At 66.6% G+C, this 57,671-nt stretch carries 40 protein-coding genes, 1 tRNA gene and 1 pseudogene (1 of these 42 running past the window's edge); 23 read left to right on the top strand and 19 right to left on the bottom strand.

What is annotated here, in order from left to right:
• On the top strand, positions 1-1,538 hold the 3' portion of the coding sequence (locus tag LzC2_RS00890; RefSeq protein WP_171182716.1) for an efflux RND transporter permease subunit. Its footprint begins 2,050 nt before the window's first position; 1,538 of the gene's 3,588 nt are visible here — the last part of the coding sequence; its start codon lies off the left edge, out of view; the stop codon is at positions 1,536-1,538.
• Between the two features lie 7 nt (positions 1,539-1,545).
• Here the strand turns inward: LzC2_RS00890 and LzC2_RS00885 are convergent, their stop codons facing one another.
• A complete protein-coding gene (locus LzC2_RS00885; RefSeq protein WP_206678517.1) occupies positions 1,546-2,457 on the bottom strand; it encodes an endonuclease/exonuclease/phosphatase family protein in 912 nt (303 codons plus the stop codon).
• Positions 2,458-2,686: 229 nt separating this feature from the next.
• On the opposite strand from LzC2_RS00885, the gene LzC2_RS00880 reads away from it, so the two are divergent.
• From LzC2_RS00880 to phnX, 6 genes are all read left to right on the top strand, one after another.
• Complete coding sequence (locus LzC2_RS00880; protein WP_171182748.1) at positions 2,687-3,250, top strand: helix-turn-helix domain-containing protein; 564 nt, start codon at positions 2,687-2,689, stop codon at positions 3,248-3,250.
• A 487-nt stretch (positions 3,251-3,737) separates the two neighbouring features.
• Positions 3,738-4,691 (top strand): DUF1559 domain-containing protein, encoded by a 954-nt coding sequence (locus LzC2_RS00875; protein ID WP_171182746.1) that lies wholly within the window; start codon positions 3,738-3,740, stop codon positions 4,689-4,691.
• Positions 4,692-4,812: 121 nt separating this feature from the next.
• On the top strand, positions 4,813-6,162 hold the full coding sequence (locus LzC2_RS00870) for an alkaline phosphatase D family protein (protein WP_171182714.1): 1,350 nt from the start codon (positions 4,813-4,815) through the stop codon (positions 6,160-6,162).
• Between the two features lie 78 nt (positions 6,163-6,240).
• Positions 6,241-7,467 carry a phosphonoacetaldehyde reductase gene (locus LzC2_RS00865; protein ID WP_171182712.1) on the top strand — a complete coding sequence of 409 codons (1,227 nt, stop codon included), beginning with the start codon at positions 6,241-6,243 and terminating at the stop codon, positions 7,465-7,467.
• Positions 7,464-8,858 (top strand): DUF5690 family protein, encoded by a 1,395-nt coding sequence (locus tag LzC2_RS00860; protein ID WP_206678516.1) that lies wholly within the window; start codon positions 7,464-7,466, stop codon positions 8,856-8,858. Before LzC2_RS00865 ends, LzC2_RS00860 begins: the two co-directional genes overlap by 4 nt.
• Positions 8,859-8,942: 84 nt before the next feature.
• The gene (gene phnX / locus LzC2_RS00855) at positions 8,943-9,779 is read left to right on the top strand and encodes a phosphonoacetaldehyde hydrolase (protein ID WP_206678515.1); all 837 of its coding nucleotides are present in this window, start codon (positions 8,943-8,945) and stop codon (positions 9,777-9,779) included.
• A gap of 34 nt (positions 9,780-9,813) precedes the next feature.
• On the opposite strand, the gene LzC2_RS00850 is transcribed toward phnX, so the two are convergent.
• Positions 9,814-10,557 (bottom strand): hypothetical protein, encoded by a 744-nt coding sequence (locus LzC2_RS00850; protein WP_171182708.1) that lies wholly within the window; start codon positions 10,555-10,557, stop codon positions 9,814-9,816.
• A 364-nt stretch (positions 10,558-10,921) separates the two neighbouring features.
• Here LzC2_RS00850 and LzC2_RS00845 point away from each other — a divergent pair, with 364 nt between their 5' ends.
• The 3 genes from LzC2_RS00845 to LzC2_RS00835 all read left to right on the top strand — a co-directional run bounded on the left by LzC2_RS00845 (position 10,922) and on the right by LzC2_RS00835 (position 17,069).
• The gene (locus tag LzC2_RS00845) at positions 10,922-12,436 is read left to right on the top strand and encodes a sulfatase (protein ID WP_171182705.1); all 1,515 of its coding nucleotides are present in this window, start codon (positions 10,922-10,924) and stop codon (positions 12,434-12,436) included.
• Positions 12,437-12,488: 52 nt separating this feature from the next.
• The gene (locus tag LzC2_RS00840) at positions 12,489-14,015 is read left to right on the top strand and encodes a sulfatase-like hydrolase/transferase (RefSeq protein ID WP_171182703.1); all 1,527 of its coding nucleotides are present in this window, start codon (positions 12,489-12,491) and stop codon (positions 14,013-14,015) included.
• A 63-nt stretch (positions 14,016-14,078) separates the two neighbouring features.
• Positions 14,079-17,069, top strand: a complete 2,991-nt coding sequence (locus LzC2_RS00835; RefSeq protein ID WP_171182700.1) for an exo-alpha-sialidase — start codon at positions 14,079-14,081, stop codon at positions 17,067-17,069.
• Positions 17,070-17,179: 110 nt separating this feature from the next.
• On the opposite strand, the gene LzC2_RS00830 is transcribed toward LzC2_RS00835, so the two are convergent.
• Positions 17,180-17,617, bottom strand: a complete 438-nt coding sequence (locus LzC2_RS00830; protein WP_171182698.1) for a VOC family protein — start codon at positions 17,615-17,617, stop codon at positions 17,180-17,182.
• An 88-nt stretch (positions 17,618-17,705) separates the two neighbouring features.
• Between LzC2_RS00830 and LzC2_RS00825 the strand changes: the two genes are divergently transcribed.
• The 3 genes from LzC2_RS00825 (at position 17,706) to LzC2_RS00815 (ending at position 22,708) form a co-directional block, all read left to right on the top strand.
• Positions 17,706-19,550 carry a Na+/H+ antiporter NhaC family protein gene (locus tag LzC2_RS00825; protein ID WP_171182695.1) on the top strand — a complete coding sequence of 615 codons (1,845 nt, stop codon included), beginning with the start codon at positions 17,706-17,708 and terminating at the stop codon, positions 19,548-19,550.
• A 113-nt stretch (positions 19,551-19,663) separates the two neighbouring features.
• On the top strand, positions 19,664-21,217 hold the full coding sequence (locus LzC2_RS00820; RefSeq protein ID WP_171182693.1) for a BPL-N domain-containing protein: 1,554 nt from the start codon (positions 19,664-19,666) through the stop codon (positions 21,215-21,217).
• Between the two features lie 135 nt (positions 21,218-21,352).
• Complete coding sequence (locus tag LzC2_RS00815) at positions 21,353-22,708, top strand: outer membrane protein assembly factor BamB family protein (RefSeq protein WP_171182691.1); 1,356 nt, start codon at positions 21,353-21,355, stop codon at positions 22,706-22,708.
• Positions 22,709-22,849: 141 nt separating this feature from the next.
• Here the strand turns inward: LzC2_RS00815 and LzC2_RS00810 are convergent, their stop codons facing one another.
• Positions 22,850-24,847, bottom strand: a complete 1,998-nt coding sequence (locus tag LzC2_RS00810; protein ID WP_171182689.1) for a Xaa-Pro dipeptidyl-peptidase — start codon at positions 24,845-24,847, stop codon at positions 22,850-22,852.
• A gap of 423 nt (positions 24,848-25,270) precedes the next feature.
• Here LzC2_RS00810 and LzC2_RS00805 point away from each other — a divergent pair, with 423 nt between their 5' ends.
• Both LzC2_RS00805 and LzC2_RS00800 read left to right on the top strand, forming a co-directional pair.
• Positions 25,271-26,197, top strand: coding sequence for a hypothetical protein (locus LzC2_RS00805; RefSeq protein WP_171182687.1), 927 nt, complete (start codon positions 25,271-25,273; stop codon positions 26,195-26,197).
• A gap of 124 nt (positions 26,198-26,321) precedes the next feature.
• The gene (locus LzC2_RS00800) at positions 26,322-27,683 is read left to right on the top strand and encodes a polysaccharide biosynthesis/export family protein (RefSeq protein ID WP_171182685.1); all 1,362 of its coding nucleotides are present in this window, start codon (positions 26,322-26,324) and stop codon (positions 27,681-27,683) included.
• Between the two features lie 54 nt (positions 27,684-27,737).
• Here LzC2_RS00800 and LzC2_RS00795 read toward each other — a convergent pair whose 3' ends face one another.
• The 6 genes from LzC2_RS00795 to LzC2_RS00770 form a co-directional block, all read right to left on the bottom strand.
• Complete coding sequence (locus LzC2_RS00795; protein WP_171182742.1) at positions 27,738-28,622, bottom strand: hypothetical protein; 885 nt, start codon at positions 28,620-28,622, stop codon at positions 27,738-27,740.
• A gap of 128 nt (positions 28,623-28,750) precedes the next feature.
• Positions 28,751-30,211 (bottom strand): sulfatase family protein, encoded by a 1,461-nt coding sequence (locus tag LzC2_RS00790; RefSeq protein ID WP_171182682.1) that lies wholly within the window; start codon positions 30,209-30,211, stop codon positions 28,751-28,753.
• Positions 30,212-30,215: 4 nt separating this feature from the next.
• Positions 30,216-31,247 (bottom strand): aldo/keto reductase, encoded by a 1,032-nt coding sequence (locus LzC2_RS00785; protein WP_171182680.1) that lies wholly within the window; start codon positions 31,245-31,247, stop codon positions 30,216-30,218.
• Between the two features lie 172 nt (positions 31,248-31,419).
• The gene (locus LzC2_RS00780; RefSeq protein WP_171182740.1) at positions 31,420-33,141 is read right to left on the bottom strand and encodes a sodium:solute symporter; all 1,722 of its coding nucleotides are present in this window, start codon (positions 33,139-33,141) and stop codon (positions 31,420-31,422) included.
• Positions 33,142-33,227: 86 nt separating this feature from the next.
• Positions 33,228-34,643 (bottom strand): DUF1501 domain-containing protein, encoded by a 1,416-nt coding sequence (locus LzC2_RS00775; protein WP_171182737.1) that lies wholly within the window; start codon positions 34,641-34,643, stop codon positions 33,228-33,230.
• Positions 34,644-34,735: 92 nt separating this feature from the next.
• Positions 34,736-37,750: a PSD1 and planctomycete cytochrome C domain-containing protein gene (locus tag LzC2_RS00770; RefSeq protein WP_315854474.1), complete on the bottom strand. Its 3,015-nt coding sequence runs from the start codon at positions 37,748-37,750 to the stop codon at positions 34,736-34,738.
• A gap of 174 nt (positions 37,751-37,924) precedes the next feature.
• Between LzC2_RS00770 and LzC2_RS00765 the strand changes: the two genes are divergently transcribed.
• Positions 37,925-39,124: an AraC family transcriptional regulator gene (locus tag LzC2_RS00765; RefSeq protein ID WP_171182678.1), complete on the top strand. Its 1,200-nt coding sequence runs from the start codon at positions 37,925-37,927 to the stop codon at positions 39,122-39,124.
• Positions 39,125-39,145: 21 nt separating this feature from the next.
• On the opposite strand, the gene LzC2_RS00760 is transcribed toward LzC2_RS00765, so the two are convergent.
• The 5 genes from LzC2_RS00760 to LzC2_RS00740 form a co-directional block, all read right to left on the bottom strand.
• The gene (locus tag LzC2_RS00760; RefSeq protein ID WP_171182676.1) at positions 39,146-40,333 is read right to left on the bottom strand and encodes an AGE family epimerase/isomerase; all 1,188 of its coding nucleotides are present in this window, start codon (positions 40,331-40,333) and stop codon (positions 39,146-39,148) included.
• Between the two features lie 38 nt (positions 40,334-40,371).
• Positions 40,372-41,970: a sodium:solute symporter family protein gene (locus LzC2_RS00755; RefSeq protein WP_171182674.1), complete on the bottom strand. Its 1,599-nt coding sequence runs from the start codon at positions 41,968-41,970 to the stop codon at positions 40,372-40,374.
• Entirely contained in the window at positions 41,967-43,253 is a 1,287-nt protein-coding gene (locus tag LzC2_RS00750; protein WP_171182672.1) for a kelch repeat-containing protein, read from the bottom strand. The genes LzC2_RS00755 and LzC2_RS00750 overlap by 4 nt, the downstream gene beginning before the upstream one ends.
• 67 nt (positions 43,254-43,320) lie before the next feature.
• On the bottom strand, positions 43,321-44,589 hold the full coding sequence (locus tag LzC2_RS00745; RefSeq protein WP_171182670.1) for a sialidase family protein: 1,269 nt from the start codon (positions 44,587-44,589) through the stop codon (positions 43,321-43,323).
• 62 nt (positions 44,590-44,651) lie between these two features.
• Positions 44,652-45,575, bottom strand: coding sequence for a dihydrodipicolinate synthase family protein (locus LzC2_RS00740; RefSeq protein ID WP_171182668.1), 924 nt, complete (start codon positions 45,573-45,575; stop codon positions 44,652-44,654).
• 644 nt (positions 45,576-46,219) lie between these two features.
• On the opposite strand from LzC2_RS00740, the gene LzC2_RS00735 reads away from it, so the two are divergent.
• The 5 genes and pseudogenes from LzC2_RS00735 to LzC2_RS22995 all read left to right on the top strand — a co-directional run.
• Entirely contained in the window at positions 46,220-47,548 is a 1,329-nt protein-coding gene (locus LzC2_RS00735) for a hypothetical protein (protein ID WP_171182666.1), read from the top strand.
• A gap of 236 nt (positions 47,549-47,784) precedes the next feature.
• Positions 47,785-48,186, top strand: a complete 402-nt coding sequence (locus tag LzC2_RS00730) for a hypothetical protein (protein ID WP_171182664.1) — start codon at positions 47,785-47,787, stop codon at positions 48,184-48,186.
• A gap of 296 nt (positions 48,187-48,482) precedes the next feature.
• Positions 48,483-49,679, top strand: a complete 1,197-nt coding sequence (locus LzC2_RS00725) for a hypothetical protein (RefSeq protein ID WP_171182663.1) — start codon at positions 48,483-48,485, stop codon at positions 49,677-49,679.
• Between the two features lie 48 nt (positions 49,680-49,727).
• Positions 49,728-49,967 (top strand): helix-turn-helix domain-containing protein, encoded by a 240-nt coding sequence (locus LzC2_RS00720; protein ID WP_206678511.1) that lies wholly within the window; start codon positions 49,728-49,730, stop codon positions 49,965-49,967.
• A gap of 216 nt (positions 49,968-50,183) precedes the next feature.
• Positions 50,184-51,032, top strand: a pseudogene (locus LzC2_RS22995) (tyrosine-type recombinase/integrase); the annotation flags it as partial.
• 197 nt (positions 51,033-51,229) lie between these two features.
• Here the strand turns inward: LzC2_RS22995 and LzC2_RS00705 are convergent.
• A tRNA-Leu gene (locus LzC2_RS00705) sits at positions 51,230-51,314 on the bottom strand.
• A 134-nt stretch (positions 51,315-51,448) separates the two neighbouring features.
• A complete protein-coding gene (ypfJ, locus tag LzC2_RS00700; RefSeq protein WP_171182659.1) occupies positions 51,449-52,309 on the bottom strand; it encodes a KPN_02809 family neutral zinc metallopeptidase in 861 nt (286 codons plus the stop codon).
• Between the two features lie 221 nt (positions 52,310-52,530).
• Between ypfJ and LzC2_RS00695 the strand changes: the two genes are divergently transcribed.
• Both LzC2_RS00695 and LzC2_RS00690 read left to right on the top strand, forming a co-directional pair.
• Complete coding sequence (locus LzC2_RS00695) at positions 52,531-53,484, top strand: alpha/beta hydrolase (protein ID WP_171182657.1); 954 nt, start codon at positions 52,531-52,533, stop codon at positions 53,482-53,484.
• A gap of 366 nt (positions 53,485-53,850) precedes the next feature.
• Positions 53,851-55,041 carry a DUF1559 domain-containing protein gene (locus tag LzC2_RS00690; protein ID WP_171182655.1) on the top strand — a complete coding sequence of 397 codons (1,191 nt, stop codon included), beginning with the start codon at positions 53,851-53,853 and terminating at the stop codon, positions 55,039-55,041.
• Positions 55,042-55,206: 165 nt separating this feature from the next.
• Here the strand turns inward: LzC2_RS00690 and LzC2_RS00685 are convergent, their stop codons facing one another.
• Positions 55,207-55,386 (bottom strand): hypothetical protein, encoded by a 180-nt coding sequence (locus LzC2_RS00685; protein ID WP_171182653.1) that lies wholly within the window; start codon positions 55,384-55,386, stop codon positions 55,207-55,209.
• Between the two features lie 169 nt (positions 55,387-55,555).
• The coding region (locus tag LzC2_RS00680; RefSeq protein ID WP_206678510.1) for a catalase at positions 55,556-57,671 on the bottom strand (2,116 nt) is incomplete at its 5' end.

Below are 57,671 nucleotides of genomic sequence, written 5' to 3'. Positions count from 1 at the left end.
ACCTCGATCAGTTGATGGAGATGGGCGAGCAGGTCGAAGCGGACCTCAAGCCCTACTGGAACACTCAACCGGGCACGCCCGAGGCGGCGGCGCTGGACTATCCGATTATCGGAGACTTCTTCTTCGTCGCTCGGGGGCGGGAGGTGTTCCTCGGTCTGCGGGCCGATGATCCGGCGCGCGTCAGCGAACTCGTTCCGCTGGTGCAGGAGGTCGGCGCCAAGCTGCCCGGCACCTTCACCGTCGCCAAACAGTCCAGTCTGTTTGAACGCGGCCTGACCGCCGGACGCACGATCGACGTGGAAATCACCGGCCCGGACCTCGAACAACTCGTGGCGACGGGCGGCCGGATCCTCGGAGCGACGAAGGGGATCTATCCCGAAGCCCAGGTGCGACCGGTGCCCAGTCTGGACCTCTCCAGCCCGGAGGTGCATATCGAACCCAAACTGGTGCAGGCCGCGGATATGCAGGTGACGGCGACGGACCTCGGCTTTACCGCGGATGCGCTGATCGACGGAGCGTTCGTGGGCGATTATTTCATGGGCGGCGACAAGATCGATCTGACGCTCGTCGGCCGCGATCGCTACGTCGGCAGCGCCGACGACCTCCGCACGCTGCCCGTCGCCACGCCGGAGGGGCGATTGGTGCCGTTGGAAGCGCTCGCGACGGTGCGGCTCACCAGCGGGCCGGAACAGGTCAACCACCGGGAGCGCGTCCGCAGCATCACCATCGAAGTCTCTCCGCCGCCGGAGGTTCCCTTGGAAACGGCGATGGAAACGATCCGCAGCCAAGTGATCGCCCCGATTATCGAACAAAACGCCCTCGGTCCCGGCATGCGGATTAACCTCGCCGGGACCGCCGACAAGCTGGAGCAGACCTGGCAGGCGTTATGGGTGAACCTCGCCCTCGCCCTGCTGATTACTTATCTCTTGATGGCCGGGCTGTTCGAGAGCTGGATTTATCCGCTGGTGATTATCTGCACGGTGGTCCCCGGAGCGCTCGGCGGCGTGCTGGGGTTACAGGCGTTGAACCTGATCTACTCGCAGCCGTTGGACGTGCTGACGATGCTGGGGTTCTTTATTCTCATCGGGACCGTGGTGAACAATGCGATCCTGATCGTTCACCAGGCGCTCAATAACCTGCGGGTGGGGGGCATGGAGCCGAACGAAGCCTTGCTGGACAGCATCCGCACGCGGGTCCGGCCGATCTTTATGACGACCGCGACGACGGTGCTGGGCTTGCTGCCGCTGGTGCTGTTCCCCGGCGCCGGCAGCGAACTCTACCGCGGGTTGGGCAGCGTCGTGCTGGGCGGACTGCTGGTCGCGACGCTATTCACCCTGGTGTTGGTGCCGACGCTGTTCAGCCTGACCCGCGACCTTCGAGGATATGCCATCCGCAAGCTCTGGCGAGACGAAGAGGACGAACCGAAGGACGATACGCCGCCGCCGACGCCCCGGCGGCCGCGGCCCCGCGAGCGTCGACCGGCTTACGAGGACCGAGCGTTCACCCGCGATCCCGCGCTGAGCGGCGCCGGCTTCTAAGCGACGATCAGTCTTCGGCGGTCGCGGCTTCGACCCGTTCCAACACCGCGGTGACCGGGTCGTGGTCGGAGGGCGTGCGGCCGTCGCGGTTCGTACGATCGATCGCGGCCTCCTTGATCGTCCACCCGGGCGTGAACGCGATCCAGTCGATGCGGCGCTCGCCCCGATCCCCACGGCGAAACCCGCCCGCGGTCCCGGCCGACTCGCCCGGCTCGCCGTCGGGGTGTTTAATTTGATAGCTGTCGCGCAACGCCGGGCCGGCGGCGTCGGTCGCGGCGAAAAGGTTTTGATACGGCTTGCTGCCCGGGGCGGCGTTGAAGTCGCCGGTGAGCAGCGCCGGGCCGTCGCCGGCGATCGCGGCGATCTTCCGCCGAATCAGCGTCGCCGACTCCGCCCGCGCCTTCGGTCCGCGATGATCGAAGTGGGTATTGAACGCCCAGAACACGCCGGCGCCGTCCGGGCGTTTGTCGCGGAGCTTTAGCCAGGTGCACATGCGGGGCAGGGAGCTGTCCCAGCTTTTGCTGCCCGCTTCGTCCGGCGTTTCGCTGAGCCAGAAGTGCCCGCCGTCGAGCTTCTCGAAGCGGTCGGTGCGATAATAGATCGCCATCATCTCGCCCGCTTCGCGTCCGTCGTCGCGGCCGGCGGCGAACACGGCGTAGCCGGGCAACCGGGCGGAGAGTTCGTCCCGTTGAAAGGCCAACGTCTCCTGCGTGCCCAGTAAATCCGGGGCAAATGCGCGAATCGTTTCCGCGACGAACTCTCGACGAAGCGGCCAGGCGTTCTCGCCGTCGTTGGCGGACCCGTAGCGGATATTAAAGCTCATCACCCGCACCGGCTCCGCAGCCGATCCGATCGCAGGCAGTAGGAAGGCCCCCGCCATGGCGAGGAGCAGCGAGGCGGGGCGGCGGGCGGTCGTCATCGGATCGTTTCTGAATCGAGGCGCACGCAGCATGGGCCACGCAAGCGCCGATGAACAGCGGCCGCCCTCGTCGAGCGTCCCGGTCCATTAAAGCGCCCGGGACGCTCGACGGGGGAACGCCGAGGAACGAAACGCGGGTTTGCGGGGCACGGCCCGGCGCCGGCATAATCTGCGGCCCGCCCCTCCGCGGTCCGTCGTGCGGAGACCACCGCGTCCGCACGTGCCGCCCGTGAACCTCGTCGAACTTGCCCAACGAATCCGGTCACATCGGCTGGACCGGCGGATGACGTTGGAGGAGGTCGCCTCCCGGACCGGCCAAACCCGCAGTTGGCTCTCTAAGGTCGAGAACTTCCGAATCACCCCGTCCCTGCCGGCGCTGGGGGAGATCGCCCAGGCGTTGGACGTACCGCTCTCCGAGTTGTTCGAGGGGCTGGACGAGAAGCCGGCGCTGGTGTTGGTGCGGCGGGACGAGCGAAAGACGGTGGAACGCGACCGCTCCGAGGAGAACACCTCGGTGTACGAGTTGCTGGCCCACAAGCGGGCCTCACGATCGATGGACCCATTCCTCATTACCATCCCGCCCGGCGTGGCGCGGGAAGAGGCTTTGCCGCACCCCGGCGAGGAGTTTCTGTTCGTCGAGTCCGGCGCCGTCCGGTTCGAATACGACGGCGAAACGCACAAACTGTCGGCCGGCGACAGCCTGTATTTCGACGCGAACGTGCCGCACCGGCTCGTCAACTCATTTAAAAAACAGGCCGTCGTCCTCTGCGTGTTCCACGCCTCCGGCAACTGACGAGTCCGCCCTGCCGTCGCCCGCACTGCGCCGTCCCTCGCCCTGCGAAGGAATGGGCGTCGCCCGAAGCCGACCTCACAACGGCTGTGTAGAACGGGAAAAGCGCCGGCCTCGCCGTCGCTTCGCGGGGTCTTCATGAAAGACTCACAGGTTACTATGTTGCCCGGCAGTCACGCCGCGCGCATCCTAGTCCCGCCGTCAGGATCGTCTTGCTGACGGCCTCCCGCACCGTTTCGAGCTGCCGCGTGGTCCTCCGCCGTTTTGTCCTTGCCGCCTCTACGGCGTGTACTGTCGCGTTTCTCTCGGGCTGTTCCGATTCAGCTCCCGAACCGCCGCCGCCGTTCGTCGCGGAGCCGACGGCCACGGGCGAGGCCGGAGACGACGGCCCGCCGCCGCCGTCGGACGAGGCGGTCCTCCACGGCTCACAAGACTAAGCCGTTCTGATTGACCGTCAGTCACTTTCATCTTCTTCCTCCGCCCGAACTCTATGTCGTCTCAACGCAGCGCCGGTCGCCGAACCGGTTTCACCCTGATCGAACTGCTGGTGGTGATCGCCATCATCGCGGTGCTGGTCAGCTTGCTGTTGCCCGCCGTTCAGCAGGCTCGCGAAGCCGCTCGGAAGGCCCAGTGCAAGAACAATCTCAAGCAGATTGCGCTGGCGATGCACAATTATCACGGCACGTCCAGGTCGCTCCCCATCGGGGTCTCGACGGCGTGGGGCTTCACATGGACCTCCGCCATCCTGCCGCAGTTGGATCAGCAGCCGCTTCAAGAGGCGTTTCCCGACCCTCTCAGCGACTCCGGTTGGTACGGCGGAACGGACGCGAGAAGCGAGGCGATTAAAACGGTGATGCGGCACCCCGTGAGTACGTTTATGTGCCCCTCGCAGTCTGACGGTCCCACGGAGCCGAGGGACGTCAACGGGCTGACCGGACGGGCGATGTCCAGCTACTCGGTCAGCACGGGGGGCGACGCCGTGAGCGATAACCTTACGAGCGGAAGCACGATCGGCATGGATACGTCCGACGGTCTGTTTCACGCGGTCCGAATGAACACCGCCACTCCCCTCGGCCGCGTGTTCGGGTTCAAGGACGTCAAAGACGGCCTGACGCAAACCGTGATGGTCGGCGAGGTGATCTATGAACTCGAACCCAGCCCGGGGTGCAATATCTGCGACCGGTTTCTGTTCTTCATGCCGAACGCGGACTCCGGCAACGGCTCCGACTTCTCCGAAGCCATGGCGTCCACCCGCTTTCAGATTAACTCCGATCCGGCGGCCGATATGAACGCAGCGGAGATCTCTTTCGCCAGCTCTCACAGCGGCGGAGCGAACGTCGCCATGGGCGACGGCAGCGTGCAGTTCATCCCGGACACGATCGAACTCGACATCTGGCAGGGGATGGGGTCTCGCAAGGGCGGCGAAGTCTTCGAAATGCCGTGACCCCGTCGCTGAGGGGGGGCGCTTGTTGCATCGGCCCTCTGTTGAACCGTCGCGGGCGTCCGTCGAACCGTTTTTTCTCGGCAGGCGCCCATTTTGATCGGCTTTAAGGTAAAGCGTGACCGTGATTGATCCCCCGCTGAACCGTCGTCGTTTCCAGGCGACGCTCGCCTCGACTGCCGTCGGCGCCGCATTTTTCCCGCAGACGCTGCGAGCCAAAGACGGGGCGCCGGGAAGCGGTTTGCGGAACGACGGGGCGCCGGACGGGTTCGTCGGGCCGATGGTCGGGCACGTCTCCGACACCGAGGCCGTGCTCTGGGCGCGACCGCCGGCGCCGGGGCGATGGGAACTGGAGGTGTTCGAAGCGGAGTCCGATCGACGGGTTGAACGGGCCGTCGCGGTCAGCGCTCCGCAAAACGATCTGTGCGTGAACTGGCGGATCGACGGCCTCAAACCGGCGACCGATTATCGGTATATGGTCAGCGCCGGCCGGGACGTAACGATCGCGGCGGACGATCTCCGTTTTCGCACGGCGCCCGATCCGGCCGAGCCTTCCCGGTCCACGTGGGCGTTCGGCTCCTGTGCGGATCTGGACCCCTCGACGCTGTGGACGCAGATCGCCGAACGCGACGCCGAGGCGCTCGTGCTGCTCGGCGATACGCCGTATATCGACTCGACGAACCTCAACACGGCCCGCGACCGGCATCGGGCGTTCCTGTCCGTTCCGGAGCTTGCGGCGCTGGTCCGTCATACGCCGACCTGGGGCGCCTGGGACGACCACGATTTCGGTCAGAACGACTCCGACGGTCGCCTCCCGGGGAAGGAGAACACCCGGCAGGCGCTGGTCGAGTACCGGGCGAATCGCGAGTACGGCGGCGACGCCGGGGGCATCTATACGAAGTTCCGTCGAGGGCCCGCGGAGGTGTTCCTGCTGGATACCCGCTGGTTCTCTCAGACCGGCCCTTCGCCGGTCGATTCGTCGCAGCCGACGTTGCTGGGAGCGGAGCAGTGGGCTTGGTTGAAGGACGGCCTGAAAAAGTCGACGGCGCCGTTTAAGTTCATCGCCTGCGGCATGATCTGGGACGACAAGGAGAATCGCGAATCCGACGACTGGGGGACGTATACCCACGAGCGGACCGCGTTGTTCGACTTCCTCGGCGAGGAGACGATCTCCGGCGTCGTGCTGATCGGCGGGGATATTCACTGCTCTCGCTTGTTGAAGTACGAAACGACGGAGCAGGTCGGCTACCCGATTTATCAGATGATCGTCTCGCCCATCCATGGCCGCACGATTCCTTCGTTGAACGTCCCGCACCCGAATCTGGTGCGGGGCGAAGCCGTGCCGCACGTCTGGTTGCACGTGACCGTCGATTCGACCGCATCTCCGCCCGCCCTGCAGGCGGAATGGGTGCAGCGAGACGGGCGGGAGATGTGGTCGCTGAAATGCAACGCGGACGATCTGACTTCCGCCTAACGACTTGCGTTTTACCTCCGAAACGTGGTCGAACCGCCCGCGATCGCCCCTCTCGTTTTGCCAGCGACTTCCGAACATATGCAGCAGACCGTCATTCTTCGTCCCGGCGCCGTTGATTCGGTTCCCGAATGGATTGCGAACTATGCGGTCGAGCGCGCGTTCGTCGTGTTGGATGAGGCGGCGTACGGCCCTTCCGGAGCCGAGGCGGCGTTGGCGCCCTGTTTCGACGCCTATCACGCGACGTTCTTCACCGCCTTCGAGCCGAATCCGAAGCTGGAAGACGTTGTCCGCGGGATCGCGGCGTTCCGGGCCTCCGGCGCCGAGATCGTCTTGGCGGTCGGCGGGGGGACCGCGATCGATCTCGCCAAGCTGATCACGGCGTTGGTGCCGGTGGGGCGGGGGCAGGACTCCGTCGATCCGTCGCTGTTGGAGGAGGTCGTGTTGCGGAACGGCCCGCTGCCGGAAACCGCCCTCCCGCTGATTGCCGTCCCGACGACGGCCGGCACCGGCAGCGAGGCGACCCATTACGCGGTCGTCTATGTTCGCGGCGAAAAATATTCGCTGGCGGCGCCGTCGATCCTGCCGAACGTCGCCGTGGTCGACAGTCGCCTCACCGACAGCCTGCCGCCCCGCATCACGGCGGCGACCGGCTTAGACGCCCTCTGTCAGGCGGTCGAATCGATCTGGGCCGTGGGGGCGACGGACGAGTCGATCGGGTTCGCGTCGGAAGCCATCCGCCTGGCGCTGCGGCATCTGCCGGATGCGGTGAACGGCCCGACGCCGCAGTCCCGCGACGCGATGAGCCAGGCGTCTCACCTCGCGGGTCGAGCGATTAATATCAGCAAGACGACGCTGCCGCACGCCCTGTCCTACGGGCTGACGAGCCGGTACGGCATCCCGCACGGCTCGGCGGCGGCGCTGACGCTCGGGCCGGCGCTCCTCTTCAATGCCGGCGTGACGGAAGCCGACTGCACCGACCCGCGCGGACCGGCGGCGGTGCGGGACCGGATTCAACTCTTGTGTGGCCTGCTCGGTGCCGACTCGGCCCCGCGAGCCGCCGCGACGATCGAACGATTGGTCGAGGCCGTCGGGAGTCCGATTTCGCTCGAAGCCGCGGGCGTCGCCGACGACGCCCGCCGGCTCGCGGAGTGCGTGAACGTCCAACGGCTTTCCAATAACCCGCGGCACGCCGAACCGGAGGATCTCGTGCGACTGTTACGCGCCGGTCGTCGCGCGGACCGGGCTCCGGCGCCGGCAGTTCCCGACGTGCGCCAACCCGCTCCCCTGCCGGCGCCCTCCCTGTGAGCGACTCGTTGCGTACCGTCAACGACCCCGGCGACGGCGACGCCGTGCCGGCGTACGACTCGGCGACGCGAACCTCGCTCGCGATCGCGGCGGCGGCCGCGTTCTGCACCTACTTTTGCATGTACGCCTTTCGCAAACCGTTTACGGCGGGCACGTTCGACGGGGAAACGCTGTTCGGGCTGGATTTGAAGGTGGCCTTGGTCGTCGCTCAGGTCGCCGGATATACGCTCTCCAAGTTCATCGGCATCAAAATCGTCTCCGAGATGCCGGCCGGGCGGCGGGCGCTGGGGATTCTCAGTCTGATCGTGGCGGCGGAACTGGGATTAGTTCTGTTCGCCATCCTGCCGGTCGGGTGGAAGCCGTTGGCGCTGTTCCTGAACGGTTTGCCGCTGGGCATGGTGTTCGGGCTGGTGATCGCTTATTTAGAAGGACGCCGACAGACCGAAGCGTTGACCGCGGCGTTGTCCGCGAGCTTTATCGTGTCCAGCGGCGTCGTGAAGTCGGTGGGACGCTGGTTGATCGGGGAGGCGGGGCTGAGCGAATATACGATGCCCGCGGCGGCCGGCGCCCTGTTTTTCGTGCCGCTGCTGGTCTCCGTGTGGGCGCTCTCCCGCACGCCGCCGCCCGGCGCCGAGGATCGCCGCCGCCGCGCCGCTCGCAATGCGATGACGCGGGACGATCGTCGGCAATTCTTAGCCGCGTATTGGCCGGGGTTGGTGTTGATGGTCGGGGTCTACGTCACGCTGACCATCGTGCGCACGGTGCGAGACGATTTCGCCGTGGAGATCTGGCGGGATCTCGGCGTGGCGGGGGAGCCGTCGGTCTTCGCTCGCAGCGAGACGGTCGTCGCCATCCTGGTGACCGCGGCGTGTGCGTTATTCATCTTCGTCCGCGACAACCGAACGGCCCTCGCGGTGACGCTGGGGCTGATGGTCGCGGGCTTCTGCGTGGCGGCCGCCGCCGCGGCGGGGCAGGGCGCCGGGGCTCTCGGCCCGTTCCCCTTTATGGTCGCGTGCGGGGTGGGGCTGTACGTCCCGTACGTCGCCTTTCATACCACGGTGTTCGAGCGCATCATCGCCGCCGCGGGCCGACCGTGTAACATCGGGTTCCTGATGTATCTGGCGGACTCGTCGGGGTATCTCGGACATACCGCGCTCCTGCTGTGGCGTTCGTTGTCGCGACCCGGCGAAACGATCGGCGCGGACGGCGACGCGTTACCCCTCTTTCGCGGCATGTTGTTAGCGACCGCCGCAGCCTCCGCGGTCGCGTTGACCGTCGCGACGGTCTATTTCCTCCGCGTGCTTCGGCGCCCTGAGGAGAAGCCGGAGGAGGAGAACGCCTCAGTCGTCACGGCGCCCGCTTCGGCGACGCCCCAAACAATGGCGGTTTGAGCGACGGCGGTCCGACCTCCTCGAACCGCCCGCCGCCGTCGCCTTCAGGACACTCTCACGACTTGCCCCATTAAGACATCTCCAGTGACTGACTCTCCCGCACTCCCCGCCGCCGTCGCGTCGGAACTCTCCGCGGTCGTCTTCGACTGGGCCGGCACGATGATCGATTTCGGCAGCCGGGCGCCGGTCGAGGTGTTCCGGGCGGTGTTCGAGTCCTCCGGCGTCCCGGTCACCGAGGCTCAGGCCCGCGGCCCGATGGGCGCCGCCAAACGCGATCATATCGCCGCATTATTGGCTCTGGACGACGTGAAGACCCGCTGGGCGGACAAGCAGGGGTCAGAACCGACGGACGCTGAGATCGATCGGCTCTATAAAGAGTTCCTCCCGCTGCAGAAGGAGGTGCTGGGCCGGCACTGCGAGCCGATTCCCGGCGTCGTGGAACTCTTACAGGCGCTCTCCGAAGCGGGGGTGCCGATCGGCTCCACCACTGGTTATAACCGCGATCTGATGAGCGTCGTGTTGCCCTTGGCCAAGGCGGCCGGCGTGGCTCCAAACGCCGCGGTGTGCAGCGACGACGTGCCCGCGGGGCGGCCGCGGCCGTGGATGTTGCTGGAAGCTCTCAAACGAATGGACGCCGCGCCGATCTGGCGGGCCGTAAAAGTCGACGACACGCCGATGGGCGTGGAGGCCGCCCGCAACGCCGGCTGCTGGGGCGTGGGCCTGAGCGCCAGCGGCAACGCCTTGGGCGTCTCTCTCGCCGAGTGGAACAAGATGCCGGCCGCGGAGCGAACCGCGGCCCTCACGCCCATCGAAGCGACGTTCCGCGACGCCGGCGCCCACTACGTCATCCCGACCGCGGCCGATCTGCCCCCGGTTCTTACCGAGATCGCCTCTCGACTGGCCGCCGGCGAACGCCCGTAAGCGTTCGCCGGTCTGCGGCCGTTCCGCCGGTCGATTAGCGGCCGTCCCAGCGGGGCGAGGCCGTCGAGCCGATCAGATCGCGACTATAGGACGTCGTCATGCGATTCGCTTGGGGGAAGCGGCGAAGATCGGCGCCCGAGCGGGTCGTATCGTCGTCGCCGAACCGGTCGAAGGGCATCGTCCGGCGGTTCGGCGCCGGCCGCGTCCGCAGCGCATCGCGGTCCGATTCGAAGCCGGGACTGAGGCCATCGTTGTATCCGGGAGCCTCGCGACGCCGGTCGAGCGGGCGATCGACTGGACCGCTGTCCGATCCATGAATACAGCATACGCCATCGACGCACTCTCCGATTTGGCTCTGCGGCATGCCGGTCCGGTCGGGGGGGCCGATGCGGTCCGGCCGGGGACCGCGGCGCCGGCCGCGTGAGGCACGCGGATCGGTTCCGTCCCGATCATCGGTCGCCGGGGTGCCGATGCCCCCGTTGTGATATCGGCCGCGGTCCTCGTACCGCCCGCGGTCCTCGTACCGCCCGCGGTCCTCATCGCGCTGCCGATACTTATCGAATCCAGGAGCGAACGGATCAGAGGGATTCCGGTCGAGATCGTTCGGCCCGGGGAAAAACGGTTCCGGGGCGTACGGGGCAGGGGCCGCGAGGCCGGAATCGAGCGGATCGGCGCCGAACTCGTCGTAGAACGGCTGGGTGGACGCCGGCAGACTTTGGCCGAACGTGGGAACGACCGTCAGCATGCAGGCGGCGAAGCTCGTCACAAGATTCTTCATCACTCAACTCCCTGAGAGGGACGGGGCCGCCCGGTCGAATCGCCGGGCCGCAGGGATGCAAGGCATTCGGCATGCCGACATCGCCTGAGGACGAACGCGGCAACGCGAAACCGTAGTTGAGACCGCCTAGCATTGGTGCGGCGAGCGCCCGCCGCCTCGTTCGCGGCAGCAAAGATTGCAGACGGGCGGCCGTCGATCGGGAGGCCGACCGCGCTCTTTACGAACCACCTCGGCGCCGAAGGTTCCTGAAGCGGACGAAGTTTCCCGATGCGGACTTCCTGGAAATCGGGGCACGTTCGCATGGTACAAATCCACGGGTTACGATCGGTCAGGATCCAGAAACGCCGGCCGGAAAGATGCTGTGATGACTCTGACGCCGGCTCGTGAACGGATCGGCGCGACGGTCTGCCGGCGGCTCTCCCCGATCCTCCTCGCCTTGCTGGTCGCGTTCGCGGGCGGGTTGGTCGCAGTCGGCCGCGCCGCCGATCGGCCGCGCCGAGATCGGCCGAACGTGTTGTTCATCGCGGTGGACGACATGCGGGCCGAACTGGGCTGCTACGGGTCGCCGATCGTCAAGTCGCCGAACCTCGATGCGCTGGCCGCACGCAGCCTGCTGTTCGAGCGGGCGTATTGTCAGCAGGCGCTGTGCAATCCGTCGCGGGCGTCGGTTCTTACCGGGCTGCGGATCGACTCGCTGGGGTTCACGGATCTGCTGACGCACTTCCGCGAACGCCGCCCCGACGTCGTCACGCTGCCCCAGCTGTTCAAACAGGCCGGCTACGAGACGCACGGCATCGGGAAGATCTTTCATAATTATCGCCAGGACGAATGGAAGGGCGACCCGGCGTCGTGGAGCCGGCCGCAGCAGTTGCACTACGGCAATCACGGCCACGACGTCGCACAGGTCGAGGGCGAACGCCCCGCGGACGCCGTCGCGATCCCGCGGGCCGAGCGACGCGAGGTTCCGGACGAGGCGTATTGGGACGGACAGATCGCGAAGCTCGCCGTCGATCGACTGAACGAAATCAAAGACGAACCGTTCTTCCTCGCGGTAGGATTCTGGAAGCCGCATCTCCCGTTCAACGCCCCGGAGAAATATTGGGCGATGTACGATCCCGCCGAGATCGCCCCGCCCACAAACCCGGAGCCGCCAACCGGCGTGCCGTCGATCGCCCTGCACGACGGCAGAGAAATTATGCGGGACTTCCCGGCGGGCCTGACCCCGGACGACGTCCGCACGCTGCGTCACGGCTATTACGCGGCGATCTCTTACGTCGACGCCCAGATCGGCAAGGTGCTCGACGAACTGGCTCGCCTCGATTTGCGAGACGAGACGATCGTCGTGTTCTGGTCGGATCACGGGTTTCACCTCGGCGAGCACGACCTGTGGTGCAAGACTTCCAACTTTGAACTGGACGCTCGGGTGCCGCTGATGATTTCCGTGCCGGGGCAGTCGACGGCCGGCCGGCGGACGCAGTCATTGGTGGAACTGCTCGATATTTATCCAACGATCGCGGATTATAGCCGCCTCACGCCGCCGTCGGGGCTGGAGGGGCACAGCTTGCGTCCCCTTTTCGAAGACCCGGCGGCGACCGTTCGCGAGGTCGCCTTCACCCAGCACCCGCGTCCCGGGTATCCGAAGGCCGGGGTCGCCCCGGAGGCGATGGGATATTCTCTGCGGAGCGACCGGTTCCGCTATACCGAGTGGCGCGACTTCCAAACCGGCCGGGTGGTCGCCACGGAACTCTACGACCATCGGGACGACCCGCGAGAGACGATCAACCGCGCAGATGAACCGGCGTGGGCGCCCACCGTGGCGGCGTTCCGCGAACGCCTTGACGAGTTCGCGGATTTGAAGGCTCATCATCGCGACCGCTAAGGCGCCGGCTCTTCGTACGCTTCTTCGTCGCCCGGCTTCGGGTAGAAAACTTATGATCTCGATCGCAACGCTCATCGCTCTGGCCATGCCGGCCTTCGGTCCTCCGGAGGGCGCCGGGGCGGGGCCGGAGGTCGGCCAACGGCCGAATATCGTCGTCATCGTCACGGACGATCAGGCGCCCTGGGCGATGGGAAACGCGGTTGCGCAGGGTTGGTTCCGCGACGTGCCGGCGGCTCATACGCCGCATATGGACCGCTTGGCTCGCGAGGGCGCAGTCTTTCAGAACTTCTTCTGCACGACGCCGGTTTGCAGCCCGGCCCGGGTCTCGTTGATGACCGGCCGGTACGCCTCGGAGTTCGACGTATACGACTTCATCACGGCGCCCGATCATAAACTGTTCGATCCGGACGCGCAGGTCGCGTTGGACCCTGACGCCAGCGTCACGTTCGCGGAGGCCCTCCAGCAGAGCGGGTATCACACGGGCCTCGTCGGCAAGTGGCATTTGGGCGATTGGACGTTGCCGGGGAACGAAGCACAGCACCCGACGCGGCACGGCTTCGACTACTTTATAGGGCTGACCTCCGGCGGAACCACGCCCGACGATCCGCCCCTCGAAAAGGACGGCCAAGTCCGGCAGTTCAAGGGACTCACGACGGATCTTCTGACCGACGAAGCGATCGCGTTTCTACAGCGATCGGCGGAGGGCGATTCGCCGTTTCTGCTCTGCTTCCACACCCGGGCGCCGCATGGCCGCTGGCTGCCGGTCGCGCCGGAGGACTGGGCGCCTTACGCTGACGCTGATGTTCCCCTGCCGGAGTTCGACGATCTAAACCTCGAATTGATGGACCGTTACATGCGGGAATATTTAGCGAGCACGAGCGGCGTCGATCGGAACCTGGGGCGGTTGCTCGACACGCTGAACGACCTCGCCGTGGCGGACGACACCGTGGTGATCTTCACCTCGGACCACGGCTATAACATGGGGCACAACGGGATCTGGCATAAAGGAAACGGCATCTGGGCGACCCGCACGAAGCCCCCGGGGAAAACGCATCAGGGCACGCGGGTCGTCTCCGACAAGTACCGGCCGAATATGTACGACCTGTCGCTGAAGGTTCCCGCGATCATTCGTTGGCCCGGCACAGTGGCGCCGGGCACAGTGATCAAGCAGACCGCATCCAGCCTCGATCTCTTCCCCACCCTGCTGTCGATGGCGCAGGTCGAGCGGCCGGACGATCTCGTCCTGCGCGGCCGGGATCTCACGCCGCTGCTTTGGGGGGAATCGCCGACCAACTGGGAGAACGATTTCTACGCGGAATACAGCATGCATCACTACGCCGTCGCTTCGATGCGCTGCTATCGCACGCCTCGATACAAGCTCATCCGAGACTTCCACAACGCCGGTCGCGACGAGTTCTACGACCTGCAAGTCGACCCGCAGGAGTCCCGCAACCGAATCGACGACCCGGCGCCGGAGATCCGGGCCGCGATCGAAGAACTCCATCGCAAGCTGCTGGCATCGATGGAGATGCTCAACGATCCGCTGTTCAAGACGGTTCGCACGGACCGCGTGCCTTAAGACGCCTCGTCTAGCGCCGCCTCGACCATTCGACCGACTCGCCCTATGCCCTCTCATTCGCTCATGACGCGCTCTCTCAAAACGACCGCCCTGCTATTGATCACGGGGCTGTGCGACTCAAATCTGCACGCCGAAGATCCTCAGTGGAAGCTACGACCGCTGGAATACAACAACCCGGGGCTGGAGGTCGACCTCGGCGTCGGGCTGTGGGCGTGGCCGTTGCCGATGGACTTTGACGGCGACGGGGATATGGACCTCGTCGTCTCCGGCCCGGACAAGCCGACCAACGGGTTATATTACTTTGAAAACCCGACGCAGGATCCCACCGTCAAGGTGCCGGCGTTCAAACCGGCCGTGCGTCTCGGCCCGACGGGGCAGAACGTGCAGGTCAGCTACGTCGACGGCGAGCCACGGGTGCTGCGAGAGAACGTTGAATTCGCCGACTTCAAAACGGACGGTCTGACGGGCGGCGGCCGCAAAATTTACGACCGGGCGCGATTTCATCCCGGCAATACGCGCGCTCGGATGTGGCGATACGTCGATTGGGAAGGGGACGGCGATCAAGATCTCGTCGTCGGCGTCGGCGACTGGAACGACTACGTCTGGGATCAGGCCTACGACGCCCAGGGACGGTGGCGGAACGGCCCGCTGCACGGCTGGGTCTATCTGATCGAAAACGTGGACGGTTCCTACGCTGACGAGCCGACCAAAATCCACGCGGGGGGAGCGCCGATCGACGTCTATGGCTGGCCCAGCCCGAACTTCGCGGACTTCGACGGCGACGGCGATCTTGATCTGATCTGCGGGGAGTTCCTCGACGGGTTCACCTGGTTTGAAAACGTCGGCACGCGGGAGCAGCCGGACTACGCCACCGGGTTCAAACTCAACGGCACGGACGGCAAGCCGTTGACGATGCACCTCCAGATGATCACGCCGACCGCGTTTGACTGGGACGGCGACGGCGATATGGACCTGATCGTCGGCGACGAGGACGGCCGCGTGGCGCTCGTGGAGAACGTCACCCCCGCCGGCGCCGCGACGCCCGCGTTCAAACAACCGGCCTATTTCCAGCAGCAGGCCGACACGTTGAAGTTCGGGGCCCTCGCGACCCCCTACGCCCACGATTGGGACGGCGACGGCGACGAGGATCTGATCTGCGGCAACACCGCGGGCAATATCGCGGTCTTCACCAACCTCGACGGTCGGGGCACGAAGTGGAGCGCCCCGGAGCTACTTGAAGTCGACGGCAAGACCTATCGCGTGCTCGCCGGTCCGAACGGCTCTATTCAAGGTCCGGCCGAAGCGAAGTGGGGGTATACGACGCTGTCCGTCGCCGACTGGGACGGCGACGGCGGCGACGACGTGATCGTCAATTCCATCTGGCCGAAGCTGACGTTGCTGCGTCGCACCGGCGATGGTTTCACCGAGGGCCCGCTCGATCTCTGGACGAAGGAATCGCCGCCGGAGTTTTATTGGTGGAAGACGAACGCGGCGAACCTGCAAACCCAGTGGCGGACCACGCCGGTGGCGATCGACTTCGACGGCGACGAGCAGCTCGATCTGGTGATGCTCGATCAGGAGGGCTATCTCACCTGTCACAGCCGGGCTTCTGAGGAAACCCGCATCTTTATCGACGAAGACAACCTCCCCCTGCAACTAAACGATCGTTCGGCCGGCCGCAGCGGCCGGGTGAAGCTGGACGTCGTCGATTGGGACGGCGACGGACGGTTGGATCTGCTGGTGAACTCCGAGAACGCCACGTGGTATCGCAACTGTGAAGACCGCGACGGCAAAATCGTGCTCAAGAAGATCGGGAATCTGGCGGCCCGCAACGTCGCCGGTCACACCTCCAGCCCCACCGCCTGCGACTTCGATCAGGACGGCAAGCCGGACCTGGTCGTGGGGGCGGAGAACGGACGCATCTATTTTGTTAAGCACGACGACTGCATGACGTTCTCGCAAGACGAGTTACAGGCACGGGCGCCGCGCGAGGCCAAGCCGCCGCGGTTCGCCGGTCTGGTCTCGGAGGAGTTCATCTTTAACTCCGCCCCGTTCAAAGAGTGTCATGCGTCGACGATCGTTCAGACGCCGCGGGGACTGGTCGCCGCGTGGTTCGGCGGGACGCGGGAAAAGAACCCGGACGTCGGCATCTGGTCGAGCTATCACGACGGCGGCGGATGGTCTTCCCCGAAGCAGTGGGCCGACGGCGTGCAACATGCGGGACTGCGTTATCCCACGTGGAACCCCGTGCTGTTCCAGCCGCCGGGCGACGGTCCGACGATGCTGTTCTTCAAGGTCGGCCCGAACCCGCAGGAATGGTGGGGCGAGGTGATGTTCAGCTACGACGCCGGACGGTCGTTCCGCGATCGGCGGCGCCTGCCCGAGGGAATCGACGGCCCCGTTCGCGGCAAACCGACGTTGCTGGAAGACGGCACCCTGCTGTGCCCGTCCTCCACGGAGCATGACGGCGACTGGCGCTTTCATATGGAGCGGCTGACGGACCTCGACCGTCCGGAGCTCGGTTCGTCCTGGGAGCGATACGAACCGGAAACGCAGCCCTTCCAAGTCATCCAGCCGACGCTGCTTCGGCACGGCGACGGGGAACTTCAGGCGCTGTTCCGCTCCAAGAACGAACGTATTATCGAATCGTTCTCCCGCGACGGCGGACGCACGTGGACGGAGCTGTCGCAGACCGAGTTGCCGAACAACAACTCCGGCATCGAAGCCCTCACCCTCCGCGACGGTCGCCACCTGTTGCTCTATAACCACCTGGGCGGCGAGCGGAAGGACGGCTGGGGCAAGCGGAACGAGTTGCACCTGGCGATCAGCGAGGACGGCAAGCAGTGGCGCGCCGTCGCGGCCGTCGAACGTGAAGACACCGGCGAGTTCTCCTACCCGGCGATGATTCAAGCCGACGACGGCCTGGTTCATCTCACCTATACCTGGAACCGCCGCAAGGTGAAGCACGTGGTGATCGATCCCGCGGACCTTCAACCGGGCGACGTCTTGGGAACCGCTCCCTGGCCGCATGGAGACGGCGAGCAGTCGCCTTGAAGAAGGATCTTGAAACGCCGGCCCGTGTTTTCACGGGCCGGCGATTCCGATTGCGATGCGACCGTGAACTGACAGACGCGAAGAGCGAGAACGAACCCGATCCGTGAACGTTAAGTCGCGAACAACTGTCGCTCGATATCGGCGAAGGCTTTGAACTCCAGAGCGTTCCCGGAGGGATCAAGGAGAAACATTGTCCGCTGCTCTCCGGGGGCGCCGGCGAATCGAGTCCGCGGGGGGATGACGAACTCCACGCCCGCGGCTTTCAATCGCTCGGCGAGCGCCGTCCACGTCGGGATCTCCAGCACGGCCCCGTAGTGCGGCACCGGGACGGCGTCGCCGTCCACCGGATTGCGTCCCGCGATAGACGCCTCGTCGTCGCCCGGGATTTCATGGATGACGAACTGATGGCCGAACAGATTGAAGTCCACCCATCGCGGCGGCTTGCCGGCGTCGACACGGCCTTCGGCGCAGCCGAGAACGTCCCGATAGAACGTCCGCGCCGGCCCCAACTCGCGGACCGGAACGGCGACATGAAACGGCAGCGGCATCGGTCGCATCCAAGGATGGAGTAGAATGGGGGACGCCCCATCACAGGCCGGCATACGTCGGCGGCCCACGTTCACACGTTCAGTCGAAATGAACAAGCAGTCGCGTGCCGCGACGCCGATTCCGGCGGTGGAAGAGGCCGCGACCGGGGCGGCCGAGGGCACGGGCGTCGTCGGGGGAACAGGCGGACGGCTTCGTCCCTCGCGCATTCTCGCCGCCGCGGCGATTCTCGGTGGATTGGTCGGCGGACTGTATGTCTTCGTGCAGGTCGACCCGGAGTGGCGTGAACGGAAAATTGCCTATCAGGTCTATGAAAACGACGCCGGCGAGCTGACTTATCGATCCCACGGTGAGGAGACCGCCGTCGGACCCGTCGTGCCCTATGCGGAATCTCCCCTGAGAGCGGAGGCGCTGCGGGGGCTGCAAGGCGAGCCGGAACTCGACAGCCAATGGATCTTCGAGACGGAGGAGGAGGACGGCGTCGTCGGCGCCCGTTATTCCCTGCTGGAAGCGGAGTTCCATTTCGGCCTGTGGTCGCTGCTGCCCGCGGGTGTCGCGATCGCCTTATGCCTGCTCACGAAAGAACCCCTGACCGCGCTGCTGAGCGGGGTGATCGTCGGGGCGTTGATGCTCGGCCGCTTCGATATCACGGACGCGGTCCTGCTTCCCAGCCTATCGAGCAAAGGCGCCGCCACGGTGCTGCTGCTTTATCTCTGGCTGCTGGGCAGCCTCATGGGCATTTGGTCCCGAACGGGGGCAGCCCAGGCCTTCGCGGAGTTCATGACCCGGCGCTTCGTCCGGGGACCGCGATCGGCCAAGCTGGTCGCCTGGCTGATGGGGGTTCTGTTTTTTCAGGGAGGGACCGTCAGCGTGGTTCTGGTCGGTACGATCGTGAAGCCGGTCGCCGACAGGGAGCGGGTCAGTCACGAGGAACTCTCCTATATCGTCGATTCGACGGCTTCGCCCATCGCGTCGGTCTTGGCGTTCAACGCTTGGCCCGCTTACGTGCAGGCTTTGATCTTCGTGCCGGGCGTCGCCTTTCTCGCGACGGAGGAGGACCGGATCGCATTCTTCTTCCGCAGCGTTCCGCTCAGTTTCTACGGCATCCTCGCGGTCAGCGGCACGTTTCTGCTGAGCCTCGATTATACCCGATTCGCCGGCGCCGGCATTCGCGAGGCGAGCGAACGAGCGCGAACGACGGGGCAACTCGATGCGCCGGGGGTCTCCCCGCTGAGTTCCGCCGAACTGACGGTCGCCCGCGTGCCGGCCGGTTATCGGCCGCATGTACTGGAGTTCTTCGTCCCGTTCATACTGCTGATCGGCACGGCGGTGGGCACGTTCGTCCTGACCGGCACGCCGGAGGTGAACTGGGCGTTCGGACTCGCCCTGCTGTCGTCGGTCGTGACGGCGCTCGGTCGAGGCATGCGGCTGCGGCATGTTATTGAAGGCATCGGCGACGGCATGAAGGGCGTCGTGCTCGCCTCGGTCGTGCTCCTGCTGGCGATTACGGTCGGCGGGATCAGCCGGGAGGTCGGCGCCGGGGCGTACCTCGTCGAATTATTGGGAGGGCAGATCTCTTATCTCGCCCTGCCCGCGTCGCTCCAGCTCATCACGATGGTCATCGCCTTCTCCACCGGCACGAGTTGGGGGACGTACGCCATCGCGTTTCCCCTGGCGATGCCGCTGGCCTGGGAGGTCGCCGGCGCCGCCGGGGTCGATCGCCCGGAGCTGTTTATGTCCGTCTGTTTCGCCGCCGTGCTGAACGGCAGCGTATTCGGCGACCAGTGCTCCCCGATCTCCGACACGACGATCCTCAGCGCCATGACGACCGGCTGTGACCTGATGGACCACGTCAAAACGCAGATCGTCCCCGCGTCGTACGCGGCCCTGCTCGCCGCGGCGCTCTGGACCGCGACCGTGTATTTCTTCGTCTAAGTCCGCTTCGCTCCACTTTGTATTCAACGTCCACGGCCCCCCGACATTTTTGCGCATCGGTCGGACACACGCTTGGGGTACTCTGCCGTCCTCTCTGAAAGACGATCAATATGATGTTCGCCGCGACTCTCTGCCTCGCCGCGTTTTGCCTCGCTCCGCCCGGGGAGATCGAACCCGGGCCGCTTCGCATCGCGCTCTATACCGACACCGGTACCGGCGGCGATATCGACGGGCTGGCTGAGATGCTGGCCGAGACGCCGGGCGTTGTCGTCACGCGCGTCGGCGCCCTGTCGATTCGCACCGGCGTGTTGGACGATTTCGACCTCGTGATCCACCCCGGCGGTAGCGGCAGCAAGCAGGGCAAGGCGTTGCGGGAAGAGGGACGCGAGCAAGTTCGCGAATTTATCCGGGAGGGGGGCGGAATGATCGGGATCTGCGCCGGCGCCTATTTAGCGACCAGCGATTACGATTGGTCGTTGCACGTCCTCGACGCGAAAGTCTTGGATCGCGCTCATTGGGCGCGGGGGAAAGGCAACGTCACGCTCGCTTTCACGCGGTCCGGCCGAACCCTGCTCGGCGTGCCGGGGCCGGAGGGGGAGATTCGATACGCTCAGGGCCCGCTGCTGGCGCCCGGCGGGGTCGACGATCTGCCGGACTATCAGGAGCTGGCGACGTTCAAAACCGAGGTACACAAAGACGGGGTGCCCGGCGGGGTGATGCCCGGCACGACGGCGGTGGCCGCCGGCGAGTTCGGCGACGGGCGGGTGGTGTGCTTCAGCCCGCACCCCGAAGCGCGGGAAGAAACCCGCGAGATGCTCCGCAAGGCGTTGTTCTGGTCGGCCCGACGGACCTCGAGCGCTCAATACCCCGGCGATGAGGTCGCCCGGAACTGGACGCCGGTCCGGGCGGCCGAGGAACTGATTCACTTCGAGGCCGGCGACCTGCCGATCATCCTCTCCGCCCCCCATGGCGGTCGCGCATTGGTGCCGGGCGTGCCGGAGCGGACGGGCGAAGCCTTTCAGCCGGGCGTCGGAGAGGACACCGGAAAGTACAAATTCGTCACCTCGCGAGACACGCGCGTCGATCAACTGGCGTTGCTGGTCGCGGACGGGCTGGAACAGCGCACCGGCAAGCGTCCTTCGCTGGTGGTGGCGCGATTCAGCCGGAAATATATCGACGCCAACCGGCCCCGCGGCGCCGGCGTCGAACATCCGCTCGCCCTGCCGGCGTACGACCTTTATCACCAAAAGTTGGACGACTTGATCCGCCGGCAGCAGGGCAGGGGACTGCTGCTCGATATTCACGGCCAGTCGGCGGAAAAAGACTCGGTCTTTCGCGGCACCCGGAGCGGAGTCACCGCGGGGGCGCCTTATCAAGCAGGCGAGGAGGTCGAATCTCCCGGCAAACGCCCGATCCACCTGCGGCTCGCCGACGCCATGAAGTCGAACGGCTTCGCCATGCTGCCCGAGGGCGACGGCCCCGAGTCCCGCTACACCGGCGGTTGGATCGTCTGGGACCACGGCGCCCAGCAGGAGGACGGCATTCCGTCGATCCAACTGGAATACGGGACGAAGCTCCGCAAAACGACCGCCATTCAAGCGACCGCGGACGCCACGGTCGACGCGATCCTCGCGTTAAATCTGCCCGGCGTGCAGGCGAAAGAGTAACACGAGCGCCGACCTGGGCGCCGGTCTTGAGGTCGATGCACGGGACCGTCCGGCAGCGGTCCCGGTTATGATCTTCGGCCGTCCGTCCGAATCGGCGCCGGGCGGCGTTTCCAACTCCGCGATCAGACTGCCCGCATGTCGCTCAGACGTTCCTCCTCATTTCTGCTCGCTCTGCTCGTCGCGGCTGTGCCGGCGTTCGGCGGAGAGGGCGACGCCAACTGGCCGCAATGGCGGGGGCCCGCGGGCGACGGCACGACGGAGGCAGCCCCGACGGCCACGGAATGGGGGCCGGACCGCAACGTTCGCTGGCGGACGCCGCTGCCGGAGGCGGGGAACTCCACGCCGGTCGTGTGGGGGGACCGCATCTTCCTCACGCAACCGGTGACGGAGGGGAGCCGCCGCGAACTCTGGTGCCTCGACCGGGCGACGGGGCGGGAGCTTTGGCGGCGGGGGGTGGCGTACGACGAAGGCGAATCCACCCACCGCACCAACCCCTATGCTTCCGCTTCGCCCGCCACCGACGCGGAGCGGGTCGTCGCCTGGTTCGGCTCCGCGGGGCTGATCTGCTGGGATGTGGACGGAACCGAACTGTGGCGCCGCGATCTCGGCCGGCAGGAGCATCAATGGGGCTACGGCTCCTCCCCGATCCTGTATGACAACCTGTGCATCCTGCCGTTCGGCCCGGGCCCGCGGGAGTTCCTGATCGCAGTCGACAAGACCACCGGCGAGACCGTCTGGCAGGTCGACGCCCTGGACGACGCGGCGGAGCGGAACCTCAGCGGACCGGAAAACGACGGCAACGCCAACGACTATCGCAGCGATAAGCCGCGCGAAAAACGGCTGCGGGGAACCTGGGGCACGCCGATCCTGGTCGAGGTCGACGGCCGCACGGAACTGGTGATGACGCTGCCGCGGCGGGTCAGCGGCTTCAATCCCGCCACCGGCGAACGGCTGTGGACCTGCGGCGGAGCCGCCCCGTTGGCGTACGCCTCGCCGATGGCCGCGGGCGACGTCGTCGTCGTGCTGGGCGGGTACGGCGGAGCGTCGTTCGCGGTGCGGGCCGGCGGTCGCGGCGATGTGACGGAGACCCGCCGCCTGTGGCACCAACCCAAGGGCGGCAGTTGGCTGGGCACCGGCGTGGTCGTCGACGGCTTCGTTTACATTTGCAACATGGGCGGCGTCCTGCACTGTCTGGATGCGAACACCGGCGAGGAACGCTGGAAGGCCCGGGCCGGCGACGGCGGCACCTGGTCCAGCGTCACCCTGACCGGCGACGGCCTGGCGTTCCTGCTGACGAAGTCCGGCGTCACCACCGTCTTCCGACCCGACCCGGAGGCCTTCCAGCTGGTCGCCGAAAACGACCTGGGGGAATCGACGAACGCCTCCGTCGTCGCCACCGAGGAAGAACTGCTGATCCGCACCGACGAAGCCCTCTGGTCGATCGGCGACCCGCCGGCGGACGGTGCAGGAAGGCGCGACGCTCGCGAGTGAGTGTCTCCACGAAGTGCATGTCCCCCCGGGCACTTGCGGTTTCGCAGTGCCCCGGACAGGGAACGGCGCCGCGAAACCGCCAGCGACGCGCGATCCCCGAGAGAACGCCATCCTCAACCCGACGATCGGGAGTCGCCGCAATCACTCCTCGGCGGCGGGATCCGTTTCGTCGGTCGCGGGACGCAACGCGTTCTTCAACGCCCCGGTCCCGCCGACGATCGGCAAGCGTAGCCGCGTCTCTTCGAGGTGCACGGTGATCTTTGTCCCGGGATCGGGCTGGAGGGTGAAGTCTTTATCGGTGGAGAAGATCAGCAGGCCGAGTTGCTGACCGGCGGGGATGATCTGATCGTCCGGCTGCAGGTCGAACGTCACGTCGTACTTGCGGCCGGGTTCCAGCGGTTCGCCGGGGCCTTGGAAGTCCGCGTGGTTTTGGGGGTCGGCCCAGCCGCGGGTGATGACGTTGTCCGTGATTGAAACGTTCCGGCCCTCTTCCCACGGCAGCGAGACCAGCCAAACCGACAGGTTCGCGGCCGGGCGATCGACCGACAGCGTCACCGCGATCTCCGGCGTGCCGGACAGGTGCACCGGCCCCGTCAGCGGCGGCGTCGCGTACAGCAGGCGGTGGTCGGTCCACTCGGCCTGAGCCAGCACCTCTCCATTGAAAGAGAAGTTGTCCTCGAACGTCTCCGCGGTCGGCGCCGGGGCGGGGGACTCGGCGTCGGCGAGGGTCAGGCCGCCGATCTGCGGGGCGCCGGGGGTGAGGGCCAGTTCGACCGGCGCCGCGGCCGGGTGCGGATAATCCTCATAGCGGGTCGGCTTCTCCCGAGGATCGCCCTCGCGGACGATCCAGGCTTTGCCGCCTTCGTTCCAGTCGTTCTCCACGCCGAACAGGTGGTGCGTGAACCAGAGGTTCATCAAGTCGATCGGCGGCGGCCCGCCGTGTCCGCCCTGGTGCATATAAAGGGCCGCGGGGATGCCCAGTTCCTTCGCTCGCTGATAAATGTTGACGCTGTGCTCCGGCATCACGTTCCAGTCGTTGAACGCATGGGACATCAGGATCGCGCATTGAACCTTCTCCATGCGGGGGAGCATGTCGATTTCCGCCCAGTAATCGTTCCAATCGCCGGTGGCGCGGTCGAGGTTCCCGGCGGAGAACAACCGCCGTTGCAGGCAGTCGCAGGCGTCCCAGGTCGCCTCGGAGCCGGCGAGGATCGCTTCGCCCAGCACGTCCGCGTCTTCGCCGACGTAGCCCCCAGGGGAGCGAACCAAGCCGTTGCTGCGGTAGTAGCGGTAATAGGAGGTGTTGGGGGCGACGGGGATGACGACCTCCAACCCTTCCACGCCTGTCTGAGCGCCCGCTAAGGCGAGGGTGCCGTTGTAGCTGGTGCCGGACATCCCCACCTTGCCGGTGCACCAATCGGCGGTGACCGGCTCGCCGCCGGTCGGTTCGGAATAGCCCGGGATACGACCGCAGAGCCAATCGACGACGGCTTTGGGGGCGTCGTATTCATTCTGCCCGCCCACCGTGGGGCAACCCTGCGACAGCCCCGTGCCGGGCGAGGAGGCGTGCACCACCGCGTAGCCCCGCGGCACCCAATCTTTGAGATGACGGGTCGTAATGACCGGCCGTTTGATCTCCGCGGCGGCATGCTCCATCGTCGTGGGCGGCGGCGGAGCGGCGCCGAAGGCGTGTCGGGTGTTCCAGAAGTTCTCCGGGGCGAGATTAAGTGCCCGACCGTAATACGGACTCATAAACAGCAGGGCGGGCACTTTCAGATCCTCGCCCCCCTCCGAGGAAGGCCGCGTCTGGGCCTGCCGGGTGACGGCGATATGAATGCGGTCCGGGCGGCCGTCGGCGTCGGTGTCCGAGTCGATCTCGACGAACAGGTCTTCGCGGATCCACTCGTCCGGATCTTTGAACGCCGGCATGACGGCGGCCCGGCCGTCCTCAAACTGCTGCTGGATCGCCTCTTCCGCAGACGCCTCCCCAGCCGGCGGCGGGGCGTCGTCCTGAGCGATCGCCGTGCCGACCCCGCTCCAAAACAGGCCGGCGAACGCCGCCCCGAGCAGGCCGGAGAACGCCGGTCGACGTGAACGGCACGGAGTTTGGAAGGCGGACGAAGCAACGAGGACGATCATCGCGGAGCGGCAGGCTGCGGTCGATTCGATCGGACGGCCGCGGAGGCGACGAGCCGTCCCGGAGGTTCCCTCACGGTACCCGGCCCCCCGGCGAAGGGGTACGAAGCCGGCGACCGGCGCTCGGCCCCGCTGGCGGCCCCGCTCCGGGGTCGGTCCGCGTCGGCGACGCCGGAGCGGTCGGCATGCGGTCGGCGACCTGGCTTCGCTCCATGCAAATAGGTTCGACGGACGGACTTCTGCGGAAATCGGCCGATTCTTCGGATTCCACTCTTCCGCGCCTCAAGTAACCGGCGGGGTCGTCCCGATGAGCAGGATGAGCCAGTTGAACGGATTGCGGCGACCCTGCGTCGCTGCGCGGTTCGGCGGCTTCCTCCCGCTATTCATCGCCCGGGCGCCCGCGCCCGGATGGAAGAACCTCCGCCCTTGCCGACCCGACTGACTTGGAGCCGCATCGCTGGAGCTTCGCGCCGGACCCGCATTCGACGGTACGGACAGCGGGCGGTGCTGGCGGCGGCGTTGGTCGGCTGCTCGACCGGCGGCCTGCAGAGCAACCTCTACGAAGCGAAGACCGGTTTGCAGATCCGCTTCGCCGCGGAGAAGGCCTACCTGCACCGGGGCGACCTGTTCCACAATTGCTGTACCTATCCGCTGGATTTTAAGTGCGGCTTTAAGAGCGGTTATACGGAGGTCTCGCTGTACGGCGACGACTGTTGCGCCCCGCCCACGCCGCCTCCCAGCTATTGGGGATGCAGTACCAGCGACCCCTGCGAGCGAACCGAGCGCTTGAACTGTTACTACGACGGCTGGGCCCACGGGGCGATCGCCGCGGGGCAGGACGGCGTCGCCGGTCTGAATACCGTGCCGCTCCGCGACATCTGCGGCGGCCAGCCGGGGGGCATGCCCGGCGCCCGCGGCCCGGTTCCCCACAGCGGTCCCGCGGCGTTCGATCCGTATGGGTTGGAGACGCCGACGAATGCGATCTCTGCCCCGACCAATCAATCGGACATGCCGGCGTTCGAGGAAGGACCGGTGCTTGAGGAACCCGTGCCCGCCCCGGCCCCGATCCCGCTGCTCCCGCCCAAAGCCGACGGGACGGAAGGCGGCGAGACCGGCGGCGAAGGCAGCGCCGGCGATCCGAGTCCGAACGGCCTGCTCCAGGATCTGCTGGACGCCGAGGCGGTCCCCGGCGCCGACGGCCCCCCCGAACCGGACTTTTCTCCGGCGCCGAGCTTTCCGCAGTTCGAACTCTCCCCCGACGACGGCGACGCGGGCCTGAGGGAAGGCGATTCGGCCTCGTTGCGCGGGGACGCCGGCCCGAAGGTCACGACTCTTTGGAGCGGCGACGGCTGACCGCCCCCCGCGGTTCCCGTCTGCCCGAGTCCGCTTCGGCGGCCCACCCCTTCTTCACACCGTTCCGCCCCCGATCCTCCCGCACCGACCGATCGCGCCGGTCGGGGACATACGGACGCCCGCCATGATCGTTTCCTTGCCCTCCCGCTCGCTCGCACGTCGCCTCGCCCCAGGTCGCCTCATCCCCCGGGCAGGCGGTCGCCCGGCGGTTCTGCTGGCGGCCCTCGCGGCGGTCGTGCTGGCTCCGGGGTGCCAGAGCATGTCGCTGGGTTCGCTCGGCAGCGCCTGTATCGAAGCGATCCCCGCGCGTCGGCTCCCGCCGGCGGCGCTGGCGCGGTCGAAGGACGATCTGATCGAAACCAGCAAGGCCCGCCTGCGGCAGCGTCCGAACGAGGTCTACGCCCTCGCCGCCGGCGACGTGCTGGGCGTCTATATCGAGGGCATCCTGGGCGAGGAGGACAGCGTGCCCCCGGTGAATTTCCCGGAGGACGCCTCGATCCCGCCGTCGATCGGCTTCCCGGTGCCGATCCGCGAGGACGGAACGGTCTCCCTGCCGCTGATCGCCCCGGTCCCGGTGATGGGGATGACTCTCGCCGAGGCGGAGGCAAAGGTCCGGCAAGCCTATATCGACGACGACATCCTCAAGCCGGAAGCACTGTCCGACACGGGCATCATCGTCACCCTCCAGCGGCAGCGCGAGGTGCGGGTGCTGGTCATCCGCGAGGACGCCGGCGGCGTGCAGAACCCGACCGACAACGACGCCGGCGGCAAAAGCGGCTCCGGCTTCCTGGTGGACCTCAAGGCCGGCGAAAACGACCTGCTGACCGCCCTCTCCGCCACCGGCGGCCTGCCGGGCAACGAGGCGTTGAACGAGGCGATTATCTTCAAGGGCGGTGAGACCGGCGGGGCGGAGTTCGACGCTCGCATCGCTGCGATTCGCCGACAGCCCGTCCCCTGCGGCTGCCGCCCGCCGCTGCCGGACCCGTACGGCCCGGGGGCGATCCGCATCCCGCTGCGATTCTATCCGGAAGCCCCGCCGACCTTCATGGAGGAAGACATCACGCTGGAAGCCGGCGACATCGTTTATATCCCGGCTCGTGACCGCGAGAAGTACTACACCGGCGGCACGCTGGGCGGCGGCGAGTACCTGCTCCCCCGCGACTACGACCTGAACATCCTCCAGGCCATCGCCGCGGCCAAGGGCGAACTCGGCGCCAGCGGCACGGGCGCCGGCGGCATCAGCGTCTTCGGCGGCAACCGAGGCGCCGCGTTCCCTCCGAGCAAGGCGATCGTGATCCGCCAGTTGCCGAACGACTGCGGCGAGGTGGTGATCCGCGTCGACCTCGCCCGGGCGCTGACCGACCCCCGGGAGCGGATCCTCATCCAGCCCGAGGACGTGATCATCGTGCAGTACACGACCTGCGAAGAGGTCGCGAACACCGCGATCAGCGTGCTGCCGGCCCTGCTGCTGCGAGGGGCGCTGTAAGCGATCCGAGGCCCGGCTCCGCCCGGCCTCCCGTCCTTCCCCGGACTTCGGCGGCTATTTCATCGGCGGGCCGGGCAGGCGCTCGCCGTTGGTGGTGAGGATCTGAAAGTGATGAATACCGACCTTTCGGCCGTCCCGGTGCGTCCAGACGACCTCTTTCTCGGGGGTCACCTCGAACAGCTTCGGCGCGTTCACGTTCCGCCGCCCCGCGGCGTAGCTGGTGATGACGACGTTCCCGTTCGGCAGCACCTGACCGCCGCAGGGATCTTGCAGCCACGGGCCCGGCAGGTCGTCGTTCGTCAGTTGCCAGACGACGTTGCCGTCCGCGTCGAAATCTATCACGCGATTGCCGTTCGTGCAGCAGACCAACGTGCGGCCGTCGCCGTGGCGGATCGCGGTGAACGGCCAAGTATGAATCGAGCGATCCTCGTCGCCGGGGACGGTCGTATCGAATCGTTTCAGGACGTTGCCCTCCGCGTCGTACTGCACGACGGCGAAGTCGAGCAGGTGCGGCACGAGGTATGTCCCGTCTTTTAATTTCCGCGCCATCCGCGTTTGCAGATGGTGGTTCTCTTTTTGACAGACGAGGGGGAACTCGACCAGAACCGTGTCGTCCCGCTCGATCTCCAACAACCGCGGCGCTTCGCCGGCTTCGGTAAGCACGATCGTGCCGGCGTCGGTCGGCTGGGCGCCGTTGACCTCGGATTGCGTTCCTTTCCAGAGGAGCTTCTCCGTCCCGTCCGGCGCGACCTCCATAACGGCCCCGCCCGGGAATCGCTTGGAGCGACTGAGCGTCAGCACGAGCGTCCCGTCGGGGAGTTGGTAGCCGTCGCGGGTGTTCGCCGGGTAGGTCCAGGTCGTCTGTCCGGCGTCATCGACGCGGTACGTCGTTTTGCCGAAGGCGAGGAACCCGTGCGTCGTCTCCGGCTCCGCGGCCATCGCCGGGGCGACCGTCAGGGCGCCCGCGATCAGGGCACCGAGCGCGGCTGTATAGCGGCCCCACGTCGTCCGGCGGGCGGGGGAGGGAAGTCGGCGATCTGTCATGGCGTAGCTTTCGCGGCGGGGCGTTAAGTTTGGGGTTTGATCGGAACCTGAAGGCGACGGGGGCCGTCATCGAAGAAGCGGGCGCCGGCGCCGACGCGGTCGAGATCGCCCAGTTCCTCCCGGGCGGCTTCGATACGGTCCATCAAGCGGGCGACGACTTGCGGATGCGCGCCTGCGACGTTCGTCGTCTCGCCGGGGTCGGCGTCGAGGTCGAATAACTGCGTCTCGGGCACGGCTTCAATCATTCGCCCCCACCAACCCAGCCCCGACGGGTTCGCCTCGCGGGGCAGCACGAGCTTCCACCGTCCCGACCGTACGCCGGTCAACAGGCAGCCGCTGTAATAAAGATATTCGTCCCGCGGACTTTCGTTCGTCTTCCCCAGCAGAAACGCGGAAGCGTCTTTTCCATCGAGCGTCACGTCGGGCAATTCGGCGCCGGCGAGGGAGGCGAACGTCGGCAGCAGGTCCATCGTCGTCAGCAATTCGTCCGACTCCCGCCCCGCCGGGATGCGACCGGGCCAGCGGGCGAGGAACGGCACCCGCGAGCCGCCCTCCCACGCCGACATCTTCCAGCCCCGCAGCGGCTTCGCTCGGCCGGAGTGCTCCCGCGGGATGAACGGCTTGCCGCCCGGCTTCATCCCGCGGGTGGTCTCCACCCAGGGGCCGTTGTCGGAGGTGAAGACGACCAGCGTGTTCTCATCGAGGTCCAGCTCTTTAAGAGTGCGGAAAATCTCCCCGCAGGACCAGTCGATTTCCTCGATCGCATCCCCGTACGGGCCGGCCGCGGATTTCCCTCTGAAGTCCTCCGACGCGCCCAGCGGAATGTGGGGCAGATTATGGGCGAGATAGAGGAAGAACGGCCGATCGCGGTTCTGGCGAATCCAAGCGGTCGCTTCGCGGGTGTAGTCGGCGGTGATGCGGTCCCAGCTTTCGACGGCGGGAACCTCGACGGCTTCGTTCCGATAAATCGGGCTGCGGAACGCCGTCTCGTCCGTTCGCACCGTGTAGCCGTTGAACATCGGCGTGCCGTAAAAGAAGTCGAATCCCCGGGCGTTCGGCATCAGGGCTGGGTCAAACCGCTCCGGTCCGCGGCGGCGTTGCTCGACAAGATGCCATTTTCCGATCAACGCCGTGGCGTAGCCGGCGTCGCGGAGCACCTCGCCCATCGTCTCCTCCCGGGGGTGCGGGACCGTATGCAATCGCTTGAGATTCCTCGGTTCGGCGGTGCGGATGGGATAGGAACCGGTCATCAACGCCGCCCGCGAGACGCCGCAGACCGGCTGGGCGTAAAAGCTGGTGAGGCGCAGTCCTTCGGCCGCCATCCGGTCGAGGTGCGGCGTCTTGATATCCGGCGAGCCGAAACAGCCGAGATCCTGATAGCCCTGATCGTCCGTGAAGATCAGCACGACGTTCGGCCGATCCGCCCCCGGGGCGGCGGAGGCGACGGCGAGCAGCAGCGCGGCGAACGCGGTTCGAGCGGTCATGGAATTATCCGTTCTCTTGTTCGAGGCGACCGACCTGCACGGCGGCGCCCATATTGGCGATGCCCGGTCCGAAATAATCGCGGCCGAAGGGCAGGATCATCGGTTCCTCATAAGGCCGATGAGGCACGAGAGCGGCGATTTCGTCGAGCCGCGTGCGGACATCCGCGGGCAGCGGGCCTTTCTCCACCGCGGCGACGGCGGCGTCCAGATGTCCGACCGTTTTACAGCCGATCGGGATCGTCGACACCGCCGGGTCGCTGATCGCGAACCGCAGGCACAGTTCCGCCGGCGACATCCCGGCCTCGTCCAGCAACTGATAATAGGCGAGGAACTGACGACGGCGGGCTTCGGCCAGCCAGACCGGCTTCGCCGCGAGTTCCTCGTCCGCCCGTTTCGTCAGGAAGCCCTGCCCGAGCGCCGAGGCGAGTACGACGCCCATGTCCCGCTCGATCGCCGCGGCGATCACGGTTTCGCGGGCCTCGCGGAACAGGGCGTTATAATTGAACGCGGTGAGGACCACGTCGAACCGGTCGCTCTCCACCAGCGCGGTCAGTTCGGTCACCGTCGTGCCGGCCAGCCCGGCGAACCGGATCGTGCCGGCCCTCTTTAGTTCGTCGATCAGCTGCAGCGCGGGCCCGTCGAGCGGGTCGTAGCTCGTCCACCACGGATACTGCCCCGGGCGGTCGGGTTCATGCACCATCAACACGTCGATCACCTCCCGCCCGAGCAGACGCAGGCTCTCCTCGACCGACGCCCGCAGCCCTTTGATATCCCGGGCGTCGAACGGTTGCGGCCGACCGCCGAGCTTCGTGGTGACGATCAGCGGGGACTCGATCCCGGCGATGGCTCGACCGACGGTCGCCTCGCTATCGGCGTAGGCGGGGGCGGTGTCGATCGCGTTAATGCCGTAGTCGACCGCCCGCCGCATGATCCGCGCCGTCTCCTCCGTCCCGCCGGCCAGCGACGACGTATATAACCCCCCGACCGACAGCAGACTGACGGAGAGATCGGTCCGGCCGAGGCGACGCTGTTCCATGAATCGATTGACTGAGTGCAGGGAGCTTCAAGCCGCGCGAACGAAGGGACGCCCGCGGAGCGGGTCGATAGTAACCCGAAGCGTCAGCGAGGGACCGTGGGGGCAGCCCTCGGCGCGGCGTCCTTCGCTGACGATTCGGGTTGGTGAAGACGTGGAGGGGGCGGATTGTTCCTCATCGGAACAGGGCGTACAGCACGACCATCACCGCCAACAGCAGAGCCGAGAGCAGCCGCGGATCGCCCAGCCGACTGCGACCGGGGATCTTCAATGCGGCCAGCGGGGTTTCCCAGGCGAGATCCGAACCGACCAGCCCCGCGGTGTTTTCGCCGGCGCTTCCCGGCCCCGCGGCCGCGACCGATGCGGGCGGCGGGTCCGGCCACAGCAGGCTGAGCGCGACGTGGGCGATCATGCAGATGACGCACAGGTCGAACGCCATCATCATAAATCCGCCGGGCAGTTGGTTCAGCGGACCGTCCGGGAGGAGCGTATTCGTCGTGAAGACCGCGACGCCCAGCAGCGAGCCGCCGATGAGCGTGGTCGCGGCCGCCCGGGCGCTGGCGCCCTTCCAGAACACGCCGAGCACCAGCACCGCGGTGATCGGCGGAGCGATGTGCGAAATAATGCTCGCCATGCCGTTGAAGATGCTTTCAAACAGGTTCAACGCCGGCACCAACACGATTGCCAGAACCAACGCGACCGCGGCCGAGATGCGACCCGCCCGAACCAGCGCCCGGTCGTCGGTGTTCGGCCGGAAGCGTCGCACGACGTCGTAGCTGACGAGGGTCGAGATCGAGTTGAGCGCCCCGGAGACGGTGCTCATCAACGCCGCCATCAACGCCGCGACGATCACGCCCCGCAAGCCCAGCGGCAACAGTTCGGTGATCATCCCCGCGTAAACGCCTTTGGACTGCACCTCGCCGTCGACGACGAGCATCGAGAGATCCAGCCGTCCGTCCTGATGCAGGGCGTAGGCCAGCAGCCCCGGCAGCACGAACAGGAACACGGGCAAAATCTTTAACACCCCGGCGAAGATCGGCCCCTGTCGGGCGTGATGTTCGTCCTTGGCGCCCAGCACCCGCTGCACGATCGTCTGGTCCGCGCACCAGTACCAGATGCCCAGCACGGGGTAGCCCAGCAGAATGGCGTACCACGGCATGCCGTCCGGGTCGCCGTGCGGGCGGAGCATCGACAGCTTGCGCTCCTCGCCCTTCTCAGCCAGGATCGATTGCAGGTTCTGCCAGCCGTCCCAGCCGCCGGGGGCGTCCGCGGGGCCGCCCAGATTCCAAAAGGCCAGCCCGGTGATAATCGCGGCGCCGGCCAGCAGCACGACGGTTTGAATCGACTCCGTCACCACGACCGCCAGCAACCCGCCGACGATCGTATAAAGCCCCGTCAAGGCGCACAGCACGACGATGCTGGCCATCATCGGGATACCCAGCAGTTCCTCGAGGATAATGCCGCCGGTCAGCAGAGCGAAGGCGATATGAATCACGACCGCCGTCAGCACGGAGACGAACGCCAGACAGTCGCGGCAGACGCGGTTGTAGCGGCGTTCCAGGAAGTCCGGCAGCGTGGCGATGCCGGATCGAATATAAAAGGGGGCGAAGAACAGCCCCAGCAGCACCAGCGTGAAGCCGGCCATCCACTCGAAGTTGCCGTTGAGCAGCCCGGTGTCGAAGCCGTTCTGAGCGAGGCTGACGAGGTGCAGCGTGGAGATGTTCGTGGCGAACAGCGCCAGGCCGATACTCGCCCAGCCGAGGCTCTTGCCGGCCAGAAAATACTCGTCCGCCGCGCCTTCCCGTTTTTTATGACGCCACCCGGCGATCAAACCGATCGCGACGATGCCCACCAGATAGACCGCGGCGACCGTCAGATCGACGGCGCCCAGATGCACGCGGACGCCGCTGTCCGCGGCGTCCGCGCCGACGCCTCCGCCCACGCTGGCGAGCGGAGGAAGCCCCGCGTTGAAGAATGCGAACGTCAAGCGACGACCCCTTTGATGACATGGCCTTTGACGTCCGTCAGGCGCATGTCGCGTCCGCCGAAGCGATAGGTGGAGCGGGTGTGGTCCACGCCCAGCAGGTGCAGGATCGTGGCGTGCAAATCGTGCATCTCGAAGCGGTTCTCGATCGCTTTATAACCCCATTCGTCCGTCGCCCCCAGGACGGTCCCCGCCTTCACGCCGCCGCCGGCCATCCAGACGGTGAAGCCGAACGGGTTATGGTCGCGGCCGTTCTTCCCCTGGGCGAAGGGCGTGCGGCCGAACTCCCCGGCCCACACCACCAGCGTCTCGTCCAGCAAACCGCGGCGCCGCAGGTCCTTTAGAAGCGCGGCGATCGGCTGATCGACGGCCCGGGCGTTGTTCTCATGGCCCTTTTTCAGGTTGTTATGCTGGTCCCAGCGGTCGCCGGCGACGTCGGGGCAGGTCAGTTCGATGAACCGCACGCCCCGCTCGACCATGCGGCGGGCGATCAGGCATTGCGAGGCGTAGATGCGGGTGGGCTCGAACTCCGCGTCCATTCCGTACTCGGTGCGGACGGCCGCCGATTCGTCGCCGATCGACATCACCTCCGGCACCGCCGCCTGCATAGAGTAGGCGAGTTCGTAGTTTTTGATCGCGGATTCGATCGCGTCATGCTCCCCGAATCGCTCGACGGCGAAGCTGTCGAGTCGGCCGATCAAATCCAGCTTCTCCCGCTGCCGCTCCGCGGAGGCCTCGCGGCGTTCGACGTTCGCCACGCCGCTGCCGGACGGCTTGAACACCGACCCCTGATAAGCGGCCGGCAGGAAGCCGCTGCCGAAACAATCCAGCCCGCCGGGGGGAATCAGCCCACCGTTGATCACCACGAATCCGGGCAGGTCGCGGGCCTCGCTGCCCAAGCCGTAGGTCGTCCAGGCGCCCATGCTCGGCCGGCCCTGCAAGCCGCTGCCGGTGTGCAGGAAGTAGTTGGCGAAGGTGTGCTCCGGGAACTCCGAAGTCATCGACCGAATCACCGCCAGTTCGTCGGCGCACTGTGCGACATGCGGGAACAAATCGCTGACCGGCAGGCCCGATTCGCCGTACTGATTGAACTTCCAGGGGCTGCCGAGCACCTTGCCCACGTTGTCGAACTGCGTCGGTTCCACCTGAAACAGTTCGCCGGGCGATTTGCCGTCGTACTTCGTCAGAGCCGGCTTGGGATCGAACGTGTCGACCTGCGACGGTCCCCCGTCCATATACAGGAAAATGACGTTCTTGGCCCGCGGCGTGTGGTGCGGCCCGTGTCCGGCGTTGCGGCCGCCGGCATCGCCGACTCCGCCCTCGGCCGGTTCGGCGTCCGCGAACCCATAGACCGGATCCGACTGCAGCCCGGCCAGCGCGACGGCGCCGAAGCCGCTGGCGCACCGTCGCAGCATCTCGCGGCGGGAGGTCGGAACGGGCGACGCCGGGTTGGGCGAAAACTGTCCGACGCCCGCGGCTCGCTCGCAGGGATAGCGGTAGGGAGTACTCATCGGAGGAAAATCATCTCTTTGGTATTGATGAGCGCGTGCGCCAGATCGCCCCACAATAGAGCGTCGTCCGCGGGAACGCCCCGCTCCTTCGCTTGAACACGCAGGAATTGCTCGGCGACGGCGACTTCGGCGTCCGACGGCGGTCGAGCGAACGCGGTCTCATACAGCCACTCGATGCGTTCGCGGCTGTCGGGAGACGCCGCCAGCGCCCGCTTCGCCCAACCCCGGGCCTGCTCCGCGACGAACGGGTCGTTGAGGAGGATCAACGCCTGCGCCGGCACGTTGGAGACGTTCCGACGCCCCATCGTGCTGGACGGGGCGGGGGTGTCGAACGCCAGCATGAACGGCGACAGGAAGTTCCTTCGCACGGCGACGTAGATCGATCGCCGACCCGCTCCGTCCTGCGGCCCGCTCTGCTTCGGACGGCCGCGGCCGTCCATGAACGAGGTGAGATGAATCGGAATCGACCGCCCGTGCAGCGTGGGGTCGAGCCGGCCCGAGAGCGCCAGCAGGGCGTCGCGAATCGCTTCCCCCTCCAGTCGCTTCGGCGGCCGATGGTGCCACAGCCGGTTCGTCGGATCCGCCGCGACCGCGGCGGGATCCGGGCGACTGCTCATCTGATAGGTCCGCGACAGCACAATCGAGCGAATCGTCCGCTTGAGGCTGCGGCCGTCCTTCAGGAACTGCGAGGCCAGATGATCCAGCAGGTCCGGGTGCGTCGGCCGTTGTCCGAGCACGCCGAAATCGTCGGGCGTGGGCACGATTCCGCGTCCCATCAGCGAATGCCAGACCCGATTGACGGCGACGCGGGCGGTGAGCGGGTTGTCGGGCGCGTTGATCGCGGCGGCGAGTTCCAGCCGCCCGCTGCCGGACTCGATCGGCATCGGCTCCTCCCCGGCGATCGCCGCGAGGAACCGCCGCGGGACGATCTCCCCCGGGTTCGAGGAGTTCCCGCGGATAAAGATCGGCTGGTCCTCGCCAGTGCCGTCGAGCGCCGCGATCGCCAGTCGGGACCGGAACTGAATCGTTTCCCGCAGCGCGTCGCGTTCCTTCGCCCACTCCTGCACCAAATCGCCGGCCTCGGCCTCCAACGCCCGCTGCGCCTCCACGGCGAACGCCTCCGCCGCGGCCGTCTGACGGTCGAACTGCGCCCGCTGCTTCGGGGAAAGACCCTGCGCGATCAGCGACACTTCGAGTTGGGCACCCTTCGCCGGGGTGAACTCGAGGTGCAGCCGGTGCCCGACGTATCGGCCGAGGTTCAGAACGACCCAGTCGTCGCCGTCGGCGAACTTCTTGATCGTCTCCCCGTGCAACGGCCCGGCGACCATGCGGTGGGAGTCGACGCAGGCCACCACGTGCCCGGCGCCGCGGACGCGGCAGGCGACCGTCCCGTCGGTCAGTTCGAACGTCGGCGTGCGGAGCGTCCGACCGCTGCGCGGCAGGGGGCGGAGTTTGTCCCGATTAAGCGTCGCCGGCTCCGAGACGGACTGCAAACCATTCCAGATCGGATCGCTGATCGCCGCATCCGTCGCGGCGATGCGCAGTGCGGGCCGCCCGTCGACCTCCGCCCAGTAGGGCTCGCCGGCCCGGACCGGTCGCGGGCCGAACATATAGCCGTTCTGTCGATACTCGCCGGCCGGCAGGGCGCCGTAATCCACGAGGATCGCCTCGCGCAGCGCTTCACTCCGCGGCTTCGGCGGGGCGGGGCCGCGGTCGGCCAGCAGGTCCGCGAGGCGGGAACGGTAGCTCGCGTCCGTGGCGGCGATCTGCTCGGCGACGCGGCGGTTGTGCTCCAGCGATTCAAACCGCACCTGCCGATAATCGGCGCCCTGCAGGAACCCGGCGAGGGCATAATAGTCCGCCGTGGAGATCGCATCGAACTTATGATCGTGACAGCGGGCACAGGAGACGGTCATGCCCAAAAAGGTTTTGGACATCACGTCGATCATATTGTCGAACCGGTCCGCCTCGTCCTTGCGGATATCGACCGGCGAATGCACCCAGTCGCCGAGGAACCAAAAACCCGTGCCGAGGATCGATTCGTTAAAGCTGTCGTCCGGGTTCAACCGCGGCTCCGCTAGCAGGTCGCCGGCGAGGTGCTCCCGCACCAATTGATCGTGCGGCACGTCCGCGTTGAGGGCGCGGATGAGATAATCGCGGTACTGATAGGCGTTCGGGGCGTCGCTGTCGTTTTGCTGCCCGCGAGACTCCGCGTACCGCATCAGGTCGAGCCAATGCCGCCCCCAACGCTCGCCGAAGTGCGGGGAGGCGAGCAGTTCGTCGACCAGCGTCGCGGTCGCGTCCGGGGACTTGTCCGCGAGATAGGCGTTCAATTGCTCCGGCGTCGGCGGCAGCCCGGTCAGGTCGAACGACAATCGCCGCAGCAGCGCCGCCCGATCGGCGTCCTCGGCCGGCGCCAGATCGTGCGCTTCCAAGTCCGCGAGGATGAACCGATCGATGTCCGAGCGCGGCCAGGACTCGTCCTCCACGGCGGGCGCCTCCGGGGAGGCGATCGGCTGCCAGGCCCAATGCTCCGCCTTGCGGGCTTCGAGGTCGAACTGCGGGCGGGCGGCGTCTGCGGTCGGGGCGGCTTCCTCGGGCCAGGGGGCGCCCATCGCGACCCAGCGTTCCAGCGTCGCGATCTCCTCGTCCGGCAGCTTGCCGCTGGGCGGCATGTCGTAGGCGTACGATTCGTACCGCACCGCTTCGATCAGCAGGCTGTCGTCCAGTTCGCCGGGAACCAGCGCGGCGCCGGAGTCCCCCCCGGCCAGCAGCGAGGCCCGGCTGTCGACCAGCAGCCCGGCCTGAATCGGATCGGCCTTCGCGCTGTGACAGGAATAGCACCGCTCCGCCAGCAGCGGACGGACCTTCGTCTCGAAGAACTGAAGCTGCTCCGCCGTCGGCGCCCCGGCCCCGGTCGCCGCGTCGTCCGCCGCGACGGCGCCCGGAACGACCGCGCCGTGCCAGGCCGCGGCCGTCAGGAGGCAGAGCAATCGTGCGGTGAGCGACACGCCGAGCCTATGACAGGGGAATCGAGAGGGAAGCGGGGCGATACGGACCCCCGGTACATCGGGAGCGTCGGTGAAAAACGGATCGCGCCAGACATCATCGTAGACGCCGATGGGTCGGGGTCGAGGATAGAGTGCGACGCCCGTTGAACGATTTGCGACACCCCGCAGCGCCTGATGAAGCCCCGTCCCCGCGTCGCGCTATTCGTCGAATCCTCCCGGGCGTACGGCCGAGGACTGCTCCGCGGGGTCGCGGCGTTTGCTCGGACGCGGACGAATTGGACGCTGATCCACCATGAAATGACGCTCGACGCCGAGCTTCCCCCCTGGCTGGGCGGACTGGCGATCAATGGGGCGATCGCGCGGGTGTCGCAGCGGACGATCGACCCGTTACGCGACCTGGGCGTGCCGCTGGTCGACGTGTGGTGCCGGTATTCCCATCGCGGCGTTCCCCAAATCGAAACGGACGACGACGCCGTCGCCCGTCTGGCCTTCGATCATCTACGGGAACGGGGGTTCCGGCGGTTCGCGTTCTGCGGGTACCAGCACGCCCACTATTCCGAGGCGCGGCTGAAGCGGTTCCGGGCGTTGGTCGAAGCGGCCGGCGCCCCGCTCTCCGTCTATCTCGTGCCCAGCCGGCCGACGACGTCGCTGACGGCGGTGGAGCAGTCCGGATTGTTCGATCTGGAGCCGCTCTCACGGTGGCTGCAATCGTTGAAGCCGCCGACGGGCCTGTTCGCCTGCAACGACGTCCGCGGCCAACAGGTGCTCAACGCCTGCGCCGCCGCGGCGATCGCCGTACCGGACGACCTCGGCGTCGTGGGGGTGGACGACGACGACGTGATCTGTCCGCTGTGCGATCCCCCGCTCTCCAGCGTGCGGCCGGATGCGGAGGGCGTCGGCTTCCTCGCCGGGGAAACGCTGTTTGAATTGATGAACGGTCCGGCCGGTTCGCTGCCCGATCGGTCCGGCGGGCCCCCCGTCCGCTACGTCCCCCCCCGGACCGTCACGGAACGCCTCTCGACCCGCGTCGCGGTGGTCGAGGATCGGGAACTCGCCCGGGTGGTTCGCTATATCCGCGACCACGCCTGCGACGGCATCAACGTGAAGGACGTGGCGGCGTTCTCCACGCTGTCCCGGCGACAGCTCGAACGACGGTTCCGGGCGGAACTCGGCCGCACGCCCCACCAGGAGATCACCGCGGCCCAGGTCGCCCGCGTGAAGCAGCTCCTCACGGAGACGACGATGACGCTCGAACAGATCAGCCCGCTCGCGGGATACGAGTATCAGGAGCGGCTTGGAGCCGTCTTCAAACGCGAAACCGGCCTCACCCCCGGCGCCTACCGCCGACAGTCGCAAGGGCGGACCGACCCCTGACGCACGCCCGGCCGGCGGCCCTCAATGCCGCCACGCGGGCGAGGGCTCCGCCAGCAGGCGCCAGCATTCGAGCTGCATCCGCGGGAGGTGGAACGGCCCCTTCCACCAGTTGCCCTTCAGCGAGCTGCTGGGCGTGCCGTCGCGGTGGAGGTAGCCGAACCATTCGCCGTGCTCCGGGTCGGCGAAGCGTTCGTGAGCCCAGTCATGGACGAGGGCGTGCCAGGCGGCGTACTTCGAGTCGCCCGTGAGCGTATAGGCCAGCAGCGTGGCGATGATCGCTTCGTTATGAGGCCACCAGAACTTCATATCGTGCCAGTACTCCTGCACCGGGCGGCCGTCGGTACTGGTGAAGTACAACATGCCGCCGTGCTCGGCGTCCCAGCCGCGTTTCCACGTCCAGTCGAGCATCGTCAGACCGAGCTGCACAAGGGCGTTGTCCCCGCGGCGCCGGCCCTCCTTCATAGTGAACCACGCCCCCTCGATCGCGTGGCCGGGGTTCAACGTGCGGCCGTCAAAGGAATCGATCGGCTCGCCCTCGGGGCTGACCGTCTCCAGTACGCAGCGGAGGTCTGCGTTCACGTGCTTCGTGCGGATCGTCTCGATCGCCTCGTCGATCAGAGCGTCGGCGTCTTCCAACCCGATCGAATCACGCAGTTCGCTCGCGGTGACGATCGTGATCATCGGCCCGCCCAGCCCCGCGGTCGGCCGGGTGTCCGTCCACTTGGGCGAGGGGTCGCGGAAGGTCGTGCCGTGCTCGACGAACCGGCGGAAGGCGGCTTCGGCCTTCGCCGCGTACTCGTCGCGGCCGGTCGCCTGGGCGTACTCCCCGTAGGCGATGGCGGCGAAGCTCTCCGTGAAGGCGTAGCGGCGTTTGCGCAGTGGCCGCCCGTCCCGGGTGACGGCGAACCACATCCGGCCGTCGACCGGGTCGACGGCGTGCCGATCGAGGAACTCGACGCCGTGCCGGGCCAGTTCGAGCCACTCCTCCCGCGGTTCGACCGAGTTATATAACTCGCCCAGCAGCCAGGCGAAGCGGCCCTGCGGCCACAGCGACTTGTCGGTGTCGACGACCGTGCCGTCGCGATCCAGCGAGGTGAGGAATCCGCCGTGCTCCCGATCGACGGCGTGCCGCGTCCAAAAGGGCAGCACGTCGTTCAGCAGCCCGTCGCGGTAGGTCGCGAGGAGTTGGTTGCGGCGGTCGTCGTCCACGGCGGGGCGCTCGGTGCGTGAGAGATTCGGAACGCGGCTCAACCGGCCGCCGGGCGTCCGCGGAGGTCCGTCGTGTGAATGGTCAGGCCGGCGAGGTCGCGGGCGTCGCCCTTCGTCAGCAGGCTCACCCCGTAGCCGATCACGAGGCAGATCATGAACCCGATCGCCGCATAGAGAAACCCGTTCACCTCCGTGGCGAATTGGACGCCCGCGGTGATGACGGTGCCGACGATCAAACCGACGAGGGCGCCGGTCGCATTAGTCCGCGTGGTGAACACGGCCAGAGCGAACAGCCCGCCGAGGCCGCCGCCGAACAGGCCCAGCATCGTCATGAAGAAGTCGAGCAGATATTTGATCTCCACGCTCGCCAGCACCGCCGCGACGCCCGTACCCAGCGCCCCCAGCACGACGGTGAGGAGGCGGGCCAATCGCAGGCGGGCCTTGTCGGTCGTCTTCGGCCGCAGGCGGACGTGGAAGTCGTTGACGATCGCCGTCGCGACGCTGTTCATGCTGCTGTCCAGCGAGGACATCGCCGCGGCGAACACCCCCGCGATCACCAGCCCCGCGACCCCCGCGGGCAGTTGCGACACCACGAACCACGGCACGATCTCATCCGCCGTCTCCGGCAGCGGCAGGCCGGGGAACGTCTCGTAGAACACGAACAACGCCGTCCCGAAGCCGAAGAAGAGCAACGCGGTCGGCGCCGTCATCCAGAAGTTCAACCACACGCTGCGCACCGCCGCCGCTTCGTTCGGCGTCGTCAGGTACCGCTGCACGACGGTCTGGTCGGTGGTGTAGGGCGTGAGCGCCATCACGAACCCGCCGACGACCATGATCCAGAAGGCGTTGCCGCTCAGCCACGGCGGGACGTCGATCCGGCCATCGGCCTCCTCCGCGGGTGTGGGAGTCGGCGGGTCGGCGGGGATCGTCTCGACGATCTGAAACTTGTCCGCGGCGCCGGCCGCCTCGATTAATTCCCCCACGCCCCCGACCCGGCTGGTAATCACCGCCAATGAGATCAGCACGCCGCCGATCAGCACGACCACCTGCACGACGTCCGTCCAGATCACCGCTTCGATGCCGCCCAACACGGTATAAATCGTCGCCAGCACGCCCATCAGCGCCAGACAGACGTAAACGTTCATCCCCGTCACCGCCGCCAGCGCGATCGCCGGCAGATACAACACGACGCCCATCCGACCGATCTGCAACAGGATGAACAGCCCGCTTGCCAGCCAGCGAACGGCGAGATTAAACCGGCGTTCGAGGTACTCGTAGGCCGTCGCCACGCCCGTGCGGCGATAGAACGGCAGATAGAACAGCGCCACCACCGGCAACGCGGCGAGCAGCATCAGGTTCAACGTCATCCGCACCCAGTCGTCCCCGTAGGCGGTCGCGGGGATCGCCATAAAGGTGATCGCCGAGAGCTGCGTGCCGAAGATCGACAGCCCCGCCGCCCACCAGGGAATACGGCGCCCGGCGAGGAAAAAGTCCTCCGTCCCGGACTCCGTGCGCGAACACCGCACGCCGATCCAAACCATCCCCGCGAGATAGGCGATCAGCACCAGCCAGTTCGTCAGTCCGAACGACACCTCGGCGGATTGAGCGTCGGCGGATTGGGCGAGCGGAACAGTCACGGCGCCGGAGTCGATTGAAGCAGGGGCGTGCGGACCCCGGGGCGGACCTCGCCGCTGATGAGGACGGATCGCCCGTTCCAGCGAACCAGCGCCGTCGTGACGACCGGCGTCGGTACGCGACCGACGACGCTCCAAGCGTTTGTGTCGATCTCATAGGCGAGCACTTCCGCGGGAAACGCCGGCCGATCGCGAACCGGCAGGGTGACGTACCGCCCGGTCGATCCGCTGACGAGCAACACCCGATCGCCGTCCCCAATCGCCGAGGCCGCCGCGGCGGGGCGGGGGTTTCCATCGAACAACGCCGCCGGGTCGGCCGGCGGACTGTCTTCACTCGCGACCGTCCAGGCGTTGCGCGATTTATCGAACGTATAGTCCGACGTATCGATAGTCCGCGTCTCGGGCAGCGCCGGCAGATCGGCGAGGCGCTCCCAGCGGTCGGTCGCCGGATCGAACGCGAAGGCGTCGTCGAAGTAACGATATTTTGAGAGATCGTGCTCCCCGTCGGCGTCGCGGGCCCAAGTCGAACCGCTGATGAGATAAATCCGCTCGCCCGTCGCTTCTCCCGTGTCAGCAAGCGGCCCGCGGGCGATGGCGAGCGCCATCTTGTGCCGCGGCGGTCCCGGCCAGACGGGGCGTTCGACCCATCGGCGGTTCTTCGCAGCGAGATCGAGCGACCAGAAGGCCGCTGCATCCAAGGTGCGGCTGTCGTCCCCGCGGGGGTGGCTCGCCGCGACGAACAGCGTGCGGCCGATCCGCCCCGCCGCGTGATAGGAACAGGGCTTCGGCAGCGGCGGCAGGGCGTGCCGTTCAATGCGTGGCGGTTCGTCCCCCGACCCGCCGACGATTCGCAATACCTCCGCCGTGTCCTGCGGGCCGGTCTCCGCCGAGAACGTCTCCCCGCCGAGCACGTACAGCCCGCCGTTCGCCTCGACGCAGGGAGCGTACGCCAGCGGGTACGGCAGCCGCGGCCCCTCGCGAAACGCCCCGTCGCCCGGCCGCAGGAAGAACGTGCGATCGTGCCAGACCTTCGCCCCCGCGGGCCGCTCGCCCTCGGCCCACGGCGGCCCGTGCGGGAAGTTCGCCCCGCCGGCGACGATCAGCGTCTCGTCCTCCCCGGCGCCGACCGATCCCGCGATCGGCCCGCCGAAGCCGAGCGGGTCCGGCAGCGTCTTGAAAGCACGAAACTCGACCGGCCGGTCGTCTAAGCGGCCTACGCCGGGGGCGTCCCCGCCTTGGGCGGGAAACGCGGCGAGCAGCAGGCCGAGCAGCAACGAATGCGTCATTCCAAGTCTTCCGCGGTCAGGACGACGGTGTTTCCGACCGGGCTGGCCGGGTTCTCCAGCGGCGTAATTAGGGCGACGGCGGCGGCGTGAGATCCGCGAGCGTGAAGCGGGCGAAGAGGATTTGTTGATAGCCCGCTCCGTCCTTGCCGGCCTCGAACAACACGCCGTACGCCCCGTCTCCCAGGCGGACCAGATCGCTATAGGCCGCGAATCCCTCATGGATCAGCGGGCCGTCCTGCCAGGAGCGGGCCTCGTCGAACGAACACCGGATTCGTAGATCGCTGCGGCCGGGGCCGGTCGGGCCGTTCTCGTCGGGACCGGAGAAGAGAATGACGTCCGCCGGGCCGCCGTCGAGCGTCGATTCGGCCCGCAGCAGGGCGGATTGAACGACGGGGGTATCGAGCGTGCGCTCGCTCGGTCGATAGAGCGAATAGAGGCCGGTGATCCGCTCCAGCGTGTCCCCGCCGTCCCGGCTGAACGCCTCGCCGCGGGCGCCGGGCGCCGGGCCGTTCTGATCGCGGGTATTGAAGTACAGGCGGCCGTCGTTGAGTTCGACGACGGTTGTTTCATTGGCGTTCAAGCCGTCCTCATAGGTGTCGTCGATCGCGCCGAGCCGCCAGGTGGCGCCGTGGTCGTCGCTGAGGATCGCGTGGGCGCCGTTCGGTCCGCGATCGGCCCCGGAGTCCCCGAGCCGGTGATCGCACGGGACGACGAGCCGGCCGCTGTGGGGGCCGCGGCGGAGTTGAATTCCGTGCACCGGCCCCGTCGCGTACCAGCCCCAGTCCGGTCGTTTGACCGCCGCGGTGATCTCCCGCCTCGGCGCCCAGGTTTCGCCGTGGTCGTCGCTGTAAGTGACGAAGACGCGGGCGTTCTCCAGGGTGAACGGCAGCCAGATGCGGCCGGGATGATCCGGGTCGGCCCGATCGACGACCGGCGCCGGGTTGCCGACGGTTAGCGGTTGGTCCGGACTGTCGGCGTACTTGCGGAAGGCTTCGTCGTCCTGAACGACGGTCAGGCCGGTCCAGGTCTGTCCGCGGTCGATGGAGCGCTTGAGCACCAGATCGATCTCGCTGGCGTCGCCCCCCTGTCGCGCCTCGGCGAAGGCCAGCAGATCCCCGTTGGCGGCTTCGACGATCGCGGGGATCCGAAAGATCGGATAGCCGGATTCGCCGCGTTCAAACACGACCGATTTGGAGAAGTCCGCCGCGGCGGCCGACGGGGCGAACGCCGCGGCAAACGCGACGAGCCAGGCGCCCGCCGCGAGGAGGCGCGAGTTCCTAGGCGGTCTCGGCGGAGCCGGGCGGGCGGCGTTCAGGGCGGACATCGGACTGCTCATGCGAGGTGTCGGGAGCGCGAGATCGCGGCGTCGGGGTCCTAAAGTGGCGTCCGTCAGGGCGTTCAACCAGCGGAGGCCGCGTCGCCCGACCACTCGAAGAAGCCGATCTCTTCGAGTTGCCGGCGGAGGCGTGCTGTGTCGGCCTCAGCAAGCGTCGCTAAAGGACTCCGGCAGGTCCCGACGTCAATGCCCCGCATCTTCAACACGGCTTTCGTCGCGGCATGGAACGGAAAGCCGCTGAGGGTCCGAACCAGCTGCACCGACAGCGCCTGAAGGCGGCGGGCTTCCTCCAGATTCCCGTCCTCGAACGCGTCGATCAGCCGTCGATAAAGCGGCGCCGCGATGTTATAGGTGCTGCCGACCGCCCCCCGGGCGCCCGTCGCCAGCGCTCCGAGCAGCATTTCGTCGCAACCCCAGAGGATGTCGAACCGGCCGTCCTGCTCCGCTCGGCAGGCCTGAAACTCGTGCAGCAGCGGAGCGGTATATTTCAGCCCGGCGAGATTGGGGATGCGCTCGCCGGCCCGCGTCAGAAACTCGACCATATCGAGGTTCACGCCCGTCAGCGCCGGGATGTGATAGTAATAAAAGGGGAGGTCCGGGGCTCCGGCCGCGATCTCCGCGGCGCAATCGACCAGCGCGGCGACGCTGTTCGGCTTGAAGTAGGAGGGCGACGTCGCGGAGACGGCGTCGGCGCCGACCTCCGCCGCATGAGCCGCCAGCGATCGGGCCTCGGCCAGGCTGTTATGGCCCACATGGGCGAGGACCGGCACGCGACCGGCCGCCGCGGCGACGAACGCCGCCGTCGTCGCCCGACGTTCGTCCGCCGTCAGCGACATGCCCTCGCCCGTGCTGCCGCAGACGAACAATCCGGCGACGCCGTCCGCGACCAGCCGGTCGACCAGCGGGGCCGCCGCATCAAGGTACAGCCGCCCGTCCGCCGCGAAGGGCGTGTGGGTCGCGGCGACGAGGCCGGTGATCGAAGCCATGGAGTTCGGTGATTGAAAGCGAGGAGGAAAGCCGCCGTTCCGCCGCGTTGTACCGGATCTGCACGCCGGGAGCCGCCGGGCGGCAACGTCGCTTCGCTCGACGCCGTCAACCCCCGCGCATGTTTTGCCCGTCTGCTGACCGATTCGTCCGGCCGCAGAACCCGTGTTCGTCACAGCCCGACCCAGACGATGCGGAGCTCCTCTGCCAAGCCGATCCCGCCCCCAAGGCCGCAGTCGTCGCAACGGCCTCCCTGAGCGAATCGCCGGCACTGTCGAGGACCGCGACGCAACCAACGGCCATCCGCAGCGGACTCTCCTGCCCCCGCAGACGACGCGACAAAAACAGTGGCCGGGACGGGATTCGAAGCGAGAACGGGGAAGGCTGCGGATGCTGCGAATCCGCGCCGCGTGCTACGGTAGGCGGTGCAGAATCCGGTGCACCGTCCCCCAGTATGAGGCAGCTACTCGCCAGCTATCGTGCGCTCTGTCATCAATGTCGGATGGCTTTCGATGACATGATTGGCCGGAACGGCGGAGTAGGCGGGGCCTCCGAAGCCGGATAACCTGCGATAGGCCCAAGCGTGCTGAACGGAAGGGCCGGCCATGTTCCTTCACTCCAAAACGTTATCTCGCGGTAGGTTACGATGTCTCAAGGAGAGGAATCGATAGAGGGAGGCGGGCTGGTGCTTCTCTTAGAGCCGATGATGGGTGACGCGGGCATTGTCGACTTTCTCAAGCAGGCCGGAAAACCGTACAAGAAGAAGCGACTGAAATCAGGGCCGGCGAACTGGGCGTCGATCGTCGATCTGTTTGACTCCCACGAAGTGACTGCCGTCTCGATGCGGCTCTCTCTCGATGCCTACTTCAACTTCTGCCATCCTGAGTACGAAGATGTCGCAAAACGACTGCTGGATCTCATATCCAGCGTGCCGAACCTTGTGGTCGTGCACGAAGATTTGTTCAGCTGCGGGGAGACCGCTGACCCAGATGATGATTGGGCGGACCTCTATGCGAGAATAACGCCGGAAGTGCGAGATCTGGTGCACCCCTTGTTCTACTTGCGAGGGATGGAACTCGTCACCTACCGAAAAAACGCTGAAGTAACCGTCCTTACGACAGATTTCTTAAGGGAAAGTGACAGTAAACTGCTCTTCCGTACGTACGTCCCTAAGGCACAGCTGTATGCCGAGGAGACCGACCGCGTAATCCGCTTGTTCTGCGACTACCTCTCGAGCGTGGCGGGTGTCTCAGCGAAGTTGGAAGTCAAGCAGACGCCAAGTGGCAGCTTCTACGAAGTTCGCGCTGAACTGGAAGAGGCAGTAGATGTCGAGTCGCACTACAGGAACTTTAGCGATCTGGCAAGCCTGAGTGAGGCGGCGCCGGAAAAGGCGGCGGAGGTGTTGGCTTTGGCAAGCGTCAATTCTGCAAAGGCAAGCCGCCTCGTGGAAAAATATGGCAGAGAGGTTCGGAGGCTTCGGTTAGACATGCAACAAGAGAGAGAACGTCGTTTACTTGCAATCCGGCATCGGCTCGAGCAAGAGCTCGCGGAGGAACAGACTCCCGACGGACGGGAAATTGAGATGCTTGTGGACGATGCTTTCAGGCAGCCTTTCGTGGGTGATCTCGAAAAACTGACGTCTATCGGCAGTGGTGTTCGCAGTATGCCGTTGAGGTCGGCACCGATGGTCAGCAACGAGCGAGCAAGAGAAATCATCTATGATGAGCTCTCTGGGGAAGCGGGCATCGCCGAAGCCGGACAGCAGTTCCGACAGTTAATCGCCCGACAGGGGGGTAAGGAGAGAGAGGCGTTGTTGGTGTCGCTGCGGGAACTTGAAGATGCGGCCTTACCTGCCGGAGATAAGAAGCCGGCTGAACGGAAGCTGAAAACGTTCCTGCTCAGTTCGGCTGGAGTAGTGGGCAAGGCATCAGTCGACCTCCTGAAAGACTATTTAAAGAGTCGACTGGGCTTCTGATCGACTCAGATAGCCCCTCCCGCCTTCGCCGTCGCGTCAGCCCTTCGCCCGATGCAGGGGTGACGCGACGGCGAAGGCGGGAGGGGCGGCGGTCCCCTCTTGTCGAGCCCGAGCCGATGTCCGGCAGGTCCGGCCGGCACGTCGCGACGCACGCGACGGCGCCGGGCAACATTTCGTAGCATGTTGGGGTTCCCTCTCGCCGGCGAGCGAGTACAACCCAGCCGTGCAACGAATCCGTGCCCGACATCTCTCCGGACCCCCGCCTCGCCGACTATGCCGCACGCTGCCTTATCCCGCAGGGGAAGAATCAGGCCGTCCACATCGACCCCGGCACCCGCGTCTACCGGGACAGCGGGGGCGAAGCGACGTTGGCGACCTGGTTCCGCGAAGTGCACGAAGACTTCGGCGGGGAACTGGTCCCCTACGAGTGGGTCGCCGAGTACGTCGGCGTCTCCCGTCCGTCCGTGCACAAGCGGGTCAAACGGGGCGGCCTCACGGTGCTGCTCTACGAGTTGCAGGACACCGTCCGCGGCGCCTTGGGCGGAGAACGCACCCGCACGCGGAGAGAGTTTTCGTACGTCCCACGCACTGAATGCGACGCATGGCGGGACATCCTCATCGCCCGAAGTCTGGAGTAGAACGGAACGAATCTTCGAGGGGGCGATCCGTGGCGTAGCTGGCGGATCGGCGGCGGGCGGGCGGCGCGACGCTCCGCCTCGGCGGAGCGACGCCCGCCCGCCGCCGGATCGACTGGCGACGCTCAGGACGGCAGATCGGTAACTTTACTTTTCGTTTCTTCACCTCCCACGGACGGGATCTGATGACCACCGCCAATAACGACCGCCGCTCCTCCGCCTTCGAGCAGCCCCCGTGCCCCAGTATCACGGGACCTTCTAACCGCCAATCATCACCGCGGAACACTGAACGCGACGCGATGCGGGATGCCCGCCGCCGCCTCGACCGGGACCCCAACCCACACCGAGCCGTCGACTGGTGGGAGACCGGCGGCGTAATTCGCTGGCCCAAAGCGCTGCCGGTAGGCTGGGAGCAATATCGGGCGCTGCGGGCCGTTGCTCGGGAGAAGCGAACGCCGCAAACGATCGCCGAACCCGGCGCGACCTGGCATGTCCACGGGCGGGGGGCCGGGAGCGGCAGGGATTCGCACTGCGAACTGCGGCTGGAAACCGGACCGGGCGGGGACTCGATCGTCCTGCACCTCGACCCGCGTCCGTCGACCGATCGAACGCTTTATAACTTTCGTCGCCGGATCACCGGGGATGCCTGCGTCGTCTACGGTCTGCGGTCTGCTCTCTCGGTGCAGAACCACGTCATCGAGAAGCTCGGCGGCGAGGTGGTGGACGAGTGGGTGAAGCGGGTGGACCTCTGCGGCGATTTCTACTGCCGCGACATGCACCGCGACGTGCTGGTCCCCTACGACGCGGGCCGGTTCGTCAGTTCCGCGAAGAAGCATGTGCGGTTTACGGAAGGGAACGCCCCGACCGGGCTGAAGGTGGGGAGCGGCAAGCGGCTGCTGCTGACGATTTATGACAAGCTGCGGGAGCTGTCGTCCAAGTCCTACGGCTATCGCCAATGCATGCTGCGGGACCGCTGGCATGAGCACGAACTTACGGACTTGGAAGACCTCGGCCCGGCGGTCCGGGTCGAGTATCGGCTGATGGGGGCGTGGCTGGCCGATCACGGCTACCGCACGGCCCTCGACGTTCTCGACAACCTGCCGAACATCGCCCGCAAGATCAGCGGCGGTGATGACGGCAGAACCTTCTTCATGCTGACGGATGGGGTGCCAGACAAGGCCAACGGGCACCAGTCGAGAGCGGCGCCGTCCGACTTCTGGCGGCTCGTGCAGGACACCTTCGGTGGCTGGGACGAACGCACCGCCTTCGCCTCGGTGAAGCCGGTAGACCGCTCCCTGATTCGGCCGGAGAAAGCCGCCCAAACGATGATGAGCTACGCCGCCGGGATCGCCGTGGACTGTGGGGCACCGGTCGGCACCGTTCCCGAACTGCTGGCGTTCATCTCCGCGAACGCCGCGAAGCTCGGACAGAAGGATGCCGGCGTACGAAAGCTGATGGAAAAGCATCGCCGGAAGCGCGGCCTGCCTGCCGCCTGACCCCTCGCGCCGGCCCCCCGGTCGCGCTAACCTCTCCCCCCGAAGCCCATGCCGCCCGTTATGACTCCGACCGCCGCACTTCTCACCCGCCGGCAGGCCGCCGGGTGGTTGACCATCTCCGAGCGGAAGCTGCTCGATCTGACCGCCCCCAAGGGGCCGATTCCCGTTCTGCGGGACGGCCGCTGGGTGCGGTACGACCCCCGCGACCTCGACCGATATGTGCAGGCGGCGAAGTGTCGACAGGCCGTGCCGGCCACCTGCGATCCCTCCACCACGACTGGAGCCTGACCCTTGGCCAGCATCAGCCACGATCGCAAGAACGGCCGTCGCACGATTCAGTTCGTCGGCGGCGACGGCAAACGGCGGAGCCTGCGGCTCGGCAAGGTGACGAAGAAGCAGGCGGAAGGTTTGCGGCTGCGGGTCGAACGTCTCGTCGCCGCTAAGCGGAGCGGGGCGCTGCTCGACGCGGAGACGGCCGATTGGGCGGAGACGCTGGACGCGACGATGCACGACAAGCTCGCCGCGGTCGGTCTCTTGAAGAAGCGGGAGGACGCCCGGCTCGGTCCGTTTATCGATAGCTATATGGAATCGCGGACGGACGCGAAGCCGCCGACGCTCCGGCAGCTCCGCCACGCGAAGGATCATCTGGTGGACTGCTTCGGGGCGGAGAAGCCGCTGCGGGAACTGACGGAGGCCGACGCGGAGACCTTCCGGCGCCACCTCTCCGGCCTCGGCTACGCGGACGCGACCATCCGTCGCCGGTGCGGCCGGGCGAAGCAATTCCTGACGGCGGCGGTAAAACGGCGACTGCTCCGGGTTAATCCGTTCGCGGACCTGAAAAGCAGCGATCGTGGGAACCCGGATCGAATGCACTTTATCGACCGCGAGACGACCGCCCGCGTCCTCGCCGGCCTGCCGTCGGCGGAGTGGCGGCTGATCTTCGCCCTCTCTCGCTTCGGCGGCCTACGCTGCCCCTCGGAACACCTTCGGCTGCGGTGGGAACACATCGACTGGGCCGCCGGCAGGATGACGGTGCACAGCCCGAAGACGGAACACCTCGCCGGGAAGGGGAAGCGGACACTGCCGATCTTCCCCGAGCTGCGGCCGTACCTCGAAGCGGTCCACGCGGAAGCCGGCTCCCCAACGGTCGGGAACGTCCTCGTTCATCGCCGCGGGACGAACGCGAACCTCCGCACGGGCCTGCTGCGATACATGAAGCGGGCCGGCGTGGAGCGGTGGCCGCGGCTGTTCCACAACCTGCGGGCCAGCCGGCAGACGGAGTTGGCCGAGACGTTCCCCGGTCATGTCGTCTGCGCTTGGATCGGGAACTCGCCGGCCGTCGCCGCCGAGCACTACCTGCAAGTGACGGAGGCACATTACGCAAAGGGCGCAGCGGGTCCGGCAGACGATCGAAAAGGCGGTGCAGAAAGCGGTGCAGCGCCCGGCCGCGGCGAGTCGCACCGAACGGCGCCGAATGACGCAAACCCCTACAAACAAGGCACCAGCGCGGCCTCGCGCGCCAACGTGCCGCCCGGCGCGTCTACTATCAATGGCCGGGACGGGATTCGAACCCGTACGGACCTTCCGGTCCGGCGGATTTTAAGTCCGCTGCGTCTGCCATTCCGCCACCCGGCCGGGGGACGTGCTGTTGACGACCTCGCCGTCAGTGTCGCCCGTCGTCCCGCGGGCGGCAAGCGGGGCGTCGCGACGGGGACCACGTGCCGTCGCCGAGACCGGCGCGGCGACTTCCGGGAACCGGCTCCGGTCGCTCAGAGTCGGTCGTACGGCAGCTGAAACGGCTGGTCGAGCAGGCTCAAATCGCCTGTCTCGAAACCCCTGCGAAACCAACGCACCCGCTGCTCGCTGGTGCCGTGGGTGAATCCGTCCGGGTTCACGCTGCCGGTCGCTTGGCGCTGCAACGTGTCGTCGCCGATCTTCGAGGCCGCGTTCAACGCCTCTTCAATATCTCCTTCCTCTAAAAACCGCTTCTCCTTTTGGCCGTGGTGCGCCCAGACGCCGGCGAGGAAGTCCGCCTGGAGTTCCAGCCGCACGCTCGCGCGGTTGATTTCTAATTCGTTTCCGCCCCGCCGCACGGCGTTGACGCGGTCGCTATAGCCGAGCAGGTTCTGCACATGATGGCCCACCTCGTGCGCGACGACGTAGGCGGCGGCGAAATCGCCCGGGGCGCCGAGTTGACGTTTTAATTGCGTGAAGAAACTCGGGTCGATATAAACCTGTCGATCGGCCGGGCAATAAAAGGGACCGACGCCGCTGCTCGCGCGGCCGCAGCCGCTGTCGACGGCGCCGGTGAACATCACCAGCGTCGTGTCCTGATAAGGGCGGGGGTAATGTTGCTCGAACTGAGCCCGCCAGACGTCCTCCGTGTCCGCGAGGACGACTTCGAGAAAGTCCTTGGCTTCGTCATCTTCGCTCGCCGGACGATTCGCGGCCGGGGGGCCGCCGGCCTGTTGCTGCATCTGGGCGACCTGCCCGATATCGCCGCCCAGCAGCCAGAACAGGCCGATAATCAACAGCGTGCCGATCCCCCCGCCGCCCAGGGCCAAGCCCTTGGCCGGGACGCCGCGGCGGTCCTCCACATTGCTGCTCTCGCGGCGACCTCTCCACTGCATCTCGGGCTCGTTTCGACGGGGGGGCGAAGACTGAATGAGGCACGGTAGCGAGCCGAACGAGCCGCGTCCTCGGGGACGTCCCGGTCGGGCAGGGGAAGATACCGCCCGTCGACAGTTCTCAGGCGGCCTCCCGGTCTGCCTCCCCCGGTCCGCTGGCGGGGGGAACGGATCGGCGGGTACGCTTTCGATCGCTTGTCCCTCCTTCCCATTCGCTCCCGCCGATGATCGCCGCTCCGCTGCCCGCCGCATTGTTACTCGCCCTGTTGCCCGCCGCCGGGCCGGCGCCGGACCACCAGGAAGAGGGCGCCGTCCCGGAAGGAAAAGTCACGGACGGCGTCTTCGCTGATTCGAAGATTTATCCCGGCACGCTGCGGGCCTATAGCGTGTACGTTCCGGCCCAGTACGACCCGAAGACGCCCGCCGCGTTGATGGTCTTTCAGGACGGCCACAACTTCGTGCGGAAGGACGGCCCGTTCAACGTCCCCGGGACGTTCGATCGGCTGATCGCCTCCGGCAAGATGCCGCCGACGATCGCGGTGATGGTCGATCCGGGCTTCTCCGCCTCCCAGGTGAAGAACGAACTGGGCGGCAAGGCGCCGGAGGGCCGCGGATGGCAGGTGAAGGTCGACGGCAAAACGTTGAAGCCGGGCAACCGCAGCATCGAATACGACACCGTCACCGACGCCTACGTCAATTACCTCAACGACGAATTATTGCCCGTCGCATTGAAGGGGCTGAACGTCTCCGAAGACCCGGCGCTACGGGCGATCTGCGGGAACAGCAGCGGCGGAATCTGCGCCTTCAGCGCCGCGTGGTTCACCGCCGGACAGCCGAAGGGGTTCGGGAAAGTCAGTTCGCATATCGGGTCGTTCACCGGCATCCGCGGCGGTCGCGGGACCGGCGTTCCCGGCGGCCACGAGTACCCGGTGATGATCCGCAAGAACGAGCCGAAGCCGATTCGCGTGGCGTTGCAGGACGGCTCCGGCGACCTGTCCAACGACCATGGCGACTGGTGGCTGGCGAACCAACAGATGGCCAGCGCCTTGGAATATAAAGGCTACGACTACAAGACCTGGTGGGGCGAGGGCGGCCACAACAGCGAATCCGCCAGCGACGGCTTCGAAGATCGCCTCGTCTGGCTGTGGCGTGGCTGGAAGGACGCTGCGGCGAACTGATCGACGTCCGAACGGGACCGCGACGCCCGCTCCCGGGCGTCCGGTTCGGCGCCGAAGGGCGGACGCGAACGCGTCCCGGCGGAGCGTGATGCGTCCCCACGGCCCGACGTTGCGAAGGTTCGACCTCCGAGGTCGTCCTGGGGCCGCGTTCTGGGCGAAGGCAAGGATAGCGGGGCGATCGGGCGGGCGCCGGGATGGTTCCTCGCCCTTCGGCAGCAGCCGTTTCGTTCGATCTTTCGGCTTGGAGGAGGCTTGGGGAATGTGAGGGGACCGCTGATGCGATCGTCTCGCCGACCGGCTATGATCGGAGAAGGCTGATTCCAGCCGGTTCCCATCCCGGGGTCCTCTTCACTTTACGAGGTCGTCATGCGATTTCCTGTTTCCGCTCCGCCGAAGCCGTCGCGCCGCGGCTTTACACTCATCGAACTGCTGGTGGTGATCGCGATTATTGCGATCCTGGTCAGCCTGCTGTTGCCTGCCGTTCAGCAGGCCCGCGAGGCCGCCCGCCGCGGCCAATGTCAGAACAACCTCAAGCAGATCGGCTTGGCGGCGCATAATTACCACAGTACCTATAAAGTATTCCCGATCGCTTGCGGCGGCACAGGCTTCGGAAAAAACGGCCACAACGGCAAGACCACGGCCAACAGCAACCGGGCCGCGTTGAGTTCGTTCGTGGCGATGACGCCGTACCTGGATCAAACGGCGCTGTGGAACGAGATCTCCAAGCCGTACAACAAGGGGCCGAACTATCCCCCGATGGGTCCGGCTCCCTGGCAGACGAACTACGACCCCTGGATCACGCAGATCGCGTTTCTGCTGTGTCCGTCGGACGGTACGCGAGTCACGGACCTCGCGGACTCCAACTACGGCATGAACTGGGGCGACAACGGCAACGGCAACACGACCAACGGCGGAAATAACCCGCCGTTGAACCAGTCACAGGGAACCGGAGGAGAAAGCGGCGAGCAGACCGGACCCAACTACACGGGCATGACCCGCGGCATGGCGGTTCGCGGGCAGTCTCTCGGCATGCGGGACGTTCGCGACGGAACCACCACCACGATCCTGTACGGGGAATTCGTTCGCGGCGACAAAACCCGTCGGTATAAGGGGAACGTCGCCTGGGATCTCGGTCCGGAGATCTACACCAATCCCGGCGCGAACTGCACCGATGCCGTCGCCGACCCGAACGAACCGGGTTACTACGCCCCGTCCATCGCGATGATGCATGACCGGAACTCGCAGTGGGTCCGCGGCAGCCGGTGGGCGCAGGGCGCCACCTGCCACACGGGGTTTAATACGATTACGCCCCCCAACGGCCCCAGCTGCAAAAACCCAATCTACGACGGGTCGCCCGGCGGGATCTTCTCCGCGACCAGCAACCACTCCGGCGGCGTGCAGGTCGTCCTGACCGACGGCTCCGTTCACTTTATCTCGGAGACGATCGACGTCGGGAATCAGAACGCAGCCATGGTCACCAGCGGCCGCAGCCCTTACGGGATCTGGGGAGCGCTGGGAACCCGCAATGCGGGCGAGACGGTCACCAACGGGTTCTGATCGCTACGCCGCCCGTCGATCGGTGGGATTCAGCCGCAAGCAACCGCCCCCGATCGCCAGCGCGATCGGGGGCGGTTGTGTTTCAGCGGGAGGCTTCCGCGGAACGCCGGCGAGCGCCGGCCCGCGGGGCAGACGCCGACTACGGCGCTCAGCTCTCCACTGCGATCAATAGTCCTCGGGGAGCGGATCAAGTTCTTCGGACTGCTCCACCGGGCCTTCGACAGTTTCATCGCAGCCGGTCAACGAGGTGAGGCCCGCCGTGAGGGCTGCGATCAAGGTCAATGTCGTCGCGAAACGTCGTGCGAGCGAGACCTGGTCGGCCATGGGAGAATGCTGAGCGATCATGGAGGATCTTCGGTGAGGGGAGAACGACTCGCGGGGGGCCGCCACGGTCCGGGACCGCCGGCGCCCACGTCGGGCGAACCCGACGGGGTCCGAACGGTCCCGGCTTGAGCGACGCCGCGGCGCGTCGGAGCGCGCATCCTCGCATGATATCCGATTCACGCTCTCCGATTCACGCTTTCCGATCCCAGAACCGCAGGGCGCGGCACTGTTTGACAAAGGCGTCGCAGTCGGACGCCGACTTCAATTCGACGCAGCCGCCGTCGAGATCGTCCGGCACCACGCCGGCTTTGCCCAACAGGGGCGTGGCGGCTTTGACGTGGGCGATGAACTTCTTGTGGGCGAAGGCGTCCGCGACGAAGTCGCGGGCGGGCGGCATCGTTTTCAGTTCCACCGCCCCGTCCGCCGACGGCAGCAGGGCGACGGCGTCGTAGAGGACGGAGGGACCGCCGTCGATTTTCTCGTCGGCGTCGTGGTGTTTGCCGGCGCTGTCCGTCACGCCGCCGACGTGCGGGGCGATCAACTCCAGCATCGCGCCCTCCGCTTTGCAGGCCTTCATCAGGCCGGCCAGCAAGTCGGCGTCGACGCCGTCGGTCACCAGCGCCCCGACCTTCCGACCTTTAAAGCTGGCCGGGCCGTTCTTGATAATACTGAGCGCGTCCGACGGCTTGAGATCCTGCCGGGTCGGCTTCGCGGCGTCGGCGGGGGCGGGCATCTCCTCCAGCCGCAATTGTTCGCCGACGGTCCGGGCGAGATCCGCGTCGACGTTCAACAGATGGGAGACCATCCGCTTGCGAATCGCCGGCGTCTGCACCTTGCTCAGCTCAAAGGTAAAGGCGTCGGCGATGTGCGTCTGCTCCTCGGGCGTCTGGCTGATATAGAACTGCCGGGCCTGACTGTAATGGTCGGCGAAGGTCTCGCTGCGGACGCGGACCTTGGGGCCGCTCTCCTCGACCGGGAGGGATTGATAACCGGTCTCCGGGTTTTCTTTCGGGTTGTGCTCCGGCCCCCAGCTATTCGGTTCGTAGTTCGCCCGGCCGACGGGGTTGTGCATCGCCATATGCCCGTCCTGTTGGAAGTGGTGGAACGGGCACTTCGGGGCGTTCACGGGGATATGGGTGAAGTTCGGCCCGCCCAAACGCTTCGTCTGCGTATCGAGGTAGCTGAAGTTCCGGCCCTGCAACAGCGGATCGTTCGTGAAGTCGATCCCCGGCACGACGTTCTGCGTGCAGAAGGCGACCTGTTCCGTCTCGGCGAAGAAATTATCGACGCGCTCGTTCAAGACCATCTTGCCGACGGGCTTCACCGGAACCAGTTCCTCCGGGATCAGCTTCGTGGCGTCCAGCACGTCGAAGCCGTACTCCTTGATCCAACGGTCGGCGTCCTCTTCGGAGAAGGTTTGCAGGCCGAGTTCCCATTCGGGGTAGTCGCCGCTTTCGTCGCCCGCTTCGATCGCTCCCCAGAGGTCGCGGCGGTGGAAATCCGGGTCGGCGCCGTTGATCTTCAACGCCTCGTTCCACACCACCGATTGCAGTCCCTGCTTCGGCTTCCAATGGAACTTCACGAAGGTCGATTTCCCCTTCGCGTTCACCAGGCGGAAGGTGTGCACGCCGAAGCCCTCCATAAAGCGGAAGGAACGCGGGATCGCCCGGTCGGACATGATCCACATCGCCATGTGGGTCGCTTCCGGCATCAGGGACATAAAGTCCCAGAAGTTGTCGTGGGCGGTTTGAGCCTGCGGGAAGGCCCGGTCCGGCTCCGGCTTGGCGGAGTGAATCAGGTCCGGGAACTTCACCGCGTCCTGAATAAAGAACACGGGGATGTTGTTCCCCACGAGATCCCAGTTCCCCGCACGGGTATAAAACTTCACCGCAAAGCCGCGGACGTCTCGGGCGAGGTCGGCGCTGCCCTTATTGCCCGCGACGGTGGAGAACCGCGTGAACACCGGCGTCTTCAGCCCCGCTTCGCTGAACGGGTCCGCCGCGGTGAGATCCGTCAGCGGCTTGTAGTTCTCGAAGTAACCCCGGGCGCCGTAGCCGCGGGCGTGCACGACGCGCTCGGGGATCCGTTCATGATCGAAGTGGAAGATCTTCTCGCGGAGCTGAAAGTCCTCCAAAGCCACCGGCCCGCGGGGGCCGCCGACTTTCAGGGAGTTCTGATCGTCCGCGACCGCGACGCCCTGGGCCGTGGTCAACGTTTCGTGTCCCTCGCCCGCTGTTTGATGCGTCTCGCCGCCCGGTGCGGAGGGGACCGTGTCTTCCGCGAAGGTGCGATCCGTGGTTTCGGGG

This window comes from Alienimonas chondri (assembly GCF_013036045.1).
Taxonomy (GTDB): domain Bacteria; phylum Planctomycetota; class Planctomycetia; order Planctomycetales; family Planctomycetaceae; genus Alienimonas; species Alienimonas chondri.
This window is presented reverse-complemented; position numbering and strand designations above follow the sequence as displayed.

Coding starts and splice junctions, on each gene's coding strand:
- LzC2_RS00885 (WP_206678517.1), bottom strand. CDS start 2,457: ATGACGACCGCCCGCCGCCCCGCCTCGCTGCTCCTCGCCATGGCGGGG.
- LzC2_RS00875 (WP_171182746.1), top strand. CDS start 3,738: ATGTCGTCTCAACGCAGCGCCGGTCGCCGAACCGGTTTCACCCTGATC.
- LzC2_RS00865 (WP_171182712.1), top strand. CDS start 6,241: ATGCAGCAGACCGTCATTCTTCGTCCCGGCGCCGTTGATTCGGTTCCC.
- LzC2_RS00850 (WP_171182708.1), bottom strand. CDS start 10,557: ATGAAGAATCTTGTGACGAGCTTCGCCGCCTGCATGCTGACGGTCGTT.
- LzC2_RS00845 (WP_171182705.1), top strand. CDS start 10,922: ATGACTCTGACGCCGGCTCGTGAACGGATCGGCGCGACGGTCTGCCGG.
- LzC2_RS00840 (WP_171182703.1), top strand. CDS start 12,489: ATGATCTCGATCGCAACGCTCATCGCTCTGGCCATGCCGGCCTTCGGT.
- LzC2_RS00835 (WP_171182700.1), top strand. CDS start 14,079: ATGACGCGCTCTCTCAAAACGACCGCCCTGCTATTGATCACGGGGCTG.
- LzC2_RS00830 (WP_171182698.1), bottom strand. CDS start 17,617: ATGCCGCTGCCGTTTCATGTCGCCGTTCCGGTCCGCGAGTTGGGGCCG.
- LzC2_RS00825 (WP_171182695.1), top strand. CDS start 17,706: ATGAACAAGCAGTCGCGTGCCGCGACGCCGATTCCGGCGGTGGAAGAG.
- LzC2_RS00820 (WP_171182693.1), top strand. CDS start 19,664: ATGTTCGCCGCGACTCTCTGCCTCGCCGCGTTTTGCCTCGCTCCGCCC.
- LzC2_RS00815 (WP_171182691.1), top strand. CDS start 21,353: ATGTCGCTCAGACGTTCCTCCTCATTTCTGCTCGCTCTGCTCGTCGCG.
- LzC2_RS00810 (WP_171182689.1), bottom strand. CDS start 24,847: ATGATCGTCCTCGTTGCTTCGTCCGCCTTCCAAACTCCGTGCCGTTCA.
- LzC2_RS00800 (WP_171182685.1), top strand. CDS start 26,322: ATGATCGTTTCCTTGCCCTCCCGCTCGCTCGCACGTCGCCTCGCCCCA.
- LzC2_RS00795 (WP_171182742.1), bottom strand. CDS start 28,622: ATGGCCGCGGAGCCGGAGACGACGCACGGGTTCCTCGCCTTCGGCAAA.
- LzC2_RS00790 (WP_171182682.1), bottom strand. CDS start 30,211: ATGACCGCTCGAACCGCGTTCGCCGCGCTGCTGCTCGCCGTCGCCTCC.
- LzC2_RS00785 (WP_171182680.1), bottom strand. CDS start 31,247: ATGGAACAGCGTCGCCTCGGCCGGACCGATCTCTCCGTCAGTCTGCTG.
- LzC2_RS00775 (WP_171182737.1), bottom strand. CDS start 34,643: ATGCTGCGACGGTGCGCCAGCGGCTTCGGCGCCGTCGCGCTGGCCGGG.
- LzC2_RS00765 (WP_171182678.1), top strand. CDS start 37,925: ATGAAGCCCCGTCCCCGCGTCGCGCTATTCGTCGAATCCTCCCGGGCG.
- LzC2_RS00750 (WP_171182672.1), bottom strand. CDS start 43,253: ATGACGCATTCGTTGCTGCTCGGCCTGCTGCTCGCCGCGTTTCCCGCC.
- LzC2_RS00745 (WP_171182670.1), bottom strand. CDS start 44,589: ATGAGCAGTCCGATGTCCGCCCTGAACGCCGCCCGCCCGGCTCCGCCG.
- LzC2_RS00740 (WP_171182668.1), bottom strand. CDS start 45,575: ATGGCTTCGATCACCGGCCTCGTCGCCGCGACCCACACGCCCTTCGCG.
- LzC2_RS00735 (WP_171182666.1), top strand. CDS start 46,220: ATGTCTCAAGGAGAGGAATCGATAGAGGGAGGCGGGCTGGTGCTTCTC.
- LzC2_RS00725 (WP_171182663.1), top strand. CDS start 48,483: ATGCGGGATGCCCGCCGCCGCCTCGACCGGGACCCCAACCCACACCGA.
- LzC2_RS00720 (WP_206678511.1), top strand. CDS start 49,728: ATGCCGCCCGTTATGACTCCGACCGCCGCACTTCTCACCCGCCGGCAG.
- ypfJ (WP_171182659.1), bottom strand. CDS start 52,309: ATGCAGTGGAGAGGTCGCCGCGAGAGCAGCAATGTGGAGGACCGCCGC.
- LzC2_RS00695 (WP_171182657.1), top strand. CDS start 52,531: ATGATCGCCGCTCCGCTGCCCGCCGCATTGTTACTCGCCCTGTTGCCC.
- LzC2_RS00690 (WP_171182655.1), top strand. CDS start 53,851: ATGCGATTTCCTGTTTCCGCTCCGCCGAAGCCGTCGCGCCGCGGCTTT.
- LzC2_RS00685 (WP_171182653.1), bottom strand. CDS start 55,386: ATGATCGCTCAGCATTCTCCCATGGCCGACCAGGTCTCGCTCGCACGA.